At 63.5% G+C, this 41,625-nt stretch carries 38 protein-coding genes and 1 tRNA gene; 12 read left to right on the plus strand and 27 right to left on the minus strand.

Annotated features, from left to right (window positions below; all coding sequences use genetic code 11):
* From ACTRWG_RS16215 to pcaC, 4 genes are all read right to left on the minus strand, one after another.
* Positions 1-799 (minus strand): 3-oxoadipate:acetyl-CoA acetyltransferase (locus tag ACTRWG_RS16215; RefSeq protein WP_462829599.1); only part of this gene is annotated, 799 nt, incomplete at its 3' end.
* An 11-nt stretch (positions 800-810) separates the two neighbouring features.
* A complete protein-coding gene (gene pcaG, locus ACTRWG_RS16220; RefSeq protein WP_027236633.1) occupies positions 811-1,431 on the minus strand; it encodes a protocatechuate 3,4-dioxygenase subunit alpha in 621 nt (206 codons plus the stop codon).
* Positions 1,431-2,168 carry a protocatechuate 3,4-dioxygenase subunit beta gene (gene pcaH / locus ACTRWG_RS16225; protein ID WP_027236634.1) on the minus strand — a complete coding sequence of 246 codons (738 nt, stop codon included), beginning with the start codon at positions 2,166-2,168 and terminating at the stop codon, positions 1,431-1,433. The genes pcaG and pcaH overlap by 1 nt, the downstream gene beginning before the upstream one ends.
* Positions 2,165-2,560: a 4-carboxymuconolactone decarboxylase gene (pcaC, locus tag ACTRWG_RS16230; protein ID WP_027236635.1), complete on the minus strand. Its 396-nt coding sequence runs from the start codon at positions 2,558-2,560 to the stop codon at positions 2,165-2,167. Before pcaC ends, pcaH begins: the two co-directional genes overlap by 4 nt.
* Before the next feature lie 86 nt (positions 2,561-2,646).
* On the opposite strand from pcaC, the gene pcaQ reads away from it, so the two are divergent.
* Together pcaQ and ACTRWG_RS16240 are read left to right on the plus strand one after the other, a co-directional pair.
* On the plus strand, positions 2,647-3,573 hold the full coding sequence (gene pcaQ / locus ACTRWG_RS16235) for a pca operon transcription factor PcaQ (protein ID WP_027236636.1): 927 nt from the start codon (positions 2,647-2,649) through the stop codon (positions 3,571-3,573).
* A 119-nt stretch (positions 3,574-3,692) separates the two neighbouring features.
* Positions 3,693-4,604 (plus strand): MBL fold metallo-hydrolase, encoded by a 912-nt coding sequence (locus ACTRWG_RS16240; protein WP_462829600.1) that lies wholly within the window; start codon positions 3,693-3,695, stop codon positions 4,602-4,604.
* Between the two features lie 169 nt (positions 4,605-4,773).
* On the opposite strand, the gene ACTRWG_RS16245 is transcribed toward ACTRWG_RS16240, so the two are convergent.
* From ACTRWG_RS16245 to ACTRWG_RS16285, 9 genes are all read right to left on the minus strand, one after another.
* On the minus strand, positions 4,774-7,422 hold the full coding sequence (locus tag ACTRWG_RS16245) for a methyl-accepting chemotaxis protein (protein ID WP_462829601.1): 2,649 nt from the start codon (positions 7,420-7,422) through the stop codon (positions 4,774-4,776).
* A 257-nt stretch (positions 7,423-7,679) separates the two neighbouring features.
* Positions 7,680-8,138 carry a hypothetical protein gene (locus ACTRWG_RS16250; RefSeq protein ID WP_027236639.1) on the minus strand — a complete coding sequence of 153 codons (459 nt, stop codon included), beginning with the start codon at positions 8,136-8,138 and terminating at the stop codon, positions 7,680-7,682.
* A gap of 165 nt (positions 8,139-8,303) precedes the next feature.
* Positions 8,304-9,962 carry a transcriptional regulator gene (locus tag ACTRWG_RS16255; RefSeq protein ID WP_027236640.1) on the minus strand — a complete coding sequence of 553 codons (1,659 nt, stop codon included), beginning with the start codon at positions 9,960-9,962 and terminating at the stop codon, positions 8,304-8,306.
* 921 nt (positions 9,963-10,883) lie between these two features.
* A tRNA-Gln gene (locus ACTRWG_RS16260) sits at positions 10,884-10,958 on the minus strand.
* A gap of 295 nt (positions 10,959-11,253) precedes the next feature.
* Entirely contained in the window at positions 11,254-13,185 is a 1,932-nt protein-coding gene (locus tag ACTRWG_RS16265) for an acyl CoA:acetate/3-ketoacid CoA transferase (RefSeq protein WP_027236641.1), read from the minus strand.
* A 226-nt stretch (positions 13,186-13,411) separates the two neighbouring features.
* Positions 13,412-15,445: a peroxidase family protein gene (locus tag ACTRWG_RS16270; RefSeq protein WP_462829602.1), complete on the minus strand. Its 2,034-nt coding sequence runs from the start codon at positions 15,443-15,445 to the stop codon at positions 13,412-13,414.
* 240 nt (positions 15,446-15,685) lie between these two features.
* Positions 15,686-18,067: a hybrid sensor histidine kinase/response regulator gene (locus ACTRWG_RS16275; RefSeq protein WP_462829603.1), complete on the minus strand. Its 2,382-nt coding sequence runs from the start codon at positions 18,065-18,067 to the stop codon at positions 15,686-15,688.
* Positions 18,068-18,092: 25 nt separating this feature from the next.
* Positions 18,093-19,091 (minus strand): cytochrome-c peroxidase, encoded by a 999-nt coding sequence (locus tag ACTRWG_RS16280; RefSeq protein WP_027236644.1) that lies wholly within the window; start codon positions 19,089-19,091, stop codon positions 18,093-18,095.
* 121 nt (positions 19,092-19,212) lie between these two features.
* Entirely contained in the window at positions 19,213-20,406 is a 1,194-nt protein-coding gene (locus tag ACTRWG_RS16285) for an NnrS family protein (RefSeq protein WP_027236645.1), read from the minus strand.
* 242 nt (positions 20,407-20,648) lie between these two features.
* On the opposite strand from ACTRWG_RS16285, the gene ACTRWG_RS16290 reads away from it, so the two are divergent.
* Positions 20,649-21,344, plus strand: coding sequence for a Crp/Fnr family transcriptional regulator (locus tag ACTRWG_RS16290; RefSeq protein WP_027236646.1), 696 nt, complete (start codon positions 20,649-20,651; stop codon positions 21,342-21,344).
* 208 nt (positions 21,345-21,552) lie between these two features.
* On the opposite strand, the gene ACTRWG_RS16295 is transcribed toward ACTRWG_RS16290, so the two are convergent.
* From ACTRWG_RS16295 to ACTRWG_RS16310, 4 genes are all read right to left on the minus strand, one after another.
* Positions 21,553-21,753, minus strand: coding sequence for a hypothetical protein (locus ACTRWG_RS16295; protein ID WP_027236647.1), 201 nt, complete (start codon positions 21,751-21,753; stop codon positions 21,553-21,555).
* Between the two features lie 136 nt (positions 21,754-21,889).
* Positions 21,890-22,120: a DUF982 domain-containing protein gene (locus ACTRWG_RS16300; RefSeq protein WP_084299582.1), complete on the minus strand. Its 231-nt coding sequence runs from the start codon at positions 22,118-22,120 to the stop codon at positions 21,890-21,892.
* Between the two features lie 138 nt (positions 22,121-22,258).
* On the minus strand, positions 22,259-22,465 hold the full coding sequence (locus tag ACTRWG_RS16305) for a cold-shock protein (protein ID WP_027236649.1): 207 nt from the start codon (positions 22,463-22,465) through the stop codon (positions 22,259-22,261).
* Between the two features lie 178 nt (positions 22,466-22,643).
* On the minus strand, positions 22,644-22,856 hold the full coding sequence (locus tag ACTRWG_RS16310; protein WP_027236650.1) for a hypothetical protein: 213 nt from the start codon (positions 22,854-22,856) through the stop codon (positions 22,644-22,646).
* 124 nt (positions 22,857-22,980) lie between these two features.
* On the opposite strand from ACTRWG_RS16310, the gene ACTRWG_RS16315 reads away from it, so the two are divergent.
* The 6 genes from ACTRWG_RS16315 to ACTRWG_RS16340 are packed head-to-tail and all read left to right on the plus strand — an operon-like array spanning position 22,981 to position 27,865.
* A complete protein-coding gene (locus ACTRWG_RS16315; protein ID WP_027236651.1) occupies positions 22,981-23,433 on the plus strand; it encodes a c-type cytochrome in 453 nt (150 codons plus the stop codon).
* Between the two features lie 12 nt (positions 23,434-23,445).
* Entirely contained in the window at positions 23,446-24,789 is a 1,344-nt protein-coding gene (locus tag ACTRWG_RS16320) for a cbb3-type cytochrome c oxidase subunit I (protein WP_462829604.1), read from the plus strand.
* A gap of 3 nt (positions 24,790-24,792) precedes the next feature.
* A complete protein-coding gene (locus ACTRWG_RS16325) occupies positions 24,793-25,587 on the plus strand; it encodes a CbbQ/NirQ/NorQ/GpvN family protein (RefSeq protein ID WP_027236653.1) in 795 nt (264 codons plus the stop codon).
* 4 nt (positions 25,588-25,591) lie between these two features.
* Positions 25,592-27,469: a nitric oxide reductase activation protein NorD gene (locus ACTRWG_RS16330; protein ID WP_027236654.1), complete on the plus strand. Its 1,878-nt coding sequence runs from the start codon at positions 25,592-25,594 to the stop codon at positions 27,467-27,469.
* Between the two features lies 1 nt (position 27,470).
* Positions 27,471-27,644 (plus strand): hypothetical protein, encoded by a 174-nt coding sequence (locus ACTRWG_RS16335; RefSeq protein ID WP_167332326.1) that lies wholly within the window; start codon positions 27,471-27,473, stop codon positions 27,642-27,644.
* Positions 27,641-27,865: a hypothetical protein gene (locus ACTRWG_RS16340; protein WP_027236655.1), complete on the plus strand. Its 225-nt coding sequence runs from the start codon at positions 27,641-27,643 to the stop codon at positions 27,863-27,865. Before ACTRWG_RS16335 ends, ACTRWG_RS16340 begins: the two co-directional genes overlap by 4 nt.
* Before the next feature lie 121 nt (positions 27,866-27,986).
* Here the strand turns inward: ACTRWG_RS16340 and ACTRWG_RS16345 are convergent, their stop codons facing one another.
* From ACTRWG_RS16345 to ACTRWG_RS16385, 9 genes are all read right to left on the minus strand, one after another.
* Complete coding sequence (locus tag ACTRWG_RS16345) at positions 27,987-28,235, minus strand: EF-hand domain-containing protein (RefSeq protein ID WP_027236656.1); 249 nt, start codon at positions 28,233-28,235, stop codon at positions 27,987-27,989.
* Positions 28,236-28,614: 379 nt separating this feature from the next.
* Positions 28,615-29,757 carry a M56 family metallopeptidase gene (locus tag ACTRWG_RS16350; RefSeq protein WP_259967177.1) on the minus strand — a complete coding sequence of 381 codons (1,143 nt, stop codon included), beginning with the start codon at positions 29,755-29,757 and terminating at the stop codon, positions 28,615-28,617.
* On the minus strand, positions 29,747-30,163 hold the full coding sequence (locus ACTRWG_RS16355; RefSeq protein ID WP_008555282.1) for a BlaI/MecI/CopY family transcriptional regulator: 417 nt from the start codon (positions 30,161-30,163) through the stop codon (positions 29,747-29,749). The genes ACTRWG_RS16350 and ACTRWG_RS16355 overlap by 11 nt, the downstream gene beginning before the upstream one ends.
* A 303-nt stretch (positions 30,164-30,466) precedes the next feature.
* A complete protein-coding gene (locus ACTRWG_RS16360; protein WP_260028134.1) occupies positions 30,467-30,745 on the minus strand; it encodes a DUF2160 domain-containing protein in 279 nt (92 codons plus the stop codon).
* Positions 30,745-31,542 carry a carbohydrate ABC transporter permease gene (locus tag ACTRWG_RS16365; RefSeq protein WP_027236660.1) on the minus strand — a complete coding sequence of 266 codons (798 nt, stop codon included), beginning with the start codon at positions 31,540-31,542 and terminating at the stop codon, positions 30,745-30,747. Before ACTRWG_RS16365 ends, ACTRWG_RS16360 begins: the two co-directional genes overlap by 1 nt.
* A gap of 13 nt (positions 31,543-31,555) precedes the next feature.
* The gene (locus ACTRWG_RS16370) at positions 31,556-32,419 is read right to left on the minus strand and encodes a carbohydrate ABC transporter permease (RefSeq protein WP_027236661.1); all 864 of its coding nucleotides are present in this window, start codon (positions 32,417-32,419) and stop codon (positions 31,556-31,558) included.
* Positions 32,419-33,513: an ABC transporter ATP-binding protein gene (locus ACTRWG_RS16375; protein WP_027236662.1), complete on the minus strand. Its 1,095-nt coding sequence runs from the start codon at positions 33,511-33,513 to the stop codon at positions 32,419-32,421. Before ACTRWG_RS16375 ends, ACTRWG_RS16370 begins: the two co-directional genes overlap by 1 nt.
* Before the next feature lie 7 nt (positions 33,514-33,520).
* Positions 33,521-34,585, minus strand: a complete 1,065-nt coding sequence (locus tag ACTRWG_RS16380) for an ABC transporter ATP-binding protein (RefSeq protein ID WP_027236663.1) — start codon at positions 34,583-34,585, stop codon at positions 33,521-33,523.
* A 154-nt stretch (positions 34,586-34,739) separates the two neighbouring features.
* Positions 34,740-36,473 (minus strand): ABC transporter substrate-binding protein, encoded by a 1,734-nt coding sequence (locus tag ACTRWG_RS16385; RefSeq protein ID WP_027236664.1) that lies wholly within the window; start codon positions 36,471-36,473, stop codon positions 34,740-34,742.
* A gap of 277 nt (positions 36,474-36,750) precedes the next feature.
* Here ACTRWG_RS16385 and ACTRWG_RS16390 point away from each other — a divergent pair, with 277 nt between their 5' ends.
* Positions 36,751-37,869: a THUMP domain-containing class I SAM-dependent RNA methyltransferase gene (locus ACTRWG_RS16390; RefSeq protein WP_027236665.1), complete on the plus strand. Its 1,119-nt coding sequence runs from the start codon at positions 36,751-36,753 to the stop codon at positions 37,867-37,869.
* 66 nt (positions 37,870-37,935) lie between these two features.
* On the opposite strand, the gene ACTRWG_RS16395 is transcribed toward ACTRWG_RS16390, so the two are convergent.
* Positions 37,936-39,270, minus strand: a complete 1,335-nt coding sequence (locus tag ACTRWG_RS16395) for a hypothetical protein (RefSeq protein ID WP_027236666.1) — start codon at positions 39,268-39,270, stop codon at positions 37,936-37,938.
* 363 nt (positions 39,271-39,633) lie between these two features.
* On the opposite strand from ACTRWG_RS16395, the gene ACTRWG_RS16400 reads away from it, so the two are divergent.
* Both ACTRWG_RS16400 and ACTRWG_RS16405 read left to right on the plus strand, forming a co-directional pair.
* Positions 39,634-40,647 carry a hypothetical protein gene (locus ACTRWG_RS16400; RefSeq protein ID WP_027236667.1) on the plus strand — a complete coding sequence of 338 codons (1,014 nt, stop codon included), beginning with the start codon at positions 39,634-39,636 and terminating at the stop codon, positions 40,645-40,647.
* A gap of 91 nt (positions 40,648-40,738) precedes the next feature.
* Positions 40,739-41,539: a TIGR03084 family metal-binding protein gene (locus ACTRWG_RS16405; protein WP_027236668.1), complete on the plus strand. Its 801-nt coding sequence runs from the start codon at positions 40,739-40,741 to the stop codon at positions 41,537-41,539.
* Positions 41,540-41,625 lie beyond the last annotated feature (86 nt).

The following is a 41,625-nucleotide window of genomic DNA, read 5'->3' on the forward strand; positions in this document are numbered from 1 at the left end:
CCTGCTGCCAGGTGGCGACGGGGCGCTCATATTTCTCGCACAGGTCTGCCGCGCGTTTCACCAGCGCCGCGTTGGAGGGTGCAAGCGTCTCGCGGTCGAGCCGCATGTTGTCCTCCAGCCCGGTGCGCGTATGGCCGCCTGCGGCGATGGACCATTCGTTGACCAGGATCTGCCCCGGCCCGACACCGGCGCCGCACCACTGGGCCTCAGGTGCCAGCCGCTGCATGGTTTTGACGTAGTAGTCGAACACGTCCTTATCCACCGGCATCGCGTTCTTCACCCCCATCACGAACTGGACGTAAAGCGTGCCGGGAATGCGTCCCTCGCGGTTCATCTTCACCGCCTGGTGGATATGCGACAGGTCAAAGGCCTCAATCTCCGGCTTCACCTCATAGGTCCGCATCTCAGAGGCGAGCCAGTCCACCAGGTCGGGGGAGTTCTCGTAGACGCGGGTGGGGAAGTTGTTGGAGCCCACGGACAGCGACGCCATGTCGGGACGCAAGGGCAGCATCCCCCCGCGCTCGCGCCCGGCGCCGGAGCGGCCGCCGGTCGATAGCTGGATGATCATGCCGGGGCAGTGCTTCTGCAAACCTTCCATCAGGCGCGCGAACTTCTCCGGGTCCGAGGTTGGCGTCTGGTCGTCGTTGCGCACATGGCAATGGGCAATCGAAGCGCCGGCCTCAAACGCCTCTTGAGTGCTTTCGAGCTGTTCCGAAATGGTGACGGGCACCGCCGGGTTGTTCTCCTTGGTCGGGACCGAGCCGGTAATGGCGACGCAGATAATGCAGGGTTTGCTCATGGAATTCCCCTTCAGATGTCGAAAAACACGGTTTCATCCTCGCCTTGCAGGCGGATGTCGAAGCGGTAGACGGGCTTGCCGCCGCGTTCGCTGCGGCCGGCAATCAGGGTGGACCGGCGGCGCTCCCACTCTATCACATTCAGCACCGGGTCTGCCGCATTGGCCTCGCCCTCATCCTCAAAATAGAGCCTTGTGTTCAGCCCCACGTTGATGCCTCGGGCCACAATCCACAGGTTGATGTGCGGTGCCATCATCTGCCCGCCCCGGCCCAGGACCAGCCCCGGTTTCACCGTGTCAAAACCCCATTCACCGGTCTCGAAATCCGTGATCACCCGGCCCCAGCCGCGGAACCCCTCCTCTACATCGCCTGGGTGCTCAGGGTGGGCATAGATGCCCTCCGCATTGGCCTGCCAGGCCTCCAGCAGCACGTCCTTGACCGGCGAGCCAGTGCCGTCAACCACTACGCCCTCGACCCGGATCCGCTCTCCCTTGGCGCCGGGGCCGGCAATCTCCCAGCCTAGCTCCTGGTCGTAGATCTGGAATCCCGCCGCGCCGGGCGCGAGGCCGATATGGACGTAAGGGCCAGCGGTCTGCGAGGGGGTTTCCTTCAGATAATCAAGGCGCCGAGGCATCAGTTCCCCTCCAGCCGGTTTTCAAACAGAGTGGACCGCCGCCCGCGCAGCACGATGTCAAAGCGGTAGGCGATGGTGTCCAGCGGAATGGTCGCGTTCATGTCGAGCCGGGCAATCAGCATCTCCACTGCCTCATGATCCGGAATGGTGTTCACGATCGGGCAGCGCGCAATCAGCGGATCGCCTTCAAAATACAGCTGGGTGATCAGCCGCTGGGCAAAGCCGGTTCCGAAGACCGAAACGTGGATATGCGCCGGGCGCCAGTCGTTCACCCAGTTGCGCCAGGGGTAGGCGCCGGGTTTCACTGTGCGGAAATGGTAGCAGCCGTTTTCATCCGTCAGCGTCCGGCCGCAGCCGCCGAAATTCGGATCCAGCGCGCCGAGGTAGGTGTCCTTCTTGTGCCGGTAGCGGCCGGAGGCATTGGCCTGCCAAATCTCCACCAGCGTGTTCGGCACAGGCCGCGCGTTTTCATCCAGAACCCGGCCATGCACGATAATGCGCTCGCCGATCGGACTTTCGCCGGGCTGGGCGAAGTTGCTCAGCAGGTCATTGTCGGTGGCATTGATATCGTTATGTCCGAATACCGGGCCGGTGATCTCGCTGGCAGTGTTTTCCAGGCTGATCAGCGGAAACTGCGGCGAGCGGGTGACCGAGGTTTTGTAGTCCTGCGAGAGGGCAGGCGGATGCCAGCGGCGGTCGCGCTGATAAAATTCTCCCTGTTTCGGCGGTGTGCTCATGCGGGTTCCTCTCCTTCAGCTGCCATTGCGGCATAGGTCTCCTTGGCCAGTTTCAGCGCCTGATTGGCGCGCGGCACGCCGGCATAGATGGCCACATGCTGGAACGCTTCCTGCACGTCTGCCTGGCTGGCGCCGGTGCGGGCGGTGGCGCGAATGTGCATCGGGATCTCAGCGAAATTACCGGTCGCCGCCAGCAGCGCCAGTGTCAGCATCGACCGTTCCCGCAAGGATATCCGGTCCGACGCCCAGACCGTGCCCCAGGCGGCCTCAGTAATCAGCTCCTGAAATGGCTGGTCCAGTGGGGTCTTGGCGGTCTCGGCGCGGTCCACATGGGCATCGCCCAGCACCCTGCGCCGGACCTGCATGCCGCGGTCGTATCGGTCTTGCGTCATTGCGATCTCCCTTTGCTTGGGAGTATCGCATACCGCAGGTGAGCTGTATAATCCCCAGTCAGGCATAAAGTGATACCAAAAGTGATATGCGACTTTCGTCCTCTTTGAAGCTGCGCCATCTTGAAGTCTTCGTCGAAGTGGCCCGAAAGATGAGCGTTACCCAGGCGGCCGAGGCGCTGGGCATGACCCAGCCGGCGGTCACCCGGGCGCTGCGCGAATTGGAGGCAGTTTGCGGCAAGCCGCTGGTGGAGAAACATGGGCGTGGCATCCGGCTCAGCAGCTATGGCGAGTTGTTCCGGGACCATGCCGGACGCAGCCTGGCGCTGGCGCGTGACGGGGTGGCGCTGTTGCAGGGGCTGGGCGAGGCGGAAGGGCCGCAGGTGGCTATCGGGGCGCTGCCCACCGTGGCCGCGGACCTGGTGCCGGACACGCTGGCGCAGCTGCGTGCAGGCAGTGCGCCGGGCCGTTTCATGGTGATGTCCGGCGGCAATCACTATCTGATCGACCAGCTGCGCCGCGGTAGTCTGGATGTGGTGGTCGGCCGGCTGCCTGCGCCGGAAACCATGGCCGGGGTAGAGTTCGACCCTTTGTACCGCGAGCGCGTGGCGGTGGTGGTCGCGAAAAGCCACCCGCTGGCCGGAGTTGCCCATCTGCCGCCGGGTGTGTTTGACGACTACCCGGTGCTGATGCCGTCCGAAGGCTCTATAATCCGCCCCTTCGTCGAGCGGATGTTTCTGGAGCAGGGGCTGGCGCTGCCGCGCTTCCCGGTCGAGACGGTGTCCCCTTCGTTCGGCCGGCGCTTTGTGCTGGCGCATCAGGCGGTCTGGGTCATCAGCCACGGCGTGGTGCGGCCTGATCTGGAGGCTGGAACCATGACGGTGCTGCCGGTGAACACCGACAGCACTTTAGGCCCGGTTGGACTGTGCACCCGCCGTGAGCATCAGCTCAGCCCCGCCGCGCAGCGGTTTTGCGCCGCGCTGCGCAGCCATTGCGCCGCTCTGGGCTTCACTTGAAGTCATTGCGGGCAGCCCTGCGGCAATGCAGGCGTTTCCCTTTGGCTCGTCACACTATATAATTCATCAAATGCGATATTTGCATTTGATGCGGACTGAGTGAAGCGGGAGGAGAGGTCATGGCCTTGAGCAGACGGAATTTCGGCCTGGCGGCTGCGGCGGGGCTGGCTGCGGCGGCGGCACCCGGATGGGCTCTGGCCCGGATCGCGCTGGGGGCGAAGAGGATTGAAACGCTGTCGGACGGCCACCTTACCCTGCCGCAGGAGTTCGTCTTTGGCGGGCTTGACCCGGAAGCGCTGCAGCCGCTGCTGCAGAGCCACGGGATCGGGGCCGGGCCGCTGACGCCGGAGGTCAATGTGACCCTGCTCAGGGACGAGGGCCGGGTGGTGCTGTTTGACGCGGGCTCCGGGCCCGGGTTTCAGAACAGCGCGGGCAAGCTCCCTATGGCGCTGGAAGCCATCGGTGTCGCCCCGGAGGAGGTAACGCATGTGGTCTTTACCCATTGCCATCCGGATCACCTCTGGGGGGTGCTGGATGATTTCGACGATGTGCTGTTTCCCGAAGCTGTTTTTCTGATGGGCCAGGGCGAATGGGACTATTGGTACGATCCGGACACCGCCGCCAGCATCGGCAGCAGCCGCGCTGCCATGGCCGCCGGGGCCCGCCGCCGGATGGAGGTGCTGGAAGACAGGATGCAGCTGTTCGCCGATGGCACGGAAATCCTGCCTGGTGTTGCCGCCCAGGCCACCCGCGGCCACACGCCGGGGCATATGTCCTTCGAGATCCGCAGCGGCAGTGAAAGTGTTCTGATCCTGGGGGACGCAATTGGCAATGACCATGTCAGTTTCGCTGAACCGACCTGGCCGGTTGGCTCTGATCAAGACCCCCAGACTGCGGCTGCGACGCGCTTGCGCCTGCTGGACCAGCTGGCGTCGGAGCAAATGCGGCTGATCGGTTACCATCTGCCTGGCGGCGGAATCGGGCGGGCGGAGCGATCCGGCAGCGGTTACCGCTTCGTGCCTGAGGGTTAGGGGCGGGGCTTTTTGCCGGTGCCGCCGGTGCGGCCAGCCCTGGTGCTTTCCGGCGGGGCCTGAGCTTGCCGTTCCGGACTGAACCGCGCGGCCAGTGCTCCACCAGGCTGGTCAGGCCCAAGCCGGTCTGAATCAGCCCCCGGCAAGGAGGCCAAGCCTGCTCAGTATTCTAAGCTTGCAGCCGCCAGGTGTCCTCATGCTCCAGGCTGCTGCTGTCCTGCCCGGGCTCTGCAGCTTGGGTGCGGAAGGCGCCGATGGCTCCCGCCATGGCCTGAGCTTCCCTGGACAGGCCCAGGCTGGAGGAGGTGACCTCCTCGAACAATGCCGCGTTGCGGGTGGTGGCGTCATCAAGATTGGCCATCGCCGTATTAATCTCCTGAAGACTTCCGGACTGTTCGGAGGACGCCTGGGAAATGGACTTCATCAGGTCGGCTGCGCTGGCGACGGAGGCGGAGATTTCGCCGATTGCCGCGCGGGTTTGTTCGACCAGATCCGCGCCAAGCTCAACGTTCTGGCCGGCTTCATCCACAAGCGCAGCGATTTCCGTGGCGGCCTCCTTGGACCGGTGCGCCAGAGTCCGCACTTCGGAGGCGACGACGGCAAAGCCTTTGCCGACAGTGCCGGCGCGGGCCGCTTCGACGCCAGCATTCAGCGCCAGCAGATTCGTCTGCTGGGCAATTGCCTCGATCATGCCGATGATCCGGGAAATCTTCTCGGAACTGTCCTTGATCGCTTCCATCGCGCCGTAGGTCCGCTTCACCACCTCAATGCTCTCGCTGGCATTCTGGCGCGCCGCCTCCACCGAGGCAGAAGCCTCGCCCGAGGCCTGGGCGGTGCCGGCGATGGAAACCGAAAGCTGGTTCACCGCAGCCGCTGTTCCGGCCAGGGTCTGCGCGGTGTGCTCTGAACGCTCGGAAAGGTTGCGGGAGGCCGATGAGATTTCGGTGCTGCCGCCGGCAATCGACTGGCCGCTGGTGCTGAGGCTGCGCACCGAGGCTTCCAGCTTTTCAAGGGCCGCGTTGAAGTCATCGCGCAATTTGGCATAGCCCTCGCCCATTTCGCCGCGGATGCGGTAGGTGAGATCCCCCTGGGACAGCCGCTCCAGACCGCTGCCGATGGCTGTCACCGCGGCCGTCTGCTCGGCCACGCGCGCCTCGCGCTCAGCTTCGGCTGCGGCCTCTACTTCGGCTTTTTGCACCAGCCCGTCGCGGAACACCGACAGCGCCGTTGCGATGCGGTAGATTTCATCGCTGGAACGCTCATAACCGGTCACCGGGCGCAGATTCCCCGCAGCCAGCCGTTCAGTTGTGCCGCTGATGTCGGCCAGCGGGCGCAGGATGAGGATCCGGGTCAGGACCAGTGCTGCCAGGAACACCGCCGCCGCCACAGCCGCCAGGATCTGCAGCTGCCGCTGCGTCGCGGTGACATCGCTGGCAAGCCCATCCGCGATCGAGGCAATCTCCAGCTGGCTTTCAGCGCCGAGCCCGGTCGCCTTGTGGGCAAATTCAAGCACCGCCTCCACAGTGGCCTGCGACGCAACGGCAGCTTCGGCAGCGGCCTCCAGCGCCGCGGCCTTGAACACCGGCAGGCCTTGGGAGGGGTCGGCCAGCGCGATCATCCCTTCCAGCTCCTGGGCGAAAACCCCGTCATTGAACCCGCTGTAGCCCGCCAGCGCAGCGGCGGCTTCCTGCAGCGGTCCGACAGCGGCCCGGGCGGCGGAAATCTGATGCGCGGCGGCCATGTCCAGCGCGGCGACCTGGAAGGCGCTGATCCAGCCATTGATTTCCAGCAGCTGCTGCAGAACGCCGACCTGGTTGTCCAGCAGGCCCTGGATGGCGGTGCGGTTGTCGGCGCTGGCCTGGGTCGCCGCAACTGACAGGGTGAACACCATCCGCTCCATCGACTGGGTCAGCGGGCGCACGCTGGCGTTGCGGGCAGCCAGCACATCTTTGCGGCTGTCTTTCAGCTCCTTGCGGCTGGCCGTCAGCGTATATCGGAACAGCTCAACGGACTCGCGGACCTTTTTCGCCCGGACGGCATCCAGGCCCAGCTCCTCGAGACGGCCCAAAACCGGCTCCAGCCGCTTTAATGCGTCCTTGGCCATTTTCTTGAGCTCCCGTTTGGTAGGCACGTCGCGCACGTGCCCGAGCGCCAGTGCCGCTCCGGACAGGATGCTGATGTCCGCCCGCGCTTCCAGCAGCGTCTGCAGGCCGCCGAATTGCTGTTCCACCAGATTGTTAAGGACCTCATCGACCTGGATGATGGTCTCTTCGCCGCCTGCCATCAGGCTGTCGCGGGCTTCGGAGGCGACCATGACAAGTTTGTTCTGCAGCGTCTGGCTCAGGGTTTGCAGGCTGGCGGTCTGGGCGTCGATCGAGGCTTGATTTTGAAAGGCGCCCTTGCGTGCCGCAATCAGGTTGCTGAGCATTTCAGCAGCGGCGGCTTCCTCCGGCGCGAACAGAGCCTGTTCTCCGGCGGGCAGCTCCGCAACAGTGTCGTCGAGATTTGCGATAGCGGCGGCGGCCTGTTCCTCGGCCTGGGCCAGGTCCTCAACCGATCCGGCCTGCAAAACGCCGATCATCGTATTCTTGGCCCGGCTTGCAGCGTTCACCAGCCGGCTGCTCATCTCCAGCTGCGGCACCTTCTCCTGCGTCAGAACTTCCATCTGGCGGCCGGTCTGCGAAAACACCAGAGTGACCAGAATTCCCCCTGCGGCACAGGCCGCGCCCATCGTCATCAGAATAAGCGTGATCTTGGCGCCGATGCTGGAAAACAGCCGGAAACGGCGCCGTGCAGGAAGGTCATTTTTAATCGTCATAGTCTCACCCAAGGCATCCGTCCGCTTTCATCCGAGCCTGGGCCAGTCAGGGAGGCACCCCGCTGGCGCGAAGGTCAGGCCAGGTATTAAAGGTGCAGGTCCACTGCCGCGCAGCACCCGCTCTCTCCGTTAGAAGGGCGGAAAGAATCTAAAAAAAGCATGAGCAGAGGCGGGAAAGTCAGTTGCATTTTACCGGCCGCCACTTTGTGCGGCGGCGCTGGGCGGGGGGGGGGCTGCGGATGCCCTCAGGGCTGCGCCTAGAAAGATTCCGAGAGCCGCCGCATGGCGTGCAAGGGCAGGTTCACGGTATCTGCCGCCGGACGGTAGCCGCTCAGCGGGTCGAACTCATGGCGGATCTGGCCGCCCTCGCGGCAGGAAGTCAGTAGAACCGGGCGGTCATTGACCCGCTCGCCTGACACCGAGACCGGCAATGTGCCGGTGAGCCAGCCGCCATAGCTGACGGCGCCATTGGGGCCGCGGATGACAATCTCAAAATAGTCCAAGGCTGCCATGCGGAATATGAGGTCCGGCGCGCCTTCCAGTTTGCCGCCAAGATGCCCGACCGTCAGCTCTGCGCCGATCAGATTGCTGACTGAGTACCCCCAGCGGTGCATGAAGTCTTCCACAATGCCGAGAATTTCCTGCGTCCGCTCTTCGGGCTGCACAGCCGGGCCGAAGTCAGAGAAACGCCGATCAAATGCCAGTACTGTGCTCACGCCTTCTCCCTGCACCGTCCTTTACGGATCATTATCTGCCCGGTCACCCGCCGGGTCTTGGCGGATGCTAGCACGCTTGGCCTGGTCTTCAGATAAAAGATTCCGTTCGGATGCGCATTTCCCCGCGTCACCCTGCGGCTGAGAAGGAGTATTGTCCGGCCGGGGCTATTCAGGCACCCCGGCCCGCCGCAGCGCAGAGGCCCATTCCGGTCCGGCCGGGCTCATTGCGGCCGGGTTGTCGCGCTGGAATTGCGACAGGCAGAATTTCGGCGCTGCCTCAAGCAATGTCTGCACCGTGGACCGGGCTTCGTCGTCCCGGCCGGACATCTGCAGGGCAATCGCCTTGGAGCGCAGCGGCACCGGGAAGGCGCCCTTGGCCTCCAGCGAGCGGTCGGCCAGTTCGATCGCCCGGCCGTAGTTGCGGGCAGACAGATGCGCGAGGGCCGAGATCGCGTCGAAGTAGTAGCGCTGCGGCCCCAAAGGGGTCAGCTGACGGGCCGCGTCTGTCATCTGCACCGCCTCGTCCGGCATGTCCTGATAGGCCAGCGTCGCCCCTTTCAGCAGCAGCGCCAGGGCTTCGTTCGGGTTGTCGCGCAGAGCCAGGTCATACGCATCCTGCGCCAGATCGAACCGGAAGGTCAGGTGGCTGGAGATGAGCCCCTTGAGCGTATGGGCCAGTGAAAAGGCGGGCGCCCCTTCGATGGCCGCTTCCGCCATCCTGCTGGCGAGGCGGCTGTCTTCCTCCCGATTCGGCGAAAGCCCTTTCTCAACCCGCATCACGTGCCAGAAGCCCATCCAGGTGAGCGGCAGCGCATGTTTCGGCTCCCGCTCCAGCAGATGGGACAGGATCTCATGCGCCCGCTGGAATTTCCGCACGTCCATTTCCTGCATCAGCGAAATTGCGGCCATCAGCAGCACATGGCTTTCCAGCGCCTTCAGCGGCTTGAACCCGGCCAGGCGGACCGCCTCGCCTGCAGCGCTTTGGCCGATCTGCAGCGTGGCGTTCCGGAGCACTGAACTGCGTCCCTCCAGCAGGCTGCTCTTGCTGCCTTCGAAGCTGCGTGACCAGATCACCTTCTCGCGGACCGCATCATGCAGGTCTATTTCCGCGCGGAACCGGCTGCCTTCGCTGGAGACCGTTCCGGAAATCAGATAATCGACCCCTGCGATCGAAGAAACCTCGGCCGGGCGGACCGTGTCCGGGTCAAACTGGCGCGAGGCCAGATAGGAGGTCACTGAAAAGGCCCAGCTGCGCGACAGGTGCCGTGACAGCTCTTCGGACATCAGCGATCCAAGTGGTGCATCCGCCGAGCCCGGCGACCGGTGGACAAAAGGCAAAACCGCAATCGAGGGCAGCAACCTGTCCAGGATCACACGCCCCGGCGTCGCACCGGCGAGCGGCGACGGCTGCGCAGAACTGCGGGCAAACTCCGCCCGGGTCTCCGTCAGCCATGCGTTAAAGACAGTTTCATGAGGCAGCTCAAAGCCTTCCATGAATTCTGCATTGCCCGTGCAGCTGTCCAGCTCCACCCGGGTCAGGTCCAGGATGACCCGTTCGCGGTTGGCAAACAGCAGCTTGGCCGCCTCTGGCCCCAGATGCCGCCGCAGCGTCGACAGAGCCGTGCGCAGGCTCGCCTTGGCCTGCTCCGGTTGCGCCAGGCACCACAGTGTCTTCTCCAGAAAGGCCCGCGTCCGGATCCCTCCGTCGGCTGTGGACAGCAGTGACATCAGCGCCTGATGCTTGGCCCCCAGCTGTACGCTCGCTCCATCCGCGTCAAAGACGCCAAAAGCTCCAAACCGGCAAATCTTGAGAAAGACAGTCATCCGTCAACCCCACTAAACGATTGTTGCATCTGATATTAAACCACCATCACATTGCATTGTCTTTATTTATTTTGCAATTGCTGGTTGTAATTTATTGAGCCTTGGGGCGGCGCCATGATGCGCAGTCACGTGGAGGGCTTTCTCAACCTATCATAGTTGACCTTGCGTAAGTCATCAACCGCATCGCTCAGCAGCTGTTCCGCCGGCTAAACCGCAGCTTCGCAAGGAGGCTCCTGTTGTATCGAGAGCACTGGCTGCCGCGCACGGAATACGTGCAAACTCTGGCCCTCGGCAGAGCGCGCGGCGGGCAGCCGAAATTTGCCCCATCTGACCAAAGGCGCGGCGGAAGTATGCACAGAGACGCGCGGGGTGAGAGGGCATGGCGCTGACTTCTAGACACCGCGACCGCGGTCATACCGAATTTTCGCAGTGCAAAACCCCAATTATCGAGATGCCGAAACGAAAGAGCCGGTCGCCTGAGTTAAAGGCCGGCTTCAGAGGCGGGGCGCTGACGGGTGCTGGGTGACGGCAACAGTGCGGCGGCCCAAGATGCGGTTCCGAAGGCGGTAGGCGGCGGCCGCGAGGTTCGTCTACTGTGTCGTCAACCTGGCAGTCATCAGGACGACGACGATGGTTCGGCATCGGCGCGGTAACGAACTGTGCTGTCGGCCAGAGCATCTGGTGGAAGGGTCAGCGGCGGATAACAAGCGCTACGACTGGGATCACTGGGCGAACGGTGTGGACTTCAGCTTGCACTAACCCGTGGCGATGGCCTCCAGCGATCTACTGGGGGCCTCCCGATCCACCCGAGACACCCGTTCAGAAGCCGCCAGCAGCACGCCAAAACACTGGGGCCGAAAACGGGGGCAGTTCGGCTCTTTCGAGCTCGTTAGCGTCTTGCAATGTTCGGAAGAAGGCCGATGGCTGGGGTGGTAGGATTCGAACCTACGGTACACGGTACCAAAAACCGCTGCCTTACCACTTGGCTACACCCCATCGGTGAGGCGCTGTCTAAAGTTTGTTGCGGAGGGGTGCAAGAGGGTTTTTGAAAAAAAATGCAGTTCTTTCTCAAAGCTCCCCGCAAAACCTGCCGGCGGGCTGTTTAACACCGTCGGATAAGGGGCTTCAAGGCAGGATCCGCGAACGAAATTAAGGGGTTGTGAGAATGCTCGCCCAAGGTTTTCGAGGCGTGAACCGGTCCCGAAAGTGGACTTGATGAGGATAATCTGGCGGGCCGGGGCCGAAGAAATGCGGCCAGCCCGATGACGGGCTGGCGCCGGGCGAAACAGTCTCAGGAGCCCCAGATGGCCTGATGCGCTTCCTCGCCGCTTTCGAATATGTGCGGCTGCACGCTGCGGCTGGCCAGCTCGCCCTGCATCTTCAGGCGCATGAAGGCGCTGGTGGTGTAATGGGCAACAGAGGCGCTGTTCTTCTCCAGCGTTTCACCGACGGAGGCGGCGTAGCCGTCCTGCAGGTCCTCGGCGATGCGGAAGCCGTTCTGGTTCATCACAATGTTCACGTCACGGCCGCTCTTGGCGAAAGCGTTCCGCAGGACGCGGTCCAGATCCTCGACATCCTGCTTCTTGCGCACGCTCCAGCCTTCGAGGTTGAGGAACATGGTGTGACGGGCGGCGTCATAGGTGACGCGTTCGGAGAGGTTGAGGTTCAACAGGTCGTTCATCAGCCCCATCGGCTCATCCCGGAAGATGCGCGTGTCCATCAGGGCGACGTTTTCGATGATCGGCTTGAACTCCATCTGATCGAGGATGTCGCGCTGCAGGTCGATGCCGGGGGCGATCTCGATCAGCTCCAGGCCCTTGGGGGTCAGCTGCAGCACGCAGCGTTCGGTGACGTACAGAACCGGCTGCGAGCGCTGCGAGGCGTAAGGCCCCGAGAAGGTGATCTGTTCGATCAGGCGGACGAATTTCTTGTTGCGGCCCTCCTGGACGATGCGCAGCTCGCCGTTTTCCACCGCCACTTTCAGCCCGCCCGCGGTGAAGGTGCCGGCAAAAACCACGGCGCGGGAGTTCTGGGAGATGTTGATAAAGCCGCCGCAGCCATTGAGGCGGCCGCCGAAGCGGGAGGCGTTGACGCTGCCCTCGGCGTCGCATTCGGCCATGCCGAGGCAGGTGAGGTCCAGCCCGCCGCCGTCATAGAAATCGAACATCTGGTTCTGGTCAATGATGGCGTCGGCATTGGCGGAGGAGCCGAAGCTGGAGCCGCCTGCCAGCACGCCGCCGACGGCGCCGGCCTCAGTAGTCAGGGTGATATAGGGGGTGGCTTTTTCCTCGTTGGCCACGGCAGCGACGCCGTCGGGCGCGCCGACGCCGAGGTTCACCGCGCCGTTGGGCGGCAGCTCAAAGGCGGCACGGCGGGCGATGATCTTGCGCTGGTCCAGCGGCATCTTAGCAATGCCTTCGACCGGCACCCGGATTTCGCCCGAAAGCGCCGGATTGTGCTGAACGCCATAATTCATCCGGTGCATTTCCGGGTCCTCGGCGACGCAAACGCAGTCCACCAGCAGGCCGGGGATTTTCACGTCCTTCGGCTTGATCGAGCCGTCCTCTACGATGCGTTCGACTTGGGCGATCACGATGCCGCCGTTGTTGTGGGCGGCCATCGCCTGGGCCAGGCAGTCCAGCGTCAGCGCCTCGCGTTCCATGCTGATGTTGCCGGAGCGGTCGGCGCTGGTGCCGCGGATAAAGGCGACGTCGATCTTGGTGGCCTTGTAGAACAGCCAGTCTTCGCCATCGACTTCGACATGCTTGACGATATCCTCCTCGGTCACCTTGTTGACTCTGCCGCCGCCATGGCGCGGGTCGACATAGGTGTGCAGGCCGACCTTGGAGAACAGCCCGGGCTGGCCGGCGGCGCATGCGCGGTAGAGCTGGGAGATCACCCCCTGGGGCAGGTTGTAGCCGCAAATCTTGTTCTCTTGCGCCGCTTGGGCGACCTTGGGCATCCTCCCGAAGTTGCCGGCGATCACCCGGCGCAAGAGGCCGTCGTGATGCAGCCGCCCGGTGCCCAGCCCCTTGCTGTCTCCGGCACCCGCACACATGATCAGCGTGAGGTCGCGGGGGGCGCCCTGTTCCAGGAACCGTTTTTCCAGCGCTGCGTGCAGCATTTCAGGAATGCAGCTTTGCACGAAACCGGTTGTGGTTACGACATCCCCGTCCCGGATCAGCGCCATCGCCTGTTCGGTGGTGGTTGTCTTGTCTTTCATGGCGGCGCGTCCTCCCCGATGCCGGTTGCCGTCTGTTCAGAACCTGCGTCCTGACGGCGGCATGATCGGGAATGTTAGGCCCGCGCCGGCGCGGGGCAGTCCTTCGATTGCGTCAGCGGATCGAGAACTTACGACATCGGTCAGCCACGTCTGGCTGGAAGTTTCCGATCGGCGCCTGCAATTTCCGCGGCCGGGCCGTTTTGTATACTGCTGCCGGCAATTGGGCCTAGAAAAAGCTTGCCCCGGCGTCCAGCCAATCGCTCAGGGTGATGCCTTCGAAGGTCACGGAGCAGCCGTCGCCGAATGCAAAAGTCAGCCCGTCGGCAGTGTCTTTGGCTTGCGCGGTCCAGGAGTGCGGGCCAATGATTTTCGTACTGTCGACACCGAGTTCGAAGTCCGAAATTGTATCCGCGCCTGTTTTTTGGGTGTTGAACACGAAGCAATCTGCGCCTGCTCCGCCGGTCAGGACGTCATCGCCTTTGCCGCCAGCCAAAGTGTCGTTTCCCGTGCCGCCTTCCAGGGTGTCGCGGCCTGACCCGCCCGTAAGGACGTCATTATGGCTGCCGCCTGACAGGAAGTCGGCTGCGCCGCCGCCCTTCAGCCTGTCCGCGCCGCTGCCTCCGTCCAGGCAATCGCTGCCCCGGTTTCCGGTCAGGATGTCCCTGCCGCCGCCCCCCTGCAGGTCGTCATCACCGGAATTGCCGGAAAGGACATCCGCGCCTTTGCGGCCAAAAATGAAGTCCTGGCCGGACCCGCCGCTCAGAACGTCGTCGCTGGCCGTTCCGGCAATCCTGTCCATGGCGGCAAAGGCATCCTTTTGCAGATTCTGAACATCCGTATTGCGCAGAATAACGTCAGACAGGGACGTGTCCCAAAGCGCCTTCAGATCCTCTGCCGGGATGCCTTCGCGGCCCTCGCTCCAGAACGGGTCGCCGTCGCGCAGGCGGGTGAACTGATCAATCATCACAAGCGTGAAGGTCTGCCCCAGCAGCCCATTGCCAAAAGCATCCTCGGCAAGGCCGCCAATCCAGGCGTCGACCAGGTCGGTATCGCCATAAGCTTCTTCCAGCTTGGCGGCCAGCGCCGCGTCGGAGGTAATGTCGGAGAAGCTTTCCGCGCGGGACAGACCCAGAGCCTCGCGCAGATCATTATAGCTGGCCACCCCCATGTCGCGCCCGCGCTGGATGTTCAGCGCGGCCAGATCCAGCCCGCCGGCACCCGGCGGCCCGAACAGGAAGGAGCGCACGTCTTCGACCACCTTGGTGTCGATGGCTTCGGATGTCTGGGTGGCCGCCCCGCGCAGGACACTTTCGACCATGCCTTTCTGGCTGACCAGTTGCGGCTGGAAAAACGCATCGCGCAACGCCAGCGGGTCCAGCTGGGTGCCGTTTTCGGTGACCCGCTGCAGGTTGGCCGACAGCAGGGTATGCCCCAGCCGGTAGACGGCGCCGGAAAACTCAATCGCAATTCCCGGGTTCACCTCCGGGTCATGGCCCTGGTAGGCGCCAAAGGCATCATCGCCCAGCAGAACCGGCAGAAACTCCTTGAAGGTGATGGCTTGCACCAGGGCCTCGACCCGGGCGCGGGCGGCCTCGAACAGCTGATCGTCGGTCAGCGACGGGTCCCTTGCCGCCAGCTCTTCAACCAGCCGGTTGTGCTCGCGGGTGAACAGCGTGTGCATCGAGGTCAGGGCTACGTTTTCGGCGGCGCGGACATCGCCGGTCAGGAAACCGTCGCCTTCGAGGTTGAGGAATTGATCCTCAGTCATCTTCAGCTTGCCGCCCTGGTCCCGCATTGCCGCAACCATCTCTGCGGTCGAGCCATAGATCATCGAGGCGTCGATGCAGGCGGTGATCTCGTTGAGGAATTCCCCGTCGTGCTGTTCCACCCGGGTGAAAGGAATGATGGCGCTGCCGGTGCCGAAGGGATCAAAGAACGGATCGCCTTCGGGGACTGCTATGTCTGCATGCTCGCCGCTTTCGGTGCCGGTGAGCGACAAGTCATGGTCCAGGAACTGGCCCCAGATCCAAAGGAAATCCGACGCTCCGGCGGCATTTGCCGTTTCCCCGGTCTGGGCGGACAGGATGTTGGACACTTCGCGAGAGTTCGGCCTGTCCGCGCCCGCCATTTCGCCATCCGGCCCCAGCGCGCTGCCCGCAAGCCTCAGCAGCTCTGTGCCGGTTGCGCCCCAGTCAGGATGGTCTGGATTTGCGGACGTGCCATCGGAGGGCCGTGCGGCCCCAATCTGTAAACTGGACATGTGATCCCCCAATCACTCGTAAAAAACAATGTCACCGGAAATGCCATCGCGCGGCCCCGGAAACGCCTGTGCGCCCCGTGCCGCCGAACGCCGATATCCCCCGCAGAGGCAGCCGTGCGCGGGCTGCAGTTTTCAGGTAGTGCTTCACGATTTCGTGTCAAACCGTGGGTTTTCGTGAATACGGCGGCGCCGGCCGATTGCACTCGCCCCGGCGAGAGCCGCCGTGCGGGATTGGGGTGTTCAGGCCTGCCTGGCCTGCGGCGCGGCACCGCCGGTATCGCTGGTTCTGGTCCACTTGGCAATTTGTCCCAGCAGTTCCTTCTTGCGCACCGGTTTGGACAGGAACCCCACCATGCCCGCCGCGCGGCAGGCGGCCTCGTCGGTGCTCAGCACATTGGCGGTCAGTGCCAGAATCGGGCAGGGCGCGCGGCTGTTTTCCTGCTCCCACGCCCGCAGCCGGCGGGTTGCCTCAAGCCCGTCCATCACCGGCATCGACATATCCATCAGCACAAGGTCGAACGGCTGCGCGGCAAAGGTTTCGACCGCTTCCTGGCCGTTGCTGCAAATGGTCATCTGGATGCCTGACGGGCCAAGCATCTTTTGCAGAACCAGCTGGTTGGTGCGGTTGTCCTCTGCCACCAGCAGCCGCAGGCTGCTGAACCCGGCAGCAGCCTGTCTGGCCGCTTCTGATTGCGGCGCCGGGACGGCAGGCGCGGCACCGGGGTGCAAGGCCTCTTGCAGTGTCTGCAGCAGCACCCTGTTGCGGGCGGGTTTCATCAGCACGTGCAAGGTCTTGCACTGCTTGAGCGCCTGGTAGTCTGAGATCAGCCGGCTGCCGACGCAAAACACGACCGGCAGCTCGCGGCAGCCGGGCAGGCTGTGCAGCCGCTGGCACAGGTTTCTGGCTTGCTCCAGCGGCACGCTGTTCTCAACCAGCACCAGGTCAGGCTGCTGCTGCCGGGCGGCCAGCGCTTCTATCTGCTCCAGCAGCTCCGCCGCGCCGGGCGGGACCATTGTCTCGGCACCCCAGAATGCCAGCTGGCGCAGCCGCACATCGCGGGAAAACGGCAGATCGGCGACCACGGCAACCCGTTTGCCGGACAGCGGCCTGGAAGGTGCCGGTGACGGGGCCGCAACCGGCAGCGTCAGGCAAACCGTGAAACAGGAGCCCTTGCCGCTCTTTGAGACCACGTCGATACGCCCGCCCATGGCCTGTGCCAGCCGTGACGAGATGGCCAGCCCCAGACCGGTGCCCTCAAAGCGCCGGGCGGTGGTGCTTTCCACCTGTTCGAAGGCGTGGAAGATCTGGCCGATGCTGTCTTCGGGAATGCCGACGCCGGTGTCGCGGACGTCGATGCACAGCGGGATGTTGTGGCTGGGATCGTAATTGAGGGTGATGCTGATATGGCCTTCGAGGGTGAATTTAACGGCGTTGCCAACCAGGTTCATCAGGATCTGCCGCACCCGGCCGCTGTCGCCGATAAATTCTGGCGGCGTGTGTTCCGGGATGTCGATACAGATTTCCACACCCTTGGCGGTGGCGCTGGGCGACATCAGTGTGGCCACGTCATAGATCACATCGCGCAGGTTGAACGGCTGCTGCAGCATTTGCGCCTTGCCGGCTTCCAGCTTTGAAAAGTCGAGAATGTCATTGACGATGCGCAGCAGCGCCTCGGAGGAGGCCAGGATGGTGCCGGTGCAGGATTTCTGCTCCGGGTTAAGCTGGGTCTCGTTCAGCACTTCCGCCATTCCCAGCACCCCGTTGATCGGGGTGCGGATTTCGTGGCTCATGGTTGCCAGAAAGCGCGACTTGGTCTCAGTTGCGGCCTCCGCGCGGGCCTTTTCCTGCTGCAAATGCTCGGCAATCCGCTTTTTTTCCTGCAAGCTCGCATCAAGCGTGTCGAGCGCCGCAAACACGGCCCCGATTTCGTCTTCGGCTTTCGGCGGGCCGGATTGCTCCCCGCTGGCCAGCCGCTGCAGCGTGGCGGCGGCCGACTGGATCGCTGCTGAAATGGTATGGGCCTTGCGCATCGAGAAGATCAGCGCCGCGGCCATCATCAGCGCAGTTCCTGTCAGACCAAGAACAAAGATACGCGACAGCGCCTGGTTGGCTGCCGCGACGGTTTGCTCCGCGTGCACTGCAGCAAGGGAGGTCACCATCGCGGCCTGCCGGGTGACGGCCTCGCTGCTCATCATCAGCGCGCTGAGGGTCGGGATCTCTTGGGCCGGTTTGATGCTGAGCAGAACAACTGCCATCTGGCACCATTCGGCCAGCATATCGTTCAGCGCTTCGGCCTCGGCCCTGAGCGGCCCTGGCAGCGGTTGCTGCAGCAAGGCGCTGAGGTCGCGGTTTATGACCTGAAGATGCGCCTGGAAGTTTTCGGCCACTTCTTCCTGCGGGATCAGCCGGGTCATCGACAGCACATCCTGGGCATAGGTTTGGGCGGCCGTGATGCCGGTGCTGACGCTGCTGGTGCGGCGGGTGACTTCCAGTGCGGCTTCCAGCACGGCGTCTTTGCGGCTGGAGGCATAGACCGCCATGCCGCCGACCAGCAGCACTGCAAACAGCGCGGCCACCGTGATGACAAGTACCGGCAGGACAATGGATCGCTTGATGATCATGAAAGGATGCCTTCAGCCGCGCGCATCAATTGGCCGGCAGGATCGGTGTGGGCACATTGGTTTCATTGTCCGTCAGTGTCTCAAGAAAGGCGATCAGGTCTGCAATATCGCCCTCGCTGGCGGCGAACCCGTTGATGTCCGTCTGCCGCTCAATTCCGGCAGCGCCGCCATCGGCATAATGACGGATGACCGCAGTCAGCGACGGCAGCGACCCGTCGTGCATATAGGGCGCCCGCAAGACGATATTGCGCAGCCCCGGGGTCTTGAAGCGGAAGTACCCGGTTGGGTCTTGCGGCGGCACGCCGCCGCCGCCCAGGTCCGTGGCGGGCAGTCCGATATCATGCATCCTGTTGTCGGTGAACATCCAGCCGGAATGGCAGGACACGCAGTTTGCGCGCCCGGTGAACAAAGTAAAGCCGCGCTTGGCGGCTTCTGATACCGCGCTGGTATCGCCGCTGACCCAGCGGTCAAAGCCGGCGACCCCGCTGACGATTGTCCGCTGATAGGTTGCCAGTGCGGTAAGGATGGTCTCCTTGCGGATGCCCTGGCCGGGAAACAGCCGCTCAAACCAGGCCTTGTACTCGGTCACTGCCGTCAGGCGGGCGACGATGTCCTCAAAACTCGCGTTCATTTCATCCGGTGCGGTGATCGGGCCGACAGCCTGCTCTTCCAGGCTGGCCGCCCGTCCGTCCCAGAACAGCGGGGTGATCCAGGCGGCATTCAGGATCGTCGGCGCGTGGCGGTGCACGGGGTTGTCGGAAGCGCCGATTGCCTTGGGCACCGGGGTTTCCCAGCCGAAGGAGGGGTTGTGGCAGCTGGAACAGCTGATGTTCTGTGCGCCGGACAAGCGCGGGTCGAAAAACAGCATCTTGCCCAGGGTGGCGACACCGCGGTCATACGGCGCGTTTTCGGGGAACGGTACCGTATCCGGACGCCGGAACGCATCAAGCCCGGCGGGTTGCGCCAGGCTCTGGATAGCCCAAAACAGCAGCGGCACCACAGCGGCGGCAGCTTTCCACTGCATTCAGGACCTCCTCTAGCAATCCATTTCTACCTACCCGGAATGGCAGCATCTGAGAAGGCCGTTAATTTTGCGTGAGACATGCATGTTTGCTGGGGCAGAGCAGGCGGGCCACCGCCCCGGGCTAAGGCTTTCCGGAAACTTTCTTGGGGCCGATGCGCCGGGTGACCAGCCAGGGCCCGGTTTTCAGCACCATCAAAGCAAATCCCGCGGTCCATACCACAGCCGAAACGGTGATCCCGTCCCAGCCAGCGGCGAGCTCTGCACTGCCTGCAAGGCGCAAGGCGGCAGCGCCCAGCAGCAGCATGAACGCAAGGGTCAGGGCAGGGCCAGCAACCAGCGGGCGGCCGCTGTGGCCCATGGTGGCGCGCATCATTACCGCCAGCGTCATGCCGCCGATGGCGCCGATGCCCAGGATATGCGCCGCCGCCGCAGGTTCCAGCAGGCCAAAGGGAACCCCGCCCGCGGCGATCAGCCCGGCCGGCACCAGCGCATAAGCCAGGTGCAGCATCAGCAGCAGCGGATCCGGCAGGGTGGCAAGGCCGCGCCAGCGCGCCAGCCGCACAAGGTGCAGCACACCGGCTGCCAGCAGCAGCGCGCCGCTAAGGGCGGCCCAGGGCGCGGCGGTCCAGGCCAGCAGCGCCGCGGCGCCGACGACCAGCGTCACCGCATCGAATTTCCCGAACGGCACCGGCATCTTTGCAGCCCCGCGTTTGGCCAGCCAGTTGCGGGTAAAGCTGGGAATGATCCGGCCGCCGATCAGCATGATCAGAAAGATCAGAACCGCAATGCCCAAACGGCGCGAGAAATCCGCCGTGCCTTGGGTCATCGCCTCAAGGTGAAAGCAGACGTTGGCGAGGCCCAGAAGGGTAACCGGCACCAGGACCTTGAGGTTGCGCCAGTTCTCGCCGGCAATGATCTCACGCGCGATCATGGCTATGACTGCGGCCAGAAAGGCGCAGTCGGCAACCATCACACCCAGCGCGGGCAGCCCCAGCCAGCCCGCCGCTGCCATCCGCCCCAACAGCCACACTCCCGACAGCAGCGCCAGCGGCCAGCCGCGCGCGGGCATCCGGCCGGTCCAGTTCGGCACTGCGGTGAACAGGAAGCCCGCCACCACCGCGGCGCCATAGCCAAAGATCATCTCGTGAATGTGCCAGTCAGTCGCCGGAAACGGCCCGCTGTAATCCAGATCGCCGCGCCAGATCAGCAGCCAAGCGGGAATTGCCGTCAGAGCAAACAGGCAAGCCCCCAGAAAGAACGGCCTGAAGCCGAAGGAAAACAGAATAGGGCCAGTGTATTCGGTTCGCGCAGCCATGGTGGCCTCCATGCGTCCGGTCAACGTCAGGCGGGCGGCACTGGTCAGGTGCCGCCCGCCGGTTCAGCGCAAGGGACGCAATCTTTCGCCGAACCCCGTGGATCAGCTCCGGCGGGCTGGGAGGAGGGAGGCTCCCCCGGATCCGGGTTCCCGTTTTTTCCCGCACGGTTGTTTCCTCTGCCGCCACTATGCGATAACGGCGGGGTGACCTCTTTGTCCTTCAGCAAACTTGCGGTGCATTCTTGTCCAAGCTCGACGAAAGCCTCCTGACCGGGCTGCCGCCCTTCAGCCAGCTGGAACGCGGCCAGATCCGTGAAATCCTCGACCAGGCGCTGCCTAAACGCTATGACGAGGGGACGGAGATCTTTCACGAGGGCCATGATGCCGAGCGGTTCCACCTGCTGCTGGACGGCTATATCCGGGTGGTGAAGACGACCGAGGGCGGCGAGCAGATCATCGCGCTGCATATTTCGCCAGGGCAATTGTTCGGGATCGCGCCCGCGCTGAACCGCGACACCTATCCGGCTACGGCCATTGCCGCCTCGGAATCGCTGGCCCTGTCCTGGCCGGTGCGGCTGTGGGGGGAGTTCACTTCCAAGTACCAGGGCTTTGCCACCGAAAGCTACAGCACCCTGGGCCAGCGGCTGGGGGAGATGCAGACGCGGATCACCGAATTGGCCACACAGGCGGTGGAGCAAAGGGTGGCGGCGGCGCTTCTGCGGATGGTGACCCAGTCGGGCCGCAAGGTGGAGGAGGGGATCGAAATCGCCTTTCCGGTAACCCGCCGCAATATCTCAGAGATGACCGGCACTACGCTGCACACCGTCAGCCGCCTGTTGTCGGCCTGGGAAAAGGACGGCATCGTGCACTCCACCCGCAAACACATCGTGGTGACGGACCCGCATAGGCTGGTAGTCCTGAGCGGGGCGCAGGGGTAGCAACCGCGGGCAGACCGGGCCGTGTTCCGCTGTCCGGCCGGATGGGTGCAGGCGAAGCGCGGATCAGCAGGCCCGCGTACAGGTTGCCCGGATGCAAAAGAAAACCTTGCGCAAAAGCCGTAAGGCCATTCGCAGAAGTTATTGTCCGCGCCGCCTGGCAGCCCGGCCATGCCCGGTGTTCAGTTCAATTGGCCATTTCGGGCCCGAGTCACTTGTCCTGGGAGTCGTTCAGGGGCTGGTTGCCGCGCTCGTATTGAAGCCGGGAACGTCTAAGGCGCTCAATTTTGTTGCGGCGCAATTCGTTTTCATCCTCCAGGATTTCACGCGCTGCACGCGCGGTCTTTTCCATCGCCGTTTCCTTGCGGGTCAGGCCGGCAAGTTTCAATTCCTCAGTATTAAGCTTGGACATCTGTTCACTCCTGTGAGGCTGATTTTGGGGAGGTTTCAAGTGCGCGCGCGAGAGTTCAGTTCGGACCTTCTTCCAACTGCGCCAGAAGGCCGGTGGAAGCGGCGCTGCAGCGGCTGCGCCGGTCAAACGCGGCAGGTTACGCGGCGGCGGCAGCGTTTGCTTGAAAACCAGCGGTGCTGACTGCCGAGAGGAATGCGGCACGGGCGGCGCCGACGGGCGCGAGACAGTCCATGGCTGCATCAATCTTCTCAAGCGCAACATCCCGGTTGCGGTCGGAAACCGGCCAGGCTTTCTGCAGCCAGAAATGGGCTTGTTCGATTGTAGTGATTTTTCGGGTCCGGCCCTCGGAAGGCAGGAAAATGGTCATGGGAGTGCCCCAGGAGATTTCAATCAAGTTTTATCTTTCTGTATTATGGAAAACCGCATCTGAAAGACAGGTCCGGCAGATGCGCGAAACGGGAGCATGGCAACATGCTCCCGCTGAGAGTTTCAGGCCGGCAGCGGCTTATGCGAGGGCGAGATTGCTGGCGGACTCGCGTCCGTCGCGGCCGCTTTCGATGTCGAAAGTCACGGCCTGGCCGTCGTCAAGCTGCTGGATGCCAGAGCGTTCCAGGGCGGAAATATGGACAAAAACGTCGCGCGAGCCGTGCTCGGGCGCGATGAAACCAAAACCTTTTTGAGAATTGAACCATTTCACGGTGCCATTAGCCATCGTGTCGTCTCCTTTTGAAATGCTATCCGCAACACGCGATAGCCCGGCCCAGTGTCAACATAAGAACAACTGGGGCCGTGAGGAAACAGAAGGTCGTAGGAAGAAGCTTTGCTCCATCAAGGTGGGGTATGCGACCCGCGATTGCAAGGGACCATCGGCAATATCTTGAAAATAGTTTTCAAACAGCGCCCGCCACTCCCTTCAGCTGCTCGCGGAACGCCATCTCCTCCAGCCCGTATTCCTCACAGGCGTCGATCAGCGTGTGAAAGGGGGCGATCGGGCAGCCGGGGCAAAGCATCTGACGGTTCATGAACTCGCCCGCGCAGGCGGGCCAGTGGTGGAACAGCTCTGACAAGGGCAGGTCGGGATTGTCGAAATCGGGGCGTCGCATCGGGCATCCTCCTTTTCCTGCATTTTGCGTGCAGCAATGCGCCCGGTCTTTGCGCTTCAACAACATATGCGGCGGTGCGCACGTTTAGGCAGGGCCTATCCGCAACTGTACTCAGGACCGCGATATGTCAGAGATACTTACCAAGTCGCGGGCCAGGAACGTGTTCTACGGGGGCTCCTTGTTCTTCGTCGTCGTGTTCGTGGCCATGACCGCGCACAGCCACCGTTATATCACCCAAACATCCACCGCTGGCATGGAGCTGACCGACGAGGTGCGCCAGGGCAAGCATGTGTGGGAACGCCATTCCTGCATCAACTGCCACACGCTGCATGGCGAGGGCGCCTATTTTGCCCCCGAAGTGGGCAACGTGATGACCCGCTGGGGCATGCTGGACGATCCCGAAGGCGCCTATGAAATGCTCGACGGCTGGATGAAGTCGCAGCCCTCCGGCATCGAGGGCCGCCGCCAGATGCCGTACTTCGAGCTGACCGAGGAAGAGACCAAGGCCTTGGCCGAATTCCTGCGCTGGGCGGATCAGACCGATACCCAGAACTGGCCGCCGAACGACGCAGGCTGAGGGAGAGAAACAATGAAATATCAATCACAAAAGGTGGCCTACGCCTACTTCATGGTGGCCATGGGCCTGTTTGCCATTCAGGTCCTGGGCGGTCTGCTGGCCGGCTGGATCTATGTCTGGCCCAACACTCTGAGCGAGCTTTTGCCGTTCAACATCGTGCGGATGCTGCACACCAACGCGCTGATCGTCTGGCTGCTGCTGGGCTTCTTCGGTGCTGCCTATTACCTGGTGCCGGAAGAATCCGAGCGTGAGCTGTTCTCGGTGAAACTCGCCTACATACAGCTGGCCATTCTGGTCGTCGGCACCTTGGGCGCAGTCGGCTCTTATCTCGTGGGCATCCACGGCGGGCGGGAGTTCCTGGAGCAGCCCCTGTGGGTCAAGTTCGGCATCCTGGTTGCGGCGGTGATCTTCCTCGTGAATATCTCCCTGACCGTGCTGGCGGGGCGCAAGACCGCGATCACCAACATCCTGCTGATGGGCCTGTGGCTGCTGTCGCTCTTGTGGATCTTTGCCTTCATCAACCCGGACAACCTCAGCTTGGACAAGATGTACTGGTGGTTCGTTGTCCACCTGTGGGTCGAAGCGACTTGGGAACTGGTGATGGCTGCAATCCTTGGCTACCTGATGCTGAAACTGACCGGTGTTGACCGCGAGGTGGTGGAGAAGTGGCTTTACGTCATCGTGGCGCTGGCATTGTTCTCCGGCATCCTGGGCACTGGCCACCACTTCTTCTGGATCGGCACGCCTGGCTACTGGCAGTGGATCGGCTCGATTTTCTCGACCCTCGAAGTGATCCCGTTCTTCGCGATGATGAGCTTTGCCTTTGTCATGGTCTGGAAGGGCCGCAAGAACCACCCGAACAAGGCCGCGCTCCTGTGGTCGCTGGGTGCCTCCACCGTGGCCTTCTTCGGCGCCGGCGTCTGGGGTTTCCTGCACACGCTGCACGGGGTGAACTACTATACCCACGGCACCCAGATCACCGCCGCCCACGGGCACCTGGCCTTCTACGGAGCCTATGTGGCGATGAACCTGGCGATTTTCACCTATGCGATGCCGCAACTGCGCAACCGCGATCCCTATAACCAGGTGCTGAACATGGCCTCCTTCTGGCTGATGACCGGCGGCATGGCGTTCATGACCTTTGTGCTGACCTTTGCCGGCACCATCCAGACCCATATGCAGCGCATTGTCGGCGACTATTACATGGACGTGCAGGACCAGTTGGGACTGTTCTACCTGATGCGCCTCGGCTCTGGCGCGGTGGTGGTCCTGGGTGCGCTCTTGTTCATCTACGCAACCGTCGTGGTCCGCCGCGAAGTCATCAAACCCGGCCCCGCGGCCGTACCGGGAGAATAAGCCATGAACGCGATGAACATGCCTTCCGTGCCCTTCTACCGTCCCTCAGGCGATGAATGCACCGTCTTCGAGATGGCCCAAGCCAACGGTCTGCCCCTTCTTCTGAAGGGGCCCACCGGCTGCGGCAAGACGCGGTTTGTGGAACATATGGCAGCCCGGCTCGGGCTGCCCCTCCACACCGTTGCCTGCCATGACGACCTGTCCGCCGCCGACCTGATCGGGCGCTACCTGCTGAAAGGCGGCGAGACGGTCTGGGTCGATGGTCCGCTGACCCGTGCGGTGCGCGAGGGCGGCATCTGCTACCTGGATGAGGTGGTCGAGGCCCGCAAGGACGTGGCCGTGGTCTTGCACCCGCTCACCGACGACCGCCGCCGCCTGGTGATCGACCGCACCGGCGAGGAGCTGGCCGCGCCCAAGCCCTTCATGCTGGTGGCCAGCTACAACCCCGGCTATCAGAACATCCTGAAAAAGCTGAAGCCCTCGACCCGGCAGCGTTTCCTGTCGATCGGCTTCGACTTCCCGGAAGCCTCTGCCGAAACCGCGGTGGTCGCTGCTGAAAGCGGCCTGGACGAGGACCGCTCCGCCGCGCTGGTGCGGTTGGCGGGCCATATCCGCAAGCTCTCCGGCATGGACCTGGAGGAGGGCGTCTCTACCCGTCTCCTGATCTATGCCGCCACGCTGATCGCCAAGGGCATGGGCGTGGAGCGCGCGGTCGAGGCCGCCATCATCGAACCCCTGAGCGATGAGAGTGATGTGCAGCAGGCGCTGCGCGACCTTGCCGCCAGCGTCTACGGGTGATGCCATGATCCACGCTCTCGACCTTCTGGAACCCGAAGAAACGGTTGGCAACCTGTGGCACGGCATGGCCACGCGGCTCGGCGCCGCAGAGGATGGGGCCGAACACACCGTCCGGTTCGAGGACATGCGCGCCAGCGTGGCGGCGCTGTTCCGGGCGCTGGGCGGGGCCGGGGGTGTGGAAATCCAGGTGGCGCCCGCGGTGCTGTCGGACCACCGCCCGGACCGGCTGCGCCGCATCGGCACTCCGCGGGAGATGGTGCATATGGCCAGTTTCGACGGCGAGCGCCTGCGCCTGCCGCCGGAAATGGCGGCCTTTCCCAGCCCCGAGCTGAACCGCAAGGCCTACCTGTGGCTGGCCGCAATGGCCGCCATGATCGAATTGCCCGAACGCAATGAGGACCGCTATCAGGCCGACCAGCTGGAAATCACTGCCAATGCCCGCGCCGCGGATCAGGTGTTTGCCGCCTGTCCGGGTCTGCGCTCTGCCTATGGCGCGTTCTGTGCCCATGTTGCGGGGACCCGCAAGCGCAACGGCCTGCCGCGGTTCGAGGCGCGGATTGAGCGGATGGTGCTGGATCAGATCGGCTCCGCCTGCCGCGTTGCCGAACCCTGTGCCTGCACCGAACCGCGCGGCTACCGGACCTATCAGCCGGTGCCGTTCTGGCTGCGTCTGCCAGTGCCGCAAGCGGGCCGGGGGGCAGCACCTGAGGCCGAGGAAATGAAAACTCCGGGACTCGCGGTCTCAACACGCAAGACGGCCAAGCGGCAGGATCAGGACCAGACCACCCGCAAAGACAGCTTCATCGTCCACCGGTTCGAGTCCATCCTGTCCTGGGCTGAAAGCCTGAACATCAACCGGATGGTCGATGACGACGACAACGAGAACGCCCAGAAGGCGGCCGAGGATCAGGACAACCTCACCCTCTCGCAGCACATGAAGCGCGCGGCCTCGCGGCTGCGGATCTCGCTGGACCTGTCGCCGCAGGATGCTGAGCATGAGCGGCTGGCGGGCCAGTTCACCTATCCCGAATGGAACCACAAGCTGGGCAAGCACATGCCCGCCCACGCTCGCGTGCTGGAAGCCGAAGGCAAGCCTGCGGACAGCTTCCAGCCCGATCCGAAGCTGGTCACCCGCGTGCGCCGCCAATTCGCGCCCTTGCACCCGCGCCGGGTGATGCTGCCGCGGCAGCTGGATGGTGACGAGCTGGATCTGGAAGCGGTTGTGAAATCCCACGTCGACCTCGCCTGCGGCCAGCAGGGCAGCGACCGGGTCTGGCAGGCCAGCCGCCCGATGGCCCGCGACCTGAGCGTGGCGGTTCTGATGGACTGCTCCCGCTCCACCGAGGCCACGGTCGGCGACCGCCCGGTGATCGGGACCGCCCGTGAATCTCTGGCGGCCCTCGCCGGCGGTATTGCCACCGCAGGCGACCGGCTGGGCATCTGGGGGTTCTCCTCCCTGCGCCGCGACCGGGTGTTTCTGACCCGCGCAAAAGGGTTTGAAGACCCGATGTCAGAGACGGTCACAGCCCGCATCGGTGGCTTCAAGCCTGGCCACTATACCCGTCTGGGCGCCGCAATCCGCCATGCCTCTGCGCAGCTGGCAGAGGAAGGATCCGAACGCCGCCTTCTGCTGGTGTTGACCGATGGCAAGCCTAACGACTTGGATCACTACGAAGGTGTGCATGGCATCGAGGACAGCCGCATGGCGGTGCGCGAGGCACGCGCTCTGGGCCAGTCGGTGCACGGCGTGGTGATCGACGCCGACGGGCAGGACTGGTTTGCCCGCATCTTCGGGCGCGCCGGCTTTACCCTGTTGCCAGACCCGGACCGGCTGCCCCGAGCGCTGCCGGAAATCTATCAATCCTTGACCATGGAGCACTGAGATGAAACACATTCTCTCCTTCGCCCTGCTGGCCCCCTCCAGCGCCTTTGCCGCCACTTTCGAGCGCCCGATCCCGCAGCCGCAGACTGAAACGGCGGAGTTCTGGTTCCTGGTGGGCTCCATCGCGCTGATCATCAGCCTGGGGTTCGTCCAATACCTGGTGAGCCGCCGATGACACCGCAGCCCTCCTGGCGGCTGCTGGCAGCGCTTTACCCGTTCGGGGCGGGCGCGGCGGCCGTCAACATCTTCTTTGCCTCGCTGATTGCCAGCTGGATCGGCTGGCGGGTGCTGACACCTTATGAGTCGGTTATCTGGGGACTGCTGCTGGGTGTGCCTTTGACCTATGTCTTTTCCCGCCATATCGAGCGGCTGAAGCGGCAGGCGGACGGCGGCTGACCCCGCCGCATGGCGGCGTGAAAAAGGGCCCCGCATTGCAGGGCCCCGGCACCGTTTAAGACCGGCGGGACATCAGGTGGCAAGGCGGCTCGGGGGGTGGGGAAGCCGCCTTGCCGCGGGATCAGCCTTCTGCTGCCAGCAAGCCGGCTTCTTCCGCTGCCTGCACCTCGGCGAGATCAGCTTCGCCATCGGCGTTGGAGTCAATGGTGGCAAAGGTTTCTGCAGTCAGATCCGGATAGGCCGCCTGCAGTTCTTCCAGCGAATAGGTGCCGTTGCCATCCGTGTCAGCCTCGGTGATGGATTCCATCGCAGCCAGCGGCGAAGCAGCCAGAGCAGCAAAAGCGGCGGCGGTCAGCGCGAATTTTTTCATGTGAGACACTCCATTCGTTTGTTTGTTTTCTACCTGCGGCCACGGTGTTCCGCGTGCCGTGGAATAGAGCTAGGCCGTGCCTGCGCCAGACGCTATCCCCTTGGTCAAAGAGCGTAATTTCAGGCGCTGCACCGCCGTAACAGCGCCTTGGCTTCGGCGCTTTGCCGCCCTGGAAACGGGCTGGTCCTTTCTCCGCTCAAGCCCGGCTGCCGGTACTGCAAAATTCTGCCAGTGCTAGCGCCTGCACTGGTCGGCATCTTGAAAGAGGAAAGCGGTTACCATGGTTCCTGCCGGGGACAGCCGGGTTGCAAGCGCGCATTCCGCCCGCCGCGACAGGCACGGCAGCTTGCAGAACGGGCAGTGGACGGGTGTTCCGGGCTTACTGGGCGGGAACCGCAAAGCCGCCATTCAAGGCGCTGACGGCAAGATCCGGTGCAGTGTTGCGGTTTGCCATCCGTTCCAGATTGACGATGGTCGACAGCATAATGCGGTCATGGCTCCAGTCGCTGGGCCGCTGCAGCAGCATCGCTGTTGCCAGAACCGCCCCGGCCATGGCCAGGGAAACCAGCCCCCAGCCCAGGGAGTTCGGCTGCTGCGGCTGAACGGCGGTCACCGCAATGATGCGCCGCTGCAGCGATGCGCCCCGGCGGGTTTCGCGGCGGTCGACCAGCGCCACTGCCGGGCTGCGGCGGGTAAACAGAGCCGGGCCGCGGGCGGCATGGGCGCAGGCGCGGATCAGGCATTCACAATAGGCGCGCACGTCAAACCGGGGCCGCGCCATCAGCGCCTGGTCGCAGGCGAACTCGCGCAGCAGCCGCACCTCGCGCCGCCACATGTAAAAGGCAGGGTTCCAGAACAGCAGCGGGCGCAGCATCTCCAGCAGGAACTCGCATTCGATGTCGCGCTGGCGGAAGTGCTGCAGTTCATGCGCAATGGTCAGTCGCAGGTCGCTCGGGTCGTTCAGCAGCGGCGAGGGCAGAACCACATAGCGGCAAAACGGCCCGCGGGTGGAATAGGCCACGCGGATGTCATCTGAAACCATCAGCTGCACCCGGCCGATGCGTTTCCAGGTGAAGGCGCCGCTTAGGTTCTGGCGCAGGCGGAAGACGGACACCGCCACATGCGCCAGGCAGATCAGCGCCCCGGCGGCAAATGCCGCGGCAACGGCCTGTGCCCACAGCGGCTGCAGGCTGGTGAGCCCGCGCACCGCATCTTCGCGCAGGCCCAGGGTGGCCTCAAACGTGCCGGCGCTCATGCTGACATTGCCCTGCAGGTATTGCGAGACCAGCATGTCGGAGAAGTTCGGCGGATGGGCGATGACATAATGGGTGAAGGCAAGGATCAGCACCGGCGAAGCCGCCAGCAGCACCGTCATCCCATTGAGCAGCCGCAGCTGCGGCCGGTAGGCGCGTCCCAGCGGGCTGCGCGCCAGCGCCTTGCGGGCGGCGAACCACAGCACAGTGCCGGCCAGCAGCAGAATATTCAGGTCGATATAGGCGTTCAGCAGAACCTCAGTTGGCATTGTCCCCCAGCCTTTCCTCCAAGAGCGCCCGCATCTCCTCGAGCATCTCGTCGGTCACATCCTCATCATCGACCAGCCGCGCCACCAATGCGGCGGGCGCGCCGTTGAAAAGCTTGCTCGAAAGGTTTTTCAGAGATGTTTTCTGATACTCTGCCTTGGGAACGGCGGGGCGGTAAACCAATGAGCGGTCCTTGCGCTCGCTGGTGAGAAAGCCCTTCTGTTCCATAATCTTGAGAACCGTGGCCACCGAGGTATAGGCGCGTTCCTGCACCTTGTTCAGCTCGGCCAGGATATCGCGCACGGTGCCGCCGCCCAGGTCCCAGACGACAGTCATGAATTCCAGCTCGACTTCTGTCAGCAGGGAAGTGTCGTGTTTCTTGCGCATCGCCTCGGCTGTCCGGCTCATTTGATCGTTCCAGTCATGCTAGGGGAAGGGGGCTCCCGTGAAAACTATTTTTTTAGAAGACGCACGGCGGCGGGGCTGCTGTTGTCAAATTGTGCGCTGCCGCGCGCTCTTATTCAGCTGAGGGCAAGGCGACGTGCCGGCCTCGGAGAAGGTGCCTGGTGCACACGCTGACGGTTTTGGCTGAGAAGGCCTTGAAGGGCAGGTCTGCCTTCAAGGCCCGTCTCCAGTGTGTTTAAGAATTGCGCGTCAAGGACAAGCCGCTTTCGCGGGGCCTGCGGCCTCCTTGACCCGCGGGGGGCAAAGTCAGACCTTCCAGAAGCAGAAGATGCCCCAGGCGATCGACAGCCCCAGCGGCCACCACAGCGGCATTCCCACCAGCCCCAGCCAGGCCAGGAAGATGTAGGAGGTGCCCAGAAGGCTGATGAACAGCCGGTCGCCGCGGGTGGTGGTGAGGCCCAGCACGCCCTTGCGGGCCGCGCCGCCGGGGTGGCGGATCTCAGCGATGATCAGCACGCCGATGGCGGTGAAGATGCCGATGAACAGCAGGGCAGTGGGCCAGGTCCAGGCCATCCATGAAAACATTACACCCTCCCCATCGCGAAACCCTTCGCGATGTAGTTGCGGACAAACCAGATCACGATGGCGCCCGGAATGATTGTCAAAGTTCCCGCAGCCGCCAAGAGCCCCAGTTCATAACCCGCGGACGACGCGGTCTTGGTCATGGTGGCGGCAATCGGCTTGGCGGCGACGGCGGTCAGGGTTTTCGCCAGCAGCAACTCCACCCAGGAGAACATGAAGCAGAAGAAGGCTGCCACACCCACGCCCGCCTTGATCGACGGCACAAAGATCGTCGCAAAGAAGCGCGGGAAGGAATAGCCGTCAACAAATGCGGTCTCGTCCAGCTCCTTGGGCACGCCGCCCATGAAGCCCTCCAGGATCCAGACTGCCAGCGGGATGTTGAACAGGCAATGCGCCAGCGCCACGGCCAGGTGGGTGTCGAACAGTTCAACGGCGGAGTAAAGCTGGAAGAACGGCAGGGCAAAGACGGCGGCAGGCGCCATCCGGTTGGTCAGCAGCCAGAAGAACAGCTGCTTGTCGCCCAGGAACCGGTAGCGGCTGAAGGCATAGGCCGCCGGCAGCGCCACCGCCACCGAGATCACCGTGTTGATCGTCACGTAGAGGATCGAGTTGATATAGCCCCAGTACCAGCTGGGGTCGGTGAAGATCGTTGCGTAATTCTCCAGCGTGAAGGTCTGCGGGAACAGCGAGAAGCCCGACAGGATTTCGTTGGTTGTCTTGAAGCTCATCGCCACCAGCCAATAGATCGGCAGCATGAGAAACAGGATATAGACGATGGGAACGATGGTGCGTTTCTGCATCTGTCTCCCTCCCTCAGTTCAGGTCGTCTTTGGTCATCAGCGTGTAGAACAGCCAGCTGACCAACAGAGTGATTGCGAAATAGATGAGCGACATGGCGGCTGCGGGGCCGAGGTCGAACTGGCCGAGCGCGATTTTCACCAGGTCGATCGACAGCAGCGTGGTGGAGTTGCCGGGCCCGCCGCCGGTTAGAACAAACGGCTCGGTGTAGATGTTGAAGCTGTCCATGAAGCGCAGCAGGATGGCGATGGTCAGCACCGTTTTCATCTTCGGCAGCTGGATGAACCGGAACACCGCCCAGTTGGTGGCGCCGTCGATCTTGGCCGCCTGGTAATAGGCGTCGGGGATCGACACGAGGCCGGCATAGGACAGAAGCACCACCAGAGAGGTCCAGTGCCAGACGTCCATCGTGACGATGGTCACCCAGGCCGCGACCGGATCCTGCGTCATGTCATAGTTGATGCCCAGCACGTGGTTCAGGAAGTACCCCAGCAGGCCGATGTCGGGCAGGGTGAAGATGTTCCACATCGCGCCCACCACGTTCCACGGGATCAGCATCGGCAGTGCCATCAGCACCAGGCAGACCGGCACCCAGAAGCCCTTGCGCGGCATCGACAGCGCAATGGCGATGCCCAGCGGCACCTCGATGATCAGGATCAGGAACGTGAACATGAACTGGCGGCCAAGCGCGGCATGGAAGCGGTCCGAGCGCAGGATCTGCTGGAACCAGTCCAGGCCTTGCCAGAAGAACACGTTGTCGCCAAAGGTCTCCTGCACCGAATAGTTGACCACCGTCATCATCGGGATCAGCGCGTTGAAGGCGACCAGCGCCAGCACCGGCAGCACAAAGAACCAGGCTTTCTGGTTTTCGGTTTTCATCAGGCCGCTCCTTGTTCGTTTGCAGCGGGGGAGGTGGCAAGCCAGCCATCCACGTAAAGCCGGGTCATGTCCTGGCGGAAGGCGAGGTGCACGGCGCTGCCTTTTTGCGGGGCGGCGCCATCGGTGATGGCGTTGATACGCTGGCCGCCGGCCTCGCATTCCACCACCGTGTGGCGGCCGATGTCAGAGACCTTGGTGACGGTCGCGGGCAGGCCGGTGTCCGACAGCGAGACGAACTCTGGGCGGATGCCGATTTCTGTCTGGCCGTTTGCGGCCCCCTGAATGGGGCCTTCCAGCGCAATCTGCTGCCCGGCAAACACTGCCGCGCCGTGCTGCACGCTGCAGGGCAGGATGTTCATCCCCGGCGAGCCGATGAAATGGCCGACAAAGGTATGCGCGGGGCGCTCGAACAGCTCCACCGGCGTGCCGATCTGCACCACCTCGCCCAGCTGCATCACCACCACCTGGTCGGCAAAGGTCAGCGCTTCTGTCTGGTCGTGGGTGACGTAGATCATCGTCGCCTTCACCCGCTGGTGCAGCTCCTTCAGCTTGGAGCGCAGCTTCCACTTCAGGTGCGGGTCGATCACGGTGAGCGGTTCGTCGAACATCACAACATTCACGTCCTCGCGCACAAGCCCGCGGCCCATGGAGATCTTCTGTTTATTGTCAGGTGACAATCCTGCCGCCTTCTGATCCAGCATCCCGGTGACTTCGAGCATTTCGGCAATCGCCATCACCCGCTGGTGCACAGTGGACTCGTCCCGGCCGCGGTTCCTGAGCGGGAAGGCCAGGTTGTCGTACACCGTCATGGTGTCGTAGATCACCGGGAACTGGAACACCTGCGCGATGTTGCGCTGATCCGGGGGCAGGGCGGTCACGTCCTTGCCGTCGAACAGGATCTGGCCCTCGGACGGGACCAGCAGGCCCGAGATGATGTTCAAAAGGGTGGATTTGCCGCAGCCCGAGGGGCCGAGCAGCGCATAGGCGCCGCCGTCGGTCCAGTCGAGGTCGATTTCCTTCAGCGCGTAATCCGAGTCGGATTTCGGCGTCGAAAGGTAGCTGTGGCGCAGTTTTGAGAGAGTTATTTTAGCCATTGATGCCTCACGCCGCGCGGCTGCCGTCGGGGGCAAAGAAATATGCCTGCGCGGGGTCCATGTAGAAGTCGTGCAGCTCACCCACCTGATAGGGGTGGACGCCGTGGGCCAGCGAAACCCAGCTGCCGGAGCCCATCTCGAAATGGGCAGAGCTTTCGGAGCCGGACAGTTCGGTCACCTGCACCTGGCCTGACAGCTGCACATGGGCGCCGTTTTTCGCCACAGGCAGCACGTGGTGCGGGCGGATGGCGATGGTGTAGGTGCCATCGGCCAGCCCGGCGGCGGCACCGCTCAGCTCCCAGGTGACGCCTGCGCCCAGCAGGGCCGTGCTGCCCTGCTTGGTGATCTCGGCTGTGTTGATCGGCGGGTCTGAGAACACTCGTGCTGCATCGACATTGCCGGGGTTGCGGTAGATCTCGGCGGTGGGGCCGAACTGGGTCACCCGGCCGTCGCGCATCAGCGCGGTCTTGCCGCCCAACAGCAGCGCCTCTTCCGGTTCGGAGGTCGCATAGACCACCACTGCGCCGCGGCCTGCAAACAGTTCTGGCAGCTGGTCGCGCAGTTCCTCGCGCAGCTTGTAGTCGAGGTTGGCGAGCGGTTCGTCCAGGAACACCGCGCGGCTTTCCTTGGCAATCGCACGGGCCAAGGCGCAGCGCTGCTGCTGGCCGCCGGACAGCTCATGCGGGCGGCGGTGCAGCATCGGTTTCAGCTGCAGGATCGCGGCGGCTTCCTCGACACGGGCGTCGATTTCCGACTTTGCCATGCCAGCCACCTTCAGCGGCGAGGCGATGTTTTCGAACACCGTCATATGCGGGTAATTGATGAAGAACTGATGCACCAAGCTGATGTTGCGCTTCTGGGTGCTGAGACGGCTGACATCCTCGCCATCCATTAGCACCTGGCCGCTGGCCATCGGGTCGAGGCCCGCCATCAGTTTGATAAGTGAGGTCTTTCCGGAGCCGGTGGCGCCGAGGAGGACGTTGAAGTGACCGGGCTCCAGCAGCAGGGAGGTTTCCTTGATGTGCTGAATAGCGCCGACGCGCTTGGTCACACCCTTGAGTTCGAGTGCCATCTTGCTTTGACTTTCCGGCAGGCGGCCTGTTAGCGCGCGGGGCAGGGGCGCGCTGTCTTTTGGGGAAGAAGGCCCCGGATGACGGGAAAGGGTCTCCGGGGCCTGAATAGCCCGGCCAGATGATGGGGAACGCTGGCCGGACCGGGAGGAGGCCTTAGTTGGTTGCCCAGCGGGCCACCAGCTCGTCATAGTTGACGGTCTGGCCCTGCGGCTTCTCGTTCTCCAGCGGCGGCTTGGCGCCGCCATTGGCGTACCACCACTCCGCGTCTTTCTCTTCGTTCAGGCGCGGGCCGCAGCCGCCATAGACATTCGCCTGCTCGTCTGCGCGCTGCATCCGGCCCATGGTGATGTCCATTTCCTCGGCCAGACGGTCCATCGCTTCCTGCGGCGTGAAGGCGCCGGAGTTCACGTCACCGATCTGCTGCCACCAGATCTGGGCCAGCTTCGGGTAATCCGGAACGTTGATGCCGGTCGGCGACCATGCCACACGGTCAGGCGAGCGGTAGAACTCTACCAGGCCGCCCAGCTTGGGTGCGCGCTCGGTGAAGCTTTCGTGGTTCACGGAGGAGTCGCGGATGAAGGTCAGGCCAACGTGCGACTTCTTCACGTCCACGGTCTTAGAGACCACGAACTGGGCATAGAGCCAGGCAGCCTGGGCACGGTCCAGCGGGGTGGACTTGAGGAAGGTCCAGGAACCCACGTCCTGATAGCCGACCTTTTGGCCTTCTTCCCAGTAGGGGCCGTGCGGGCTGGGCGCCATCCGCCACAGCGGGTTGCCCTCGGCGTCGACGGTGTTGTTGCCTTCGGACTGCGGCTTCACCATGTCGGCGGTGAAGGCGGTGTACCAGAAGATCTGCTGCGCCACGTTGCCCTGCGCCAGTGCAGGCAGCGACTGGTAGAAGTCATAGGATGCGGCGCCCGGAGGGGCATACTTGCGCAGCCATTCGTCCCACTTGCGGATCGCATATACCGCCGCTGGGCCGTTAGCCGCGCCGCCGCGGGTCACGCTGGCACCGGCCGGGTTGCAGGAGCCTTCTTCCATGCGGATGCCCCATTCGTCGATCGGCACGCCGTTCGGCTCACCCTTCGAACCGGCACCGGCCATCGACAGCCAGGCGTCGGTCATCCGCCAGCCAAGGTCCGGCGCGCGCTTGCCGTAATCCATGTGGCCATAGATCGCGGTGCCGTCGATTTCCTTGACGTGCTCGCTGAAGAATTCGGCGATGTCCTCATACGCGGACCAGTTGACCGGAACGCCCAGGTCGTAGCCGTACTTTTCCTTGAACGCGGCCTGCAGGTCTTCGCGGTCGAACCAGTCCTTGCGGAACCAGTAGAGGTTCGCGAACTGCTGGTCGGGCAGCTGGTACAGGTCGCCGTCCGGGCCGGTGGTGAACTGGGTGCCCATGAAGTCATCCAGATCGAGGCCGGGGTTGGTCACGTCCTTGAACTCGCCTGCCATCATGTCGGTCAGGTTGTAGGCCAGCTGCAGGCGCGAGTGGGTGCCGATCAGGTCGGAGTCATTGACGTAGGCGTCATAGAGGTTCCGCTTGGTCTGCATCTGGGTCTGCACGGCCTGAACGACCTCGCCTTCACCCAGGATCTGGTGGTTCACCTTGATGCCGGTGATTTCCTCAAAGGCCTTGGTCAGCACCTCGGACTCGTAGGAGTGCGTCGGGATGCCTTCCGACAGCACGTTGATCTCCATGCCCTTGAACGGCTCTGCTGCCTGGATGAACCACTGCAGCTCCGAAAGCTGCTCATCCTTGGTCAGCACCGAAGGCTGAAATTCCTCATCAATCCATTTCTTGGCCGCCATTTCGTCGGCATAGCCAATCGATCCCGCAACCATCGCGCAAACGGCGGCTGCGGACAAAAGATACTTCCGCATCTTTTTCCTCCCTGAAAGTCGCTTAAAGCCAGCTATGCATTGGCTGCATCTGACTGCCATAGAGCTTTCATAGGTTGGATTATGTTGTCAAACTAATTTTTTAGTAAGTGTTATTGTATTGTTTTTGCATAAAAAAATTCATCATCAACGGGCGGCATTTGCACGTGCAGGCCATGCCGCGGCGCAGCATCTCCAGTTGTGACGCAACGCTTCTTTTCGCCTTCTCAACAGTGAAAAAGCAGTCGCCGTGCCAGGGCATTCCCGCTACAGAGGCGGCATGACGCAAGAAAGCACATTCGAGATCTTCCTGACCGCACCGCCGGGACTGGAGCAAGCGCTGCTGGCTGAAGCCAAGGAGCTGGGATTTGCCGCCCCCAAGTCGGTGCCGGGCGGGGTCACGGTGCAGGGGGATTGGCGTGAGGTGTGGCGTGCCAACCTTTCTGTGCGCGGCGCCGCGCGGGTTCTGGCGCGGATCGGCGAATTCCGCGCCTTTCACCTGGCTCAGCTCGACAAGCGGTCGCGCAAGTTCCCCTGGGGCGATGTGCTGCGCCCGGAGGTGCCGGTGAAGGTGGAGGTCGCCACCAACAAGAAATCGAAAATCTACCACGCAGGCGCCGCCGCGCAGCGGGTGGAGAAAGCCATTGCCGAGACACTTGGCGCCCCCGTCACCAAAGACGCCGGGCTGACGGTAAAGCTGCGCATTGAGGACAATCTCTGCGTCTTCAGCGTCGACACCTCGGGCGAGGGGCTGCACAAACGCGGCCATAAATCCGCCGTCGGCAAGGCACCGATGCGCGAAAACCTCGCCGCCCTGTTCCTGCGCGAATGCAGCTTTGACGGGACAGAGCCGGTGGTGGATCCGATGTGCGGCTCCGGCACGTTTGTGATCGAGGCTGCTGAAATCACCAAGGGCCTGCTGCCCGGCCGCAGCCGCAGCTTTGCCTTTGAACAGCTGGCGACTTTTGACGCGGACGCCTGGGCAGACCTCAAGCAGCAGGGCGAAACACGCGAAACGGATCTGCTGTTCCACGGCTCCGACCGCAACGCAGGCGCTGTGGAGATGTCCGCTGCCAATGCCGAGCGCGCCGGCGTGGCGGACTGCACCCGTTTCTCTCAGGCCGCGGTCAGCGATCTGCAGCGTCCGGACGGCCCGCCCGGCCTGGTCATCGTCAACCCGCCCTACGGCGCGCGGATCGGCAACAAGAAACTGCTGTTTGCCCTCTACGGTGCCCTGGGGCAGGTGCTGAAGGAGCGCTTCTCCGGCTGGCGGGTTGGTATCGTCACCTCGGAAACCGGCCTGGCCAAGGCCACCAATCTGCCCTTCCTGCCGTTCGGCGCGCCGGTTGCCCACGGCGGCTTGAAGATCCGCCTGTTCAAGACAGACCCGCTGCCCTGAGCAGGCATGGAGACGCAAGAGGGCGCCCTGCGGCGCCCTCCGGTCCGGTTAATCCGGCAGGCAGGCTTAGCCCATGTCGTACATATCGCCTGTGCCGCCCTCAGTGCCGCCACTGGGCATTGTGCCGCCCACCGGCAGGTTCATCAGCGCCATGAAGTCCTCGGCGCCGGGCTCGCTGCCGCCGTCCTGGAACTGGCCCGCCAGGTTGGCGTCATACCAGTTGCTCAGGCCCTCGCCGGTGACCCCGCCGTTGGCATAAGCGCTGCCGCTGCTGGCTGCGGTCGCCGGGTCGTAACCACCCTCCAGCACCTGTTGCGAGCCGTCCGGATTGCTGACCACCAGCGACATGCTGCTGAGGTCGATGTCTTCCAATGTCAGCCCGGCGTCGGACCACAGGGTGAAATTGGCATTGGTGACCGTGCCGTCGGTGCTGTCCGGGACCTGGCCGAATTGCACCATCGCGTCGAAGCTGCCGGGCACGGTGGTGCCGGTGTCCAGCGCATTGACGGAATTGGCGCTGGCTTCATGGCCGGTGACTGGCAGCGCATTCTCGTCCGGGAAGAAGTTCAGCCCGCCAACGCTGGCATCATCCGCCATGTTGAAGAACAGCCCGTCGGTATCGGCCACTTCACCGTCCCACGACGTTGGCTCCATCTTGATGAACAGCTGGTTTTCCGGCGTCTGCAGCACCTCGATGGTGACACTTGGATCGCCATTGCCGCCGACTTCGAAAAACACCGAGGTCTTACCGCTGTCATCGCCGCCAGTGCTGCCGGTGCCCTTGGTCCCGCCCGATCCGCCGGAGCCTTTGGTGCCTCCGCTTCCTTTGGTCCCGCCGGATCCCTTGGTCCCGCCGCTGCCGGAGCCGCTGGTGCCGCCGGAACCCTTGGTGCCCGAGCCGCAGCCATGCGTTCCGCCGGATCCCCTCGTTCCTCCCGAGCCGCCCGGTCCGCCGGTTCCGCCTGAGCCTTTCCAGTCATCTTCCTCGCGGTACCACCAGTGCTTTGTGCCGTGATGGTCTTTGCCGCCGCACCCTTTGCTACCGCCGGATCCTTTTGTGCCGCCGGATCCTTTGGTGCCGCCGGACCCTTTGGTTCCGCCGGATCCCTTGGTGCCGCCGGATCCTTTGGTGCCGCCGGAGCCTTTGGTGCCGCCGGATCCATTGGTGCCGCCGGATCCTTTTGTGCCCCCGGATCCCTTGGTGCCGCCTGAGCCGTCTTCCTCATCCTCCCCGCCTTCACGCCAGGCCTTGTAGCCCTTGCCGTTCCAGCCATAGCGGTCTGACAGGTGGCTGTCGTACCAGCGGCCGAAATGCCCGCCTTGCACGCCGCCGTTATAATAGCTGTTGCCACCGCAAGCCTGCTTGCCGCCCCAGCCCCACGAATAATGTCCCCGGCCCATATTTCTACCCCCCCAGGCAAACCTTGAATCACAACTGCGGATTGACCTGGAAACAGGACGCAATCGCGCATTAGACAACGGTAGGAAAGCCGATCAGAAGGGCCAAATTTTCGGCACATTTTAGACAAATTACGCTATTGCCGGAGAGATTCCGGAAACAATCTCCCTGCGCGCCCTGTGATTGTGAGGCAATCCCTCTCCAATGCGCCGCGCCACTCGCGTCCGGCTCGTGCGAATCGGCCTGCGGCCTGCGGTGATTGCCCAAATCTGTCCTGAATATTGCCGCCTTTACCCGCTAGGTCGTTAACCGGAGAGGGGTAAGCTGACCGGAGTCCGGGCAGCGTTCCGGGAAGGGGGCAGGCTATGGCTGACGGAAAATTCGACGACCGCACTGCGTATATCGCGGCGGCGGCCCGGGAGGTGCTCGGCGAGGAGCCTGTGGAGATCACCGCCCCGGGCGGCAAGTCGCGCTCCTCGCTGCGGCTGCATTTCAAAGACCGCACGGCGATTGCCACCCTGCGTGCCAATTTCCGCCGCACCCATCTGGAAGCCTACGTGCTGGAGCAGCTGGCGCCCCATTGCGACGACATTCCGCGGGTGCTGGGGGTGCACAAGGACGTGCTGTTCCAGTCCGACACTGGCGAGACACGGCTGAGTGAAGAGATCATTCTGCACGGGGAGGCCGACCAGCTCGACCTCGCGGCCGAGGCCTGCGCCGCGATCTTCCGCATCCAGGCAGCAGCCCGCAAGACTGAGCTGCACACGGTGCTGCCGCATCTCGGCGCCAACCGCAGCTGGGTCCGCAATTTCATCAGCTCGGTAGAGGCGCTGGAGGCTTACTCCATGGGCATCCCGGATGATTTTGACTACCCGGCGGTGGCCCAGTACATGGAGCAGCCGGGGGTTCAGTTCCTGAAATGGGACTGCCGCGCGGGCAACGCGGCGATCGGCGCAGACGGGTATGTCCGCTGGTTCGACTTTGAATATGCAGGTCTGCGCCACGGTGCGGAGGATTTTGCCTGGCTCATCGGCGACGAGACCTGGCCGATTGCGCCGGACAAGATGGCCGACGTGATGATCGAAACCTTCGATCCGGCCTGCGGCCATGAAATTGGCGAATACCTGGAGTATCTCTCGGCCTACACCGCGCTGCACTGCGTTCAGCGCCTGGAGCTGATCCAGAAAGAGGTCAAAAGCCGCGGCTGGCTCAGCCAGGAGCGGGTGCGCAAGTATGACGACGCCGGGGTGCACCCGGAATTCGCCGCGCAGCTTTGCCGCACCGGGGCATACTACGCGGCCCAGTCCCGGCTCACATCCCCGCTCAGCCGCAACTTCGAAGCCGCAGGCCGCGCCTTCAAGGCGATGTCCGGGGGCTGACGGTTTCTCCCTTCTGTGACGTGCCGTCCGGGTTTCAGCGATGAGGTCCGGGCGGCTATCCTTCTGCCTGCCGCACATGGGGGGATGGATTATGCAGCAGGCCGAAGATTTCCGCGCCGAAAGCCGCGCCTTGGCAGCCATTCTGGAGGATCTGCCGGAGGCGGAATTCCACCGGACAACCCAGTTCAAGGACTGGACCATCGACCACGTGCTGGGACACTTGCACCTGTTCAACGCGGCGGCGGAGGCGTCTTTGCAAGGGGAGGAGGCATTCGCCGCCTTCATCGCACCGGTGCTGCAGGACATGCAGGCGGGCAAGTCTATCCTCGAGTGCCAGTTCCCCTGGCTGAATGGCCTGTCGGGCCGCGCGCTGTTTCAGGCATGGCGGCAAGGGGCAGAGCGCTGCGCCGATGCCTATGCCGCCGCGGACCCCAAGGGGCGTCTCAAATGGATCGGGCCGGACATGAGCGCGCTGAGCGCCATCACTGCCCGGCAGATGGAGACCTGGGCGCATGGCCAGGAAGTCTTTGACCTGCTGGGTCTGCAGCGGCAGGAACAGGACCGCATCCGCAATATCGCGCATCTGGGGGTGGCCACCTACGGCTGGAGCTTCGCCAACCGCGGACTGGACGTGCCGGAGCCCGCGCCGTTTGTGCAATTGACGGGACCGTCGGACGCCGTTTGGGAGTGGAACGAGCCGCAAGGCGGGAATTTCGTGAAGGGCAGCGCAGTGGAGTTCGCGCAGGTGGTCACGCAGGTCCGCAATGCCGCCGATACCAGCCTGCAGGTGGCGGGCGCCACGGCGCAGAAATGGATGCGCATCGCCCAATGTTTTGCCGGCCCGCCGGAAACGCCCCCCGGCAAAGGCAGCCGTTTCACCGCAAAGGCCTGATGCAAAGACCCGCTCCGCTATGTTCGAAGCCCGGCTAAGTCCCGGAAAAGGCTCAGTGCCGGTCCGCAAATGGGCAATGGGCGGCG

This window comes from Leisingera sp. G5_S3_59_S7 (assembly GCF_054968485.1).

Coding starts and splice junctions, on each gene's coding strand:
- ACTRWG_RS16325 (WP_027236653.1), top strand. CDS start 24,793: ATGAACGCGATGAACATGCCTTCCGTGCCCTTCTACCGTCCCTCAGGC.
- ACTRWG_RS16380 (WP_027236663.1), bottom strand. CDS start 34,585: ATGGCACTCGAACTCAAGGGTGTGACCAAGCGCGTCGGCGCTATTCAG.
- ACTRWG_RS16350 (WP_259967177.1), bottom strand. CDS start 29,757: ATGCCAACTGAGGTTCTGCTGAACGCCTATATCGACCTGAATATTCTG.
- ACTRWG_RS16265 (WP_027236641.1), bottom strand. CDS start 13,185: ATGAAAGACAAGACAACCACCACCGAACAGGCGATGGCGCTGATCCGG.
- ACTRWG_RS16345 (WP_027236656.1), bottom strand. CDS start 28,235: ATGAAAAAATTCGCGCTGACCGCCGCCGCTTTTGCTGCTCTGGCTGCT.
- ACTRWG_RS16400 (WP_027236667.1), top strand. CDS start 39,634: ATGGCTGACGGAAAATTCGACGACCGCACTGCGTATATCGCGGCGGCG.
- ACTRWG_RS16335 (WP_167332326.1), top strand. CDS start 27,471: ATGAAACACATTCTCTCCTTCGCCCTGCTGGCCCCCTCCAGCGCCTTT.
- pcaQ (WP_027236636.1), top strand. CDS start 2,647: ATGCGACTTTCGTCCTCTTTGAAGCTGCGCCATCTTGAAGTCTTCGTC.
- ACTRWG_RS16270 (WP_462829602.1), bottom strand. CDS start 15,445: ATGTCCAGTTTACAGATTGGGGCCGCACGGCCCTCCGATGGCACGTCC.
- ACTRWG_RS16360 (WP_260028134.1), bottom strand. CDS start 30,745: ATGTTTTCATGGATGGCCTGGACCTGGCCCACTGCCCTGCTGTTCATC.
- ACTRWG_RS16405 (WP_027236668.1), top strand. CDS start 40,739: ATGCAGCAGGCCGAAGATTTCCGCGCCGAAAGCCGCGCCTTGGCAGCC.
- pcaG (WP_027236633.1), bottom strand. CDS start 1,431: ATGCCTCGGCGCCTTGATTATCTGAAGGAAACCCCCTCGCAGACCGCT.
- ACTRWG_RS16280 (WP_027236644.1), bottom strand. CDS start 19,091: ATGCAGTGGAAAGCTGCCGCCGCTGTGGTGCCGCTGCTGTTTTGGGCT.
- ACTRWG_RS16385 (WP_027236664.1), bottom strand. CDS start 36,473: ATGCGGAAGTATCTTTTGTCCGCAGCCGCCGTTTGCGCGATGGTTGCG.
- ACTRWG_RS16375 (WP_027236662.1), bottom strand. CDS start 33,513: ATGGCTAAAATAACTCTCTCAAAACTGCGCCACAGCTACCTTTCGACG.
- ACTRWG_RS16295 (WP_027236647.1), bottom strand. CDS start 21,753: ATGTCCAAGCTTAATACTGAGGAATTGAAACTTGCCGGCCTGACCCGC.
- ACTRWG_RS16320 (WP_462829604.1), top strand. CDS start 23,446: ATGAAATATCAATCACAAAAGGTGGCCTACGCCTACTTCATGGTGGCC.
- ACTRWG_RS16300 (WP_084299582.1), bottom strand. CDS start 22,120: ATGACCATTTTCCTGCCTTCCGAGGGCCGGACCCGAAAAATCACTACA.
- ACTRWG_RS16315 (WP_027236651.1), top strand. CDS start 22,981: ATGTCAGAGATACTTACCAAGTCGCGGGCCAGGAACGTGTTCTACGGG.
- ACTRWG_RS16240 (WP_462829600.1), top strand. CDS start 3,693: ATGGCCTTGAGCAGACGGAATTTCGGCCTGGCGGCTGCGGCGGGGCTG.
- ACTRWG_RS16355 (WP_008555282.1), bottom strand. CDS start 30,163: ATGAGCCGGACAGCCGAGGCGATGCGCAAGAAACACGACACTTCCCTG.
- ACTRWG_RS16365 (WP_027236660.1), bottom strand. CDS start 31,542: ATGCAGAAACGCACCATCGTTCCCATCGTCTATATCCTGTTTCTCATG.
- ACTRWG_RS16305 (WP_027236649.1), bottom strand. CDS start 22,465: ATGGCTAATGGCACCGTGAAATGGTTCAATTCTCAAAAAGGTTTTGGT.
- ACTRWG_RS16255 (WP_027236640.1), bottom strand. CDS start 9,962: ATGACTGTCTTTCTCAAGATTTGCCGGTTTGGAGCTTTTGGCGTCTTT.
- pcaC (WP_027236635.1), bottom strand. CDS start 2,560: ATGACGCAAGACCGATACGACCGCGGCATGCAGGTCCGGCGCAGGGTG.
- ACTRWG_RS16285 (WP_027236645.1), bottom strand. CDS start 20,406: ATGGCTGCGCGAACCGAATACACTGGCCCTATTCTGTTTTCCTTCGGC.
- ACTRWG_RS16245 (WP_462829601.1), bottom strand. CDS start 7,422: ATGACGATTAAAAATGACCTTCCTGCACGGCGCCGTTTCCGGCTGTTT.
- pcaH (WP_027236634.1), bottom strand. CDS start 2,168: ATGAGCACACCGCCGAAACAGGGAGAATTTTATCAGCGCGACCGCCGC.
- ACTRWG_RS16370 (WP_027236661.1), bottom strand. CDS start 32,419: ATGAAAACCGAAAACCAGAAAGCCTGGTTCTTTGTGCTGCCGGTGCTG.
- ACTRWG_RS16395 (WP_027236666.1), bottom strand. CDS start 39,270: ATGGGCCGGGGACATTATTCGTGGGGCTGGGGCGGCAAGCAGGCTTGC.
- ACTRWG_RS16275 (WP_462829603.1), bottom strand. CDS start 18,067: ATGATCATCAAGCGATCCATTGTCCTGCCGGTACTTGTCATCACGGTG.
- ACTRWG_RS16330 (WP_027236654.1), top strand. CDS start 25,592: ATGATCCACGCTCTCGACCTTCTGGAACCCGAAGAAACGGTTGGCAAC.
- ACTRWG_RS16390 (WP_027236665.1), top strand. CDS start 36,751: ATGACGCAAGAAAGCACATTCGAGATCTTCCTGACCGCACCGCCGGGA.
- ACTRWG_RS16310 (WP_027236650.1), bottom strand. CDS start 22,856: ATGCGACGCCCCGATTTCGACAATCCCGACCTGCCCTTGTCAGAGCTG.
- ACTRWG_RS16340 (WP_027236655.1), top strand. CDS start 27,641: ATGACACCGCAGCCCTCCTGGCGGCTGCTGGCAGCGCTTTACCCGTTC.